Here is a 57,671-nt window from a genome sequence, read left to right as displayed (position 1 = left end):
GCCCTATTATGATCTGGAACACATTGATTTGGTCTCTCCTCTTAGTCAGAAATACCATACCGCAGTCTATATCGAAAATGAAGCAAATTTGACTGCATTAGGAGAGTATTGCTTTTCGTCTGATTCAACTAATCTGCTCAGTGTCAGTATTCATAGCGGCATCGGTGTCGGCATCATTGTAAATGGACGTTTACAGACAGGAACTCACGGAACAGCTGGAGAAGTGGGTCATTCTACATTGTTCCCTCATGGAAACCTTTGTCCTTGTGGAAATCGCGGGTGTTTAGAGCAATACGCTTCTAATAAAGTTTTATTCGATACCTACAGTCACTATACAAAAAAAGAGCTTGTCAATTCAGATATTTTTGCAAAGGCTATTCGTTCTGGCGAGAAATCAGCGCTTGAACTAGCACAACAAAATGTCGAATTTTTGAGTATCGGCTTAAATAATGTCATTACATTTTTCGATCCTGAAGAGGTTTATATCAACAGCTCTGTCTATCGCAAAATCCCTCAATTGACCAAAGACCTGCAACAAAAATTAACCAGTCAGTTCACTCAGAATACGAAAATCAAAAACAGTCGTTTGGGCGAACAGGCACCTCTGTTCGGTGGTAATGTTCTGATTGCCAAGAACTTCTTAAACATTGAAGATCTGCGCTTTCCAACGATTGATTTCCTTTAATCCATAAAAATTTTTTTCTGATACAGAAAATCCACTCAGTCATTTAGCCACCGTATAACTTCAATAAGTGGCAACACAACAAATGGACTGGGACATAAGTTTGGGTAGCTGACTGTCGCTGCGCTGCAGGAGTACTCTGTGCTCCTGCACAATTTCATACGTGTTCTCCTGTCAGATACTTTGGTTCTCATTCTTTATTTTTCCTTATATCATACAGTGCCAGCAAGACAATATTGAACCCCCCTCATCAATCCCTTCTCCCAGCGGCTTACTCTTTTATGTCTCCTGCAGTGATCCCGCCAACGATATATTTCGACTGCAATCATTTAATCCTATTCAAAATCAAAAGGTCTATTCCCCTTCTAAAAAAGGAATAGACCTACAAAGTCAGAATTGCTTGAATTTTCCCCATTGCTTTTGATCATTACTCATCTTGGTTCTTTAGTTTTGTCTTTTTTAGTCTTGCCCTTATTGGAAGGCTTGATTTTCCTTCTGATACAAAAAGACCGAATAGCGTTAACGTCACGCCTAGTAGTTTCACTAAACTGATCCCTTCTCCTAGGATAAGAAAAGAAGCAAATAATGTCGTCACAGGAACCAAATAAATATAGAGGCCAGCCATAACAGCACCTAGCTGTTCGACGGTGTAATTCCATAGAACGAAGCACAACGCGGAAGCCCCCAGTCCAAGAAACAGCAGATAAAGCAGATTGTCCGTTTGAAGCAATTTATCTAACGAAAGGGAACTTTTCGTCAAAAAGAACAGCGGCATAATAAATAGAATGCCATATAGGAAGATCATTTTCGTCGTGTCGATCACGGAATGTCCCCAACTAGCGATCTTTTTGACCAACAGTGAATAGACCATCCACATCAGGGCGGCTGCTATAGCTAAAAAGTCGCCAAAGGGATGAAACGAAAGATTTCCTGCAAAGCTGATCAGAAAAATACCACAAAAAGAAAGCAAAAAACCAATAAAGAATGTTCCCTTTAATTTCGTTCGATAAATGAGAGCAGAGGCTAAGCCAATGAAGAGTGGAGAAATGGAAACAATCACCGCAACATTCGATGTACTTGTATAACTTAAAGCTATGTTCTCTAAAAAGAAATAAAAACAAACGCCAGATATTCCTGCTGCCATCAAATAAAGATGTTGACGAAAGTGATAGTGTATCCTGCTAAATTTGGATAACACACTCAACGCCACTAGTCCGATGATAAATCGTAAAAATAATATCGCCGTGGGTGAAAAATCAATCAGCAGCAGTTTTGTGGCAATAAAAGTTGTTGACCAGAAGAAAACCGTGATCAAGGCAGTGACATGGGGATTCTTAAATAAATGATTCATTCTGTACTCCTTAAATACATTTTTTGATATTGTTTTGGTGTCAGCCCAATAAAGCTTTTGAATACATTGGAGAAATGACTTTGATCGGAGAAATTCGTCATCAACGCCACTTCTGATAAGGACTGCTGTTTTGCCAGTAATTTCTTTGCTTCATCGATTCGGATCGATAACAGATACCGATAAGGTGTCATGCCATAGTTTTTTGTAAATTGATGAATGAAAGAACTTTTTTTCAAATTCGTCAACGCAACGAGATTCTCTAAACGAATGTCTTCTGTATAATTTTTTTGTAAATGATGGCAAACATTTTCTAACAGGACATTTTCAACGGGTTCATTCTGATACCCTTCTGCTGTATAGGCAAGTAAGTTTTCAATAAGCAAATACATCAATTCCTCTCGATATAGAGGTGATTTCTTTGAAAGAATCGCTTGGTACAATTCTTCGACTAGTTCTCCTGTGCTATTGTTTCGCAGGATGACTTGACTAAAATAAGGCAGATCCTTTTTGCCGGTAATTTCTTTTACCACTTGTGTCATTGCTTGCTTGGAAATGTTGAGGGCGTGGTAGGTAATTTCTTGGTTCTCCAGACTTTGGCAGCTATGAGGCTGATAGGGATTGAATAAATTCAGATCGCCTTTTTCGAGGATTTGTGTCTCTCCGCAATACAGCTTTCTTCTTCCTGCTAACAAAATACCCACTACATAATAATCATGAAAATGGAGGGGAAAGCTCTTTTGATACTTTTCTAACGCATAGGCCTCAATGCCAACTATTTCATCATAGTGAACCTTTTTCATACTGTTCCTCCTTTTCTATCTATTTTAGCATTGAACCTTTCGATTTCTTGTAAAATATTCCATGCTTTTCTCGGAATCATCCTACATTTAACCTTTCCAGACCCTATTTATGAACCAACGAAAAAGCAGATAAAAGAAAGATCGCCTTTCCTCTATCTGCTTTAATTGTTTGATCCGCTCTTCTAGTTTGGATTTACCAGACATCTTATAGGCGCACGCTCACGGAAAAATCATCCCTCAAAGCCATTATTGTCAGAGACTTGCTTGAACCAATATCCTGATTTCTTGATACTCCGTTTGCGGTCATTTTCTAAATCAACAGAAATAAAGCCATATCGATTTTTGTAAGCATTGGTCCATGACCAGTTGTCCATGCAGGTCCACATGTGGTAGCCTAGGCAATTTGCCCCTTCTTGAATTGCTTGATGAACATATTTCAAATGCTCTGAGACAAATTCAATCCGATAGTCATCATGAATCATCCCATCTTCACCTAAGAAACGACGTTCATTTTCAACCCCCATGCCATTTTCGGAGATAAAGCACGGCAGGTTGCCATAGTTATCCCGCAGGTTGATCAGGATATCGTAAATGCCTTTTTCATAGATTTCCCAACCACGATAAGGATTCATTTTTTTGCCTGGCATATCATACACATCAAAATAATTTTCTGGCATTGGCTCTGCTGCAGGATCGACAGGCGTTTCTTTCGCTTTGATCCGCCGTGGCTGATAATAGTTGACCCCCAACAAATCGACAGTATTATTTTTGATGATGTCGAGATCGCTCGCTTGCATCTCAGGTACCATGTCTAATTCTTTCACGATTTTCACCAGTTCTTCTGGGAAAATTCCTTTGACCGCAGGATCAAGAAATGAACGATTGAAAAAAGCATCCGCGATTTCTGCTGCTCGAACATCTTCGGGATTATTACTGTCTCTTGGATAACTTGGAGTTAGATTCAGTATGATGCCGATTTGACCAGTTTGCCCACTTTCATGGTAAGCCTTGATCGCCAAAGCGGAAGCCAATGCTTCATTAAATCCGACTTGAATGGCATGTTTCATGTTACTTTCTTCTGGATAATGCAATTGATACAAATAGCCCGCCTCAACAGGAACGATCGGTTCATTATGAGTAAACCATTTTTTGACTTTATCCCCAAACAAGTCGAAACATGTCTTGGCATATCTGGCATATGACTCCACAGTCTCTCGCTGGAGCCAGCCGCCTTTTTCTTGTAATGCCATTGGCATATCAAAGTGATACAGATTGACAAATGGTTCGATCCCATTGTTGATCAATTCATCAAAATAATCATTATAAAAAGAAACAGCTTTAGGATTGACTGCCCCCGTTCCATCAGGAATCAAACGGCTCCATTGAATCGAAGTCCGAAAAGAGTTATGGCCGGTTTCAACCATCAATTGGACATCCTCTTTGTAGTTGAGATAGACTTCCGATGCTTTGTCTGGACCTACTTGATCAAAAAATTTTTCCGGTTCTTTGGCATACCAGTAATCAAAAATATTCTCGCCTTTACCGTCCCCGGCTACCCGACCTTCTGTCTGTGGGCCGCTTGCTGCGGAACCCCACCAAAAATTTTCTGGAAATTGAACCTTCATGTTTCTGCTCCCTTCGGTAATCCTAGTAATTGATTTTCCATTAAGACCACTTGTTTTTCAGTGGCCGCTTTTCCCATTTTGATTCGTTCTAAGACAAGTTCTGCGGCTTTCTCCCCCATTTTTTCTGCTGGCGGATTCACAGTTATTTGCGGCAACAAACTCTGTTCTGCTTCAGAAAGATAATCATAGTGACCAAAGGCGATATCTTTTCCAACGATCAGTCTCTTTTGATTGAAACATTCCAAAGCCCCCACTGACATGTTGTAGTTACTGACAAAAATTGCAGTCGCTCCCCATGCGACTAATTCTTCAGTTCCCCGATAACCGCTTTGTCTTGTGTAGTCCCCCACCACGATTTTCATTTCTGCTTCATTGTTTGCCATAGCAGCTTGCGCACCAAACAGTCGTTCTCTCGCAGTGTGATCCGACTGTGGAGCGGAAAGATAACCGATTTTTTTATGTCCAGCTGCTAAATAATGGTTGATGACGTCAAAAACACTTTGACGGTCGTTCAATAAGAGAACATCGGCGATTCCTTGTGTCTCAGGATGATTCAAAAAGACAATGGGTATCTGAATGTCCTGCCATTTCAACAAATCAAACTTTTTTTCATCAGAAAAGAAAACAATCAATCCGTCGACAGCATGCTGCAATAAATAATCGAGTTTGTCATGGTCCTCTTTGCTATTCGTAAAACCACTCAGCAAAATACTATAGCCATTTTCTTCCGCGACTTTCTCGATACCAGAAACAACTTCCGAGCCAAAACGACTGGAGATGCGATTCATCAATAAGCCAAATGAATAGCTACGATTGTTCTTTAAACCCTTCGCAATAATATTCTCTTTGTAGTCAAGCGACTCAATAGCAGCAGCAATCTTTTCTCTGTTCAATTGTTTCAGCTGATGTCCATTCAAATATCGGGAAACAGTCCCTACAGAAACACCTGCTAATTGCGCAACATCTCGAATCGAAGCCATGTTTCTCACCTTTCTCTGATGCCATTTTTCACGATCCATTTTCTAATGATTATGAATCGCTGGATTCATTGATTTGCTTTTGGTAACGAGTGTTGATCCCCTTCACGATCTAATAAAAATCATCAGCTTGTTAAAAAATTGAACCGGTTCAATTTTAAACTATAGCACGTTTCTGTAGAATTGCAATCTTTTTTTGGATGCGTATTCATTTTCTCTTTCCACTAAATTCCGAAAAAAAGAAAAAGATGAATGGTCTGCAAGATGTCTCAAGAGCTAGTCAGCACCATTCATCTAGATTAAACCAAACAATGTCCCGCTTATCCAAGTAATTGATTGGCTAGTAAAAAGTCTTTGACTTCGGTTAAATCAGTAAAACGCCGAACACCTTGAAAGAGCGCCTCTTTGTCGATGATTGGTTGTTTGCTCAATGGGTATCTTCCTTTTCTTGTCGGTAAGTCTGTCAAATCATCTTCGACCATAAACGCTGAGATGCCCGCTTTTTCAGCAGCAGCTATCCCGGCAAACGAGTCTTCTAAGACTAAGGCATCTTTTGGGAGAACCTTCGCCTGATGACAAGCCGTCAAAAAAATTTCCGGATCGGGCTTTCCTTGCTTGACTTGATCGCCAGCAACGATGATATCAAAGGTAGACGGCATCTTTTCTAGCTCAAAATAGGTGGCGATTTTTTCTCGGGAAGAAGAGGAGGCTAATGCGATTTGGCAGGTGTGCTGCTTCAGCTCCTTTAGTAAATCGAGCAAACCTGGCTTTTTGTAGACTCTTTTTTCTTCGGCTAAAATGGCTTCTTTGTATCGGTTCATCGAATCCCGCCATTGGTCGACAGGGACATCGCCGTACAACTCTTTCATTCCTTGACGAATCTCGGCTTCTCTTTTCCCGGTCAAATAATAATAGACATCGTGGATCAATTCAAAATCGTGTTCTTCAGCAGATTTTAGATAGGCACGGTAGGCAAGTCGTCCTGTTTCGAACATTAAGCCATCCATGTCAAAAATTACTAGTTGGATTGTGTTCATTCGCTTTCTCCTACTTTATTTTAAAAAAGAGCCATGCGTCTAGCATTAGATCGCACCGCTCTTCGTTTTGATACTCAGGTCGATTCAAGGATTGCTTTTAAGGATGCTAAATGTGCATCCCCTTGCTCATAATCTCTGACCAGCTCTTCTGAAAGGATGAAAGAACCCCCAACTGCGATTACTTGCGGATGAGCAAGGTAGTCTTGGCAATTGTCCTTAGAGATTCCGCCAGTTGGCAAAAATCGAACATCATAGAAGGGACCGCTTAACGCTTTGATTGCTTGTAACCCGCCATAAATATCTGCTGGAAAAAATTTCACAGTTTTGATCCCAAACGATACGGCTTTCTGAATATCATTTGGTGTCGCTGTTCCTGGAAAAATCGGGATCTGATTCTTTAGACAGTGATCGATAACTTCTGGAACAATAGCTGGAGAGACAATAAACTGGGCCCCCTTTGCTACCGCTTGTTGGGCTTCTTCAAGTGTTCTCACCGTACCGGCTCCCACGAGCAACTTCCCTGAGCGTGCTAAGTGTTCGATTGCTTTTAACGCCAGTTCGCTGCGGAAAGTCACTTCAATCAAACGAATATCATGTTTAATCAATAATTCTTCTAGTGGATCTAGCAACGACATGTCTATGGCGGTATAAAGCGGTAAAACTTTCGTAGCCGCTAAATGTTCGGTCAATGATTCGACGTTTGCCATTCTATTCCCCCGCTTTCTGATCAATTTCTGCAGACATTTGCGATTTGACAACCGCTTCATGCAGTCCTTGCAAGTAACTAATCCCCAAAGCTCGATCATACAGACCATATCCTGGCATTGCTACTTCCCCCCAGATCGTTCGCCCATGATCTGGACGAATCACTCCAGTAAATCCTACATCCACCAAGGCTTTCATAATGGCATACATATCTAGTGAACCTTCTGTAGACAAGTGTGCAGACTCTTTGAATTTGCGGTCTCCCATAAAGAGAACGTTTCGGAAATGTACAAAATTAATTCGGTCGCCAACCTCATGGATGATCGACACTAGTTCATTTTTCGGATCGGCGCCTAACGAACCAGTGCATAGCGTCAATCCATTATAAGGAGAGTCAACAATAGACAATATTTTTTTCAAGTCAGACAAGTTTTTGGTGATTCGCGGCAAGCCGAAGATCTCCCAAGGCGGGTCATCCGGATGGATGGCCATTTTAACATTCATTTCTTCGCAAACAGGAATAATTCGTTTCAGAAAATAAGCCAAGTTATCGAAAAGAACCTCTTCTGTCACTCCGTCATAAGTCTTCATCAGCTGATTGAATTTCTTTAACCGTTCTTCTTCCCAACCAGGCAGCTTGAATCCTTTTGATTGGCTGTGGATCAATGTGTACATTTCGCTAGGTTCCATCCCATCAACCACTGCTTGGTCATACAGCAATGAGAAACTGCCATCCTCATTTTCATAAAAAAGATTGGTTTTTGCCCAACCAAAAATCGGCTTAAAACTATAACAAATCAGATGTATGCCACAAGCAGAAAGATTTTTGATCGTCTGAATGTAATGATCGATGTAGTGATCCCGTTCTTCTGTTCCTGCCTTGATCGCGTCATGGATCGCCACACTTTCGATTCCTAGTAATGTCAGTTCTTCTTTTTCGATTGATTGTTTTAATTCCTCAATTTCGGCAATTTCCCAAATATCTCCTGGCAGTTTGTTTAACAAGGTGCCGATGACCCCATTGATGCCAGGTATTTGACGGACATTTTGCAAAGGAATCGAGTCTCCTTCGCCATACCATCTAAAGCCCCATTTCATAGTCAACATCCTTTCTTAAAAATCATCATCGTCATCCTCATCGCCAGCAGCTGGCGTCTCATTCGAGATATGCCAAAAAGCAACACTATCTTCTCCTTGATCGATCACTGCTTGTGCCGCTGATGCAATTGGTGTTTGCAGTAATTGATGATTGATTGCTTCTAACACCATCGGCAAGTTGGTACCGCCAATAACGTAAACTTCTTCTTGCAGCTCTTTTTCTAACTGATTGATCGTCAAAACTGACTGGTTGTAAGGGCTAGCGCTCAGTAAGTCTACTAAGATCAGCACCCCTTCTTGTTGATTGACTTGATGTACCGCGGTACTGATTTTTTCTCCCAGTGCTTGAACATCATCTCCTTGATACAAATTGACTGTCGCTATATTTTCGACTGCTCCCATGATGACTGTTGCCGCATCTTTCAGTCCATCGCTTAATGTGCCATGAGTAGCAAGTACGATTCCCAACATTGTCATTCCTCCTTTGTCTCCCTGCATGGATTTCCATGCAAAACGTTTACTGTAACAAGGCAATCGTCTTGTTTACATTTTCCATATTGATGTCTTTTTGCCTTAATAATTGTTTAGGCAGATAATATCCCTCTGTTGATTCCTTATTTCCGCTGATCACATAATTGATTGTTGCATGGATTCCTTCTTCTTGAAGGATTCCGAGTCGTGCTAATTGTTTGCGATCAAACTCTGTTCCTACTACATGTAGAGGTGCTTTGGCACCAACAGAATCCAGATAATAAATCGTAGCCTTGCGTTTGGCTGAGTCTCGCAAAACTTCTAATCCTCGTTCGCCATAGCTTCCTTCATCCAAGAACGCAAACGCAGTGTTTTGTCGTTCATTTTCACTGATTAAAGCCAATAATGCCAAAACCGAAGAAGTATTTCTCGTTAAGTTTTTCTGGAAGACCGCCCCTTTTACCACTTTTCCCAATAAAAGAAAGTACGAACCAAATGCCAGAACTAAGAAAAATGTTTGCCAAGAAAAAAGTACAAAACCGTCAGCAGCAAATTGACTATAGAACCATGTCGCTACTGCGCCGATCCCAATCGTTATGAATGAGCTGACAAGAATAAAATTCATTGTTTGACGACCTTGCGCCTTTCGATCAAAAAAATGATAAGCGCCAAAATGTTGCGGCGGTGTATCATAATACGTACAAATGATTCGATCTGCTTGAGCAATATCTCCGATGTAAACATTTCTCGAAGCTGCTTTATGTTTCAAATCATATTCGATTATGCGAATATCTTTTCTTATTTGTGAGATATCTGTCACTAAAGCATTTAGGAATCTTTTTTTGCTGCGGTCACTTAAGCGAGAACGATAAATATAGCGGTAACGAAACAGCCAATCATTGAAACGGTCTTTCTGCATCTTTTTCATCTCCCATTCTTCGAAGGATCCAGCACGTTTTCAACAGCCTTTGAGCTAGCAACCATCAAATGACCGTTGCTTTTTTGTTATTGATGGAACTAGCTCAGTTGCTGTATTTGGCAGTTATAATCCGAATTGTTTCAAGACCTCTTTTAAAGAGGATTTAGGAGCAGAAGGTGTTGCTTGGAAATAGATGTTTTCGACTCCATAGTGTTCATTCATTTCCTTTAATCTTGCGGCATCTGCTTTATTCAAGTAGACGGATTTTGTGACTAACAGATCTTTTTCTGGATCTTTCTGTGCGATCCCGCCAATGTTCAACTCTTTCATTGGCACACCATGGGTGACCAGATCATAAATCACACTGATGGTTTTTGCGATCAGGATGCAGTTGTACTCTTTAAACGCATATTCATCCCAATAAAATTTTGCTTTTTCTGGTGTCACGACAATCGTTTTTTGTCCTGTGCGACTGCCGGCATTTTTGTATAGATCTCGCATGAATTTATCCTTAGCAACCACTTCATCAACGACGAAGATAGAGTTGACCCCGCTTTTTTGAGACAACGTCATCATGACTTGCCCATGAATCAACCGTTCATCCACACGTGCTAAATTTACTACACCCATTGTTTTCCACTTCCTTTTCTATAAAATCCCTACGCCGGCTAGAATGATCAAGATCAAAGTCAGCCAGAGCAGTGCTTGCGTAACTTTTAAGCCTTTTTTCGTATAGAACCAATAAACACCCATTACAACAGCCAATGGCAAGATACCTGGAACAATCTGGTCAAGAATATCTTGAATGATAAATTCTCGTCCTGAAATATCAAATTTCAGAGAAGAAGAAACATTGACATAGTTTCCAGCTAAGACCCCCATCATAAACAACCCGAGAACAGACAACGTTTCGATTGCTGTCTGAACACCGGTGCTTTGCATCAATCCGGTCGCGTTTCGTCCCATTGCAAAAGCTTGTCGAGCAAAAAATACACCTAAAAATGCTTGGTATAAAGCGAAACAGACAAATGGGAACAATGCACCTAGCGGACTTCCCTGCTGGGCCCATGGGACAGCGATCGCAATAAAGATATACTGTACTGTTCCAGAATCGATCGCATCACCGATCCCTGCTAAAGCACCCATCAACCCTGCTTTTGTGTTGTACATCAAATCATCTTGCATCAGAACTTCTTTGTTTTCATGTTCTTCTTCTGCCCGCTGCTGTTCCATAGAAGACATCAGGCCTGTGATCACGCCGCCCCCCCAGCTCAATTGCGTGTTGAAAAAGAGCAGTTGCCGCTTATAGGCAGCCTTGAGGGCGTCTTCGTTCTTATATAATTTTCGTAAAATCGGCATCATTGCGTATAAAAGTGACGGTGCCAGATAGCGTTCAAATGAATGAGGGATCTCGTTGGCAAAGTGCCAGCGAAGATATGCTTTCGTGACATCTTTTTTTGTGATCTCCTCTGGAGCGATCTGTGTTGCTTTCACTGATTCTGTCATTTTTTCCTTCCTCCTTGTTTCTTAGAATCCATCATCGTAATCGTCCTCATCAAAGGATGCATTGGACGTATTCGTTTCAGCAGCTGGAGCTAATTTTCCTTTTTGTGATTGTACAAAGATCAATGCGATCAGAACACCAAAGATTGCGTAAGTAACCATAGTGATTTCCAATGATTTCAGTACGACACTCATAAAATAGGCAAGGAAAAAGAAAACCATGTAATCTTTCCGACCAATGACATAAACAGTCGTTGCAATCCCGATCGCTGCCAAGCCACCACCTACTACCTCCAGAATATGGATGACGACAGTCCCTTCAAGGGCATTGATGACATCAGCGATCAGTGGTGCACCCAGATAAAGTGCGATGAAAACAAGCGGTACAAATAAAATAAATGAGGCCAACGTTGGATACAAAATGATCGAACGAGTAATTGCTTTTGTATTCATGTCTTCCACTGCTTTATCCGTATATTTCCCTAAAAATGTATTGATAAAGAACCGGAACTGATACAAATAACTGCCTAAAAGTCCCACTGGGACAGCAACTGCGATCGCCGCTTCGGGCTTCAGATTACCTAATAATGCTACCGGTACAGCAATAGCCGCAGCAATCGATGGTTCAGCCGGCATTGAGCCGCCGGGAGAGAAGACCCCCATATAAATCATCTGTAGTGCAGCAGTAACGATCATCGCCTGCGCTACATCCCCCATCACGATCCCAACAACCAACCCAGTCATCAATGGCGAGAAACGAAGGGTTAGTGTTGCCCCACCACCAAGCCATCTAGACATGACTGCCGCAACCCATAAAGCAATCAGTAAACTCTGTGTAATGCTTAAAGTTTCCATTTTTCCTCCTCCTAAACCTGCTCGATATAGTTTTCTAAATCTAAAAGTGCTTTTTTCAGCCGTTCTTTCGTTATAGAAACCGGAATCAGATGAACTTTCTCTTTTGAATCAACAAATGCCACCAACTGATCGATCACTTGCGGGTCTTCTGGATAGATCCCCATTTGATGCAGGGACATTGGCAACTGCAATTCTCGATAAAACGGCAATAACTGATCAATGACCGTCCATCTTTCTTCAATCGCTAATTGATAAAAAATGCCGTAAGCAACTTTTTCACCATGCAAAAACTGATGACTTGCTGGTAGATATTTGCTGATTGCGTCATGCATCGCATGGGCTGCCGCATTGCGGGCGTATTTGTCACCCAATCCACCAACTAAACCGGCAACTGCAAACACAATCTCTGACAAGTGAATGAATTCTTCTGTTACCTTTTGCTCTTCCATATCTTGGATTGCTTGTTTTGACTGAGATACAATCGCTTTCTCGCATAGTTTGGCTGTGTAGCCAGCCAATTGTAGAAAAGGCTCATGTTGAAGCTGTGGTTGCGCCAAAATTGTTTCTGATTCATACCACTTTGCTATGGTATCTGCTAGTCCAGCAATAAAGTAGGAAACTGGCGCATCAATCACTAGTGTCGGATCTGTAATCAAAAAAGCTGCTTGCCGCAAGAAGTGCTCTGACATTCCTTCAGATTCGCCGTTTTCTTTATACATCACAGCTAACGGTGTCCATGGTGCACAATTACTTGCTAAGGTTGGCACGACACCAAATGGCGTATTGGTCAGATGGGCTGCGTACCCGACCAAATCGGTCAATTTTCCGCCGCCGACACCGATGATAAAGTCAATGTGATGTGCTTCTACTTGATCTTTGATCAAATTTGCACCGTAGTAACTGCATTCCCCAGTATACTGATGATAAAAAACATCCTGGGGCGCCTCGTTGATAAAAGTCAATTTGGGTTGCGCTTTTTGCCATGAAATCGAGCCATGAACGATTAATAATCGTTTGGCTTGATATTCTTGCAGCAGCTCTGGAATATGGGCTAATGCACCTTCATGGTAACGATAAAACTGAGGACCAACTTTTACTTTTAAATCAGTTAACATTTCCTTCCCTCCTTATGAGAAAATAAGAAAATCGCTTTGATCTTGAACAGCTCGTTCTGGTAATTGCCCTTGAATGATCTGTTCGATGTCCGTCACACATTTTTCTCCCATCTGTTCGAGACACTCCATTGTGTAAGCAGACGTATTAGGTGTCATGATTACGTTATCAAATGCCAGGTATGGGTGATCCTTGCGCCCCGGTTCTTCTTCTAAAACATCTGTCGCTAAGCCAGCGATCTTCCCGGATTTTAAACCGTTTACAATTGCTTGTTCATCTAAAAGTGCTCCGCGAGCACTATTTGACAAATATACTTGGTCTTTCATTTTTTCAATTTCTTTGGTTGAAATCATATGATAATTTTCATCTGTCAAATTGGCACACAGACAAATGATGTCTGAACGAGTCAGTAACTCATCTAACTCAACTTTCTTCCCGCCATAACTTTGTATGTGGAGTGCTGATTGATAGGGATCATAGGCTAATACCTCACAGCGAAACCCATTGCGCAAAATCTCCACGACACAACTTCCTGTGTTGCCTACACCTATGACACCTACTGTTTTATTGAACAATGCTCGCCCGACGAATTTGGCTCGTGACTCCCATTGATCTTGCCGAACTTTCACAGATGACTCTACGGTACACCGCAAAAGCGCCAACAGATTCGTCACATTATTTTCTGCCACCGCATCTCGTTCCACCAATGCTGGGATGATCGAAACGATCGTTTGATGGTTACGTGCAGCTTCTAGATCGATATTGTTGTAGCCAATACCATGACGAGTGATCAATAATAGCTCATCTTTGTGTTCAAAAAATTCCTCTGTAAAGTGAGGCGTCACACTGGCGATGATCAGATTATAACCTTGTAAACGTTGCGCCAATTCCTTCCCGGAAATGTCACTTTCCACATCAAAATGAGTCACTGTGCCGATTTTTTCGAGCCTCTGGATATGTTGAGGAAATATTTTGCCAAAACTACTAGAGTTGACTATCGCAATCTTATACTCAAGCATCCTAAGTCTCCTTCCTTTATTCCGTTTTTGTTACGATTTCGTGTCCGCCAAATCCATTTCTCAGCGCAGACACCACTTTTGCTGAGAAGCTGTCTTGTTCTTGTGATAAATTTCTCATGAAAAGACTTAATGCAATTGTTGGAACGGCAACGTCCATTTCCAGTGCTGTTTCCACCGTCCATTTGGCTTCTCCTGAAGCAGCAACGATACCCCGATATTCTTCTAAGTGGGGGCTGTTGGAAAATTGTGCTTCGGCAATCTCCATCAACCAGCTGCGGATTACCGATCCGTGGTTCCAGACATGGGCTACTGCTGCTAAATCAAAAGCATACTCACTCTGCTCAATCAGTTGGAACCCTTCACCGATTGCTTGCATCATGCCATATTCGATCCCGTTGTGGATCATCTTCAAGAAATGACCGCTTCCTGATACGCCTGCATAAAGATATCCGCCCTCAATAGCAACATTTTTGAATACTTGTTCGATCGAATGAAAGGCATTTAAGTCGCCGCCGACCATCAGACAAGCATTCTTGCGCGCACCGGAGATTCCTCCTGAAGTGCCGCAATCCAAATAGGCAACCTCTTTGTCTGAAAATTGTTTCCCTCGTCGAATCGAATCTTTATAATTTGAATTTCCACCTTCTATCACGATATCTTCTGGTAAAACAAGTGGCAGCAAGTCTTTTAGTACCGATTCTGTGATTTCCCCTGCTGGCAGCATCAGCCAGATGACTCGTTTGCCAGTAAATGAAGCGACCATTTGGCTGATAGTCTCATATGTTTCTATTCCCTCCCTTCGTGCAGTAAGTCGTGCTTGTTCTGAAAGATCCAGCCCTTTCGTTCGATAGCCATGATCTTTTAAATTGCTTGCTAAGTTCAAGCCCATTTTGCCAAGACCGATAATACCAATCTCCATGATAGCGCCTCCATTTCTATCTTCATTATACAAAAAAATATTTTTTGTAAATATAAATAATAAAAAATATTTTTTATTTGCATTTCTTTGGAAATCGTTGTACTTTAAAAATGAAGGCTTCGGAATGTATTGAAAAAGGAGAAAAACACTATGACTATATCGATTCGCTTAAAAATCAAGACCCTCTATAAAGACTTAAGCCCCAAAGAACAAGCAATCGCCGATTACATACTCGAAAACCCCAGTAAGGTTAGCCATAGTTCCATTAGTGATTTAGCAAATGAGCTAGGAATGGCGGATTCGACATTTTTTCAATTTACAAAAAAACTTGGTTACAACGGTTTTAAAGACTTTAAGATGGCCATGTTGATGCAAGAAAATGATTTATCCGCCATCTCTTTCCACGAAAATATTCAGCAATCAGATAACGAGCTGACCATGGCGCGCAAAGTCTTTGATTCCAACCTCACCACATTGACCGATACGCGAAAACTACTGCAAGAAGAAGATTTGAAACAAGCCGTCCAAATGATCGACAGTGCCAAGCGATTGTTCTTTTTTGGCGTAGGCGGTTCTGAAATCGTTGCAGCTGATGCATACCATAAATTCTTGCGCTCACCGATTTCTGTCGTTCACAGTGCGGATTATCACATTCAGTTGATGGAAGCAGCGTTACTGACCCCAGAAGATTGTGCCCTGTTGATTTCTCATACGGGTAAATCGAAAGAAACGATTGAACTTGCGCAAGTCGCCAAAGATTGCGGCGCCAAAGTTATCGTTATTACCAGTCACGCAGCATCTCCGCTAGCCAAATTAGGGGATGTCGTATTTATTTCTGTTTCCGAAGAGATCGAATTTCGTTCAGAAGCTCTTGCTTCCAGAATCTCTCAACTAAGTATCATCGATTCGCTCTATGTGATTTTGATGTTTATCAACCGCAACAAATCCCAAGACTCCATTGCGAAAGTTCGACGTACGATTTCTAAAATCAAAGAATAGCCTTCTTTAAATAGCGTAGCAGCCTAATCTTTAAAACCTTTCAATCATGTACTAATGGGTTATGAAAAAGTAATTTCCTCTGCTCTCCTTTCTTTGGACTTCAGAGGATTGATGGCTAGTCTAAATAAAAACCAAAGCTAACGATTAAAGTTCTGATACCGTCTAAGCACAAGCGTGTTCGATTTTTAGTCCATGATAATAGAAAAAAGCAGACTGTCTTTCCTCATAGAAAAACAGTCTGCTTTCTCTTGTTAAAAATCCTCACAAGTCGCGATGATCCCTTAAGCGATAACCGAGACCAATCTCAGTGATCAAGTATTCGGGACTGATGGTATTGGTCTCGATCTTTTTTCGTATATTTGACATATTGACCCGCAATACTTGCGGATCAGTGCCATAAGGTCCCCAAACTTCTGTCGCCAACGTTTGGTACGTTACGACTTTGCCTAGATGTTGGAACAAAACAGTTAAAATTCGGTACTCATTTTTGGTTAAATGGATCTCTGTTCCGGCCTTAGTCAAAAGCTGCCTTTCAGTATCAAGTGTTAATTCACCATTCTTGATGACTAGCGGCATTGGCTCTTGCTTCCGATGCCTGAATGCTGTGCGGATCCTTGCAAGCAATTCATTCATACCAAATGGCTTGGTCACATAATCATCCGCACCAAGATCCAACGCTTTGACTTTCTCGCTTTCATTGCTGCGAGCTGAAATCACGATCAATGGCACCGCCATCCGTTTGCGAATGATTTTCAATAACTCCATGCCGTCAATATCGGGTAGTCCTAGGTCAAGTAAAATCAAGTCAAAGGATTGTTCCTGAAAAATCGTCAGAGCAGCCATTCCAGTCTCTGCTACTCGAATATGATACCTTTCTTTTTCTAAAACGACTTCCATAAAATCGGCGATCGTCGGATCGTCTTCAATCAGCAAGACAGTTCTTCCCATGATGCCCACCTCCAGTTAATTCAAATAAATGCGTACGACCGTTTGACCATCTGCTACGGCCATCTCCAACTTGCCATGATGGGCATGAACAATGGTTTTGACGATACTCAAGCCGATGCCGAGACCATTTTTTGAGTCTACCGGCACTTCATTGTCTGAAGACAGATTTGATTGGATCCGTTCAAACTGCTTCATCGATATTTCTCCGGTATTTTTTATTTCAAATACCGTTTTCGCTCCTTCTTGAAAGACAGACAAGTAAACTTTTCCCGAATCTGAACCATGACGAAAGGCATTTTCTACCAAATTAAAAATTGCTTGTTCCATCAAAATCGGATCTACCTCCACGAACAGGACCGATTCCGGCAGCTGAACGATCAACTCTTTTTCCGGATAGACTTTTTTGGCATGTTCATAGACTGCGCCAATGATCTCTTCGATTGGTTCTGGGGTTTTCTTGACTTGCATCGTATCCATGTTGATACGAGTGATCGAAAGCAAATTCTCCACCATGCGGATCAGCCATTGGGACTCACTTTGGATGTCTCTCAATAACTTGCTGCGAGTCGCTTCCTTTAAAGAGTTATTAGTTTGTAAGAGCGTCTCCGCAATTCCTGAAATCGCCGTTAAAGGTGTCCGTAAATCATGAGAGATGGCCCGCAACAAATTGCTGCGAACTTTTTCTCGTTCATTTTCTAATTCAATTTTTTCTTTTTCATCCTTCAATTCTGTTTGTTCTAAAATCACAGCTAACTGGGTCAACACTAAGCGCAGATAATTTAGTTGGCTGTTCTCAAGTGGAAAATTACGGCTTCTGCGAATGCCTAAAACGGCCAATGTTTTGCTATTGGCAATAATCGGTAAATAAAATCCCTTTGCACCACTTAATGTATCGGTCCCATAGCCAGACTCTTTCTGATTTTTGGCAGACCAATAAGCAACAGCCGCTTCTTCCGGATGACTCAATGCGGATTGTTTTTTTGCACCATATTGGCTTTGTTTTTGCGCTTGTGCATCATACAAAATCACTTCGCGATCTAACAAGCGGGCCAGATAGGTGGCTGACAAATCAAAAATCTGCTGCCGGTCTTCTGCTAGAACAAATTGCTTGTTCAACTCATAAAGTATTTCCATCTGCTGTTCTTTTTCCATTGAATGAACAGCTTGTTTTTTTAAACGAACCATTAGATTACTGATCATTAGTGCGACAAGCAGCATGATGACTAACGTAATCGGATAACCTTGTTTATAGACGGTCAAGGAGTACAGTGGTTCAACGAAGAACCAGTTGAAGGCTAGGACGCTCAGGATCGAAGAAAGAGCGCTCCAGAAATAGCCTGAAGTTAGCCGCGCCACAAGTAGAATAAAAAAGATGTAGACGAGCATCAAATTCTGATCACCAAAATGCAAATACTGCATCACTTCAGTCGTCAGTGTCGCTAAGAAAACACTGATCAGGGCAATCGCTAGATCCTTTCCCCCTCCTTCAATGACTTTCTTGGAAAGAGAAAAAATAGAAGCACGCTCCTCTTTGTAAGGAATCAAATGAATCTCAGTGTCAGGCAACCGTTTCAGTAGCCGCACATCAAGTTCTTCCACAAACAGTTTCTCATACCATGGCTTGGCCAGGTTTTTACCCATGATGATGTCGGTGGCTCCCACCAGCTTGGCATATTCGATGATTGTTTCAAAATAATTGTCTTCTTCAATGACAACGACTTCCGCGCCTAACTTTTCGGCTAATGTCGTTGCTTCATTTTTTTCTTCCGAACGTATGTAAAGCACAGTCCATTCAGCACCTAGGCCTTGCGCTAATCGCGCTGTCCAACGAATACTTTTTTCTGCCATTTTAGGGAATGCATCCTGGACAATCGTGATCAGTTTGCTCTGGATTCCATTGGTTCGGCCACTGATTCGATTGATGTGGTCAGAAGCCCGCTGAATTGCCAATCCCCGCAGTTGTTCCAGTTTTTTGGGAATAAAAAAATTCTGCAACGCTCGCTTGGCATTTTCGTTGGCATAGATTTTTCCTTGTGCCAACCGATCGATCAGCTCATCTGGCTCGACATCGATCACTTTCAATGTTGCTTGTTGGAAGAATGTATCTGGGACCGTCTCTTTGACTTCGATCCCAGTGACTTCTTCTACAATATCATTCAAGCTTTCAATGTGTTGGACATTGACCGTCGTATGCACATCAATACCGGCATTTAAAAGTTCTTCAATGTCTTGATACCTCTTGCGATTTCTTGATCCTTCAGCGTTCGTATGGGCCAACTCATCGATTAAGACAATCGCAGGCTGCTGCTGAATGATCGCATCGATATCTGGTTCAGTCAACGTGATCCCTTTGTATTGGATTTCTTTCAACGGAATCTGCGGCAAACCAGCCAGCAGACTATTGGTATCTGGACGATCATGGGGTTCGATGTAACCTATCACCACATCTTTGCCGAGGGCTTTTAGTTCCTGTGCTTCTAAAAGCATGGCGTAAGTTTTTCCTACTCCTGCAGCAAAGCCAAAGTACACCCGCAGCCGGCCTTTTTTTCGATTTTCTGCTTTCAATGTATCTACTGATGTTGGTCTATCCATGTTTGCCTCTCCCATCAACAATCACTTACAGTTTATCTAATGCTAAATTCAGTTCAAGCACATTGACAAATGTTCGATCAGAAAACCAATCTTTTTGTGTCTTTTCTTTTATTATAGCACGAATGGCTGTTTCCTTCTGTTTACGTTCTTTGGCGATGCGAGGTACTTGTATCTCGGCTGCAGCGACACTAATATGCGGATCTAATCCGCTGGCTGATGCAGTCACCAGATCAACCGGTACCTCTGTGATTTGATTTTCTCTTTGAAGCGCCGTCTTTCTGTCGGATACCAGTCCCTCTTGTTCCGCAGAGACCGGAGACAATTGGGAGACCGCATTGCTTCTGCCAGCAAAGTAGCCTGGTTGCAGGAACTGCTGACCAATCAGTGTTGAACCAACTACTTCTCCCTCTACCATTCGTTGACTACCATTGGCTTGGTTGGAAAATAGCAATTGACCGACACCAGTGATCACAGCAGTATACACCCCGCCAAAAAACAAAATACTAAACACCAAGAAACGCAATTGAGTCCCTAGAATCTTTTTCATTTCTGCATCCTTCTTTCAATTTATTCATAGTAGGAAAAAGCTTAGCACGATATCGATCAATTTGATAAAAATGAAAGGTGCGATCAATCCGCCTAGTCCATATACCAGTAAATTGTGGCGCAAAATTTGGCTGGCTGGTTTTTCTTTGTATTTGACTCCTTTTAGAGCTAATGGAATCAAAGCAACGATAATGACCGCATTGTAAATCACGGCTGACAAGATCGCCGTCAGTGGACTACCTAACTGCATCACGTTCAATTGCGCCAGTTCAGGATAGATGCCATAAAAAAGAACAGGGATCACGGCGAAATATTTCGCCACATCATTGGCAATGCTGAATGTCGTCAATGCACCACGAGTCATCAACAGCTGTTTACCGATTCGTACGACCTGCAGCAATTTGGTTGGACTGGAATCCAGATCGATCATGTTGCCAGCCTCTTTGGCAGCCTGTGTTCCAGTATTCATAGCCATTGCCACATCTGCTTGAGCCAATGCTGGTGCATCGTTGGTTCCGTCGCCGGTCATGGCAACCAAGTGTCCTTTTTCTTGGTATTGCCGAATCAATTCCATTTTGTTTTCTGGCGTTGCTTCAGCGAGGAAATCATCGACTCCCGCTTCTGCTGCAATCGCTGCTGCGGTCAACGGGTTGTCTCCTGTGATCATGATAGTTTTGATACCCATTTTCCGCATATCGGCAAAATTTTCCTGTACACCGTTTTTGACGATGTCCTTCAAATAGATGACCCCCATGACTTGGTCATTTTTGACAACTACCAACGGGGTACCCCCAGAGTGCGCCACTTTGGCTACGATTTGGTCACACTGTGGTGGGTAGGTACCGCCACGAGCGAGCACATATTTCTTGATCGTATCCGCCGCACCTTTACGAATTTGATCGCCACGATAATCCATGCCGCTCATCCGTGTTTTGGCACTAAAATCGATAAATTTCACTTCGGATTGTTCAAAAGCGCGTTCTCGAATCCCAAATTTTTCTTTGGCTAGAATAACAATACTGCGGCCTTCTGCCGTTTCGTCAGCTAATGAGGAAAGCTGCGCGGCATCTGCTAATTGTTCTTCACCAATACCGTCTACAGGTAGAAAGGCACTTGCCCGACGATTTCCCAGTGTAATGGTTCCTGTTTTATCCAATAACAAAATATCGACATCACCAGCCGCTTCGATGGCACGACCGCTCATGGCAATAACATTTTCTTTCGTCAGACGGCTCATTCCAGCAATCCCGATCGAAGAGATCAGTGCACCGATGGTCGTTGGGGCTAGACAAACGAGCAATGCAATAATTACAATACTAGAAAGCGCGGTTCCTTTTTGCGAAAGAATACTGCTTAGTTCCGTAAATGGGACTAATGTTACTGCCACCGCTAAAAAGATGATCGTCAATGTGATCAGAAAAATCTGCAGTCCTATTTCATTAGGCGTTTTTTTGCGTTGTGTCCCTTCTACCATTGAAATCATTTTATCCAAAAACGAATGTCCATTTTCAGACGTCACTCGAATGACCAAGTAATCGGAAACCACCGTTGTCCCGCCAGTGACTGCACTGCGGTCTCCACCTGATTCTCGAATTACTGGCGCTGATTCACCCGTAATGGCACTTTCATCTACCGAGGCAGCACCTTCAATGACATCGCCGTCTGCCGGAATCTGTTGTCCAGAAACGACATAAACCAAGTCACCTTTTTTCAAATCTGATGACTTCATTTCGATGAACTGCTCTGATTGGATATCCTGTAAATCATTGATTTTGTAAGTCATGACGTCTTTTTTGGCTTGTTTTAAGCTATCTGCCTGAGCTTTCCCACGACCTTCCGCGACCGCTTCAGCAAAATTTGCGAACAGCAATGTGAGCCAAAGTAAGCTGGTGATCGTGATGGTAAACCACAATGGAATGTCAGATTGTTCAAAGCAGAGAACCGTCGCTGCGATGGCACCAATATAAACCACGAACATCACTGGATTTTTTATTTGTTGCCGCGGATCTAGTTTGAGAAATGCTTGCTTGATTGCCCAGCGATATATCTTTTTCATTTTATTCTTCTCCTTTTTATTTCAGTGTAAGAAAATCTGCGATCGGACCTAATGCCAATGCAGGTAGAAAACTTAATGCCCCGATCACTAAAATCACAATCATCAACATCGTGACGAATGTCGGATTGACGGTAGAAAGAGTACCGTCATTCACAGCTACTTTCTTCTTGCGTCCCATGTTTTCAGCCAAAAATAAAACGGCGATGATCGGAATATACCGAGAGAAAAGCATGAGTCCACTACCTAAGACATTCAAAAATGGGGTATCTGCTAACAACCCATTAAATGCACTTCCGTTGTTATTAGCCAATGATGTTGCTCCGTATAACAGCTCACTAAATCCGTGAGCCCCTTTGTTGGTCAACCATTCCAAAATATCCGGGTGCATCGCAAGCGCCATCGCCCCAAACAGCGTCAGCAGAAGCGGCGTCAAAATGACTAAACTTGCCATTTTGATATCAAAGGCTTCGATTTTCTTGCCTAAATATTCTGGTGTGCGTCCAACAAGCAGTCCGGCAATGAACACTGCTAAAAGCAGAAATGCTAACATCCCATAAAGCCCGCTACCGACACCACCAAAAATGATTTCCCCTAGTTGCATGAGAAACATCGGCACTGCACCGCCTAATGGAGTGAAGCTATCCAACATCGCGTTGACCGATCCATTGGAAGCTGCCGTGGTACTGACTGCCCACAAACTTGACCAGCCAATCCCAAAGCGAATTTCTTTGCCTTCCATATTGGCTGAACCAACGACATCGTTGAAAATCGGTCCATAGTTTTCACTGATCAATACACCTAAAAAAGCGGCAAATAGGAAGAACAGCGAAACAAATAAAATCGTTCGTCCTTGTTTCCAGTCTTTTACCCAAAAGCCAAAAGCAAAAATCAGCGCAGCTGGTAAAAGGAGAATGGCTAAATTCTCGATAAAGTTTGAAAAAATCGTCGGATTCTCAAATGGATAGGCCGAATTGGCCCCAAAAAAGCCGCCACCGTTCGTCCCTAACTGTTTGATAGCCACCTGACTAGCAACAGGGCCAAGATATAACCAAAGATTTTCTCCTTCCAAACTGTTGTAGGCCATTCCGCTACTGAAGGTTTGAACGACTCCTTGAGAGATCAATAAAATCGCAATGATCGTGGACAGTGGTAATAGGATATACAATAATCCGCGAACCATGTCTTGCCAAAAATTGCCTAAATAGGATTCTTTTTTCTGAACCAATCCACGAATGAATGCACAAAGAACAGCCAATCCAACTGCCGCCGACAAGAAATTTTGGACAGTCAAACCAAAGACTTGTGTACTATTGGATAGTGCCAACTCGCCAGAATATGCTTGCCAGTTCGTATTAGTGATAAAGCTGACAGCTGTATTAAGTGCTAAATCAAAAGACAGATTATCAACCTTTGCTCCACCCGGCAGCCAACCTTGAACCATTAAAAGTACCGTCAAAAACAGCAGCGAACTGATTCCTAGCCCTAATACACTGATCAAATAACGTTTTGCGGACATTTTTCGCTGACTTTCTGAACCGATCAACCGATAGAAACCCCGCTCGATCGGTTGGATAAAGCGGACGAAACGGGGCGTCTCCCCCGTCATGATCATCTTGATATAAAACCCTAAAGGGGCTGCTAAAATCAGTAATACAAAAAAGAAAAACAGCCCTTGAAAAACAAAGCTCATCATAACTCTTCCCCCTTGAACAGAAACCAAAATAGATAAAGCATCAATCCAAAACTCAAACATCCTAAAAGTAGTAACATCTTCTTCCTCTCCTTTGATCTTATCTTAAAAAAAATGTTGTAAAGATAGTATCAAGGTTCGCTGGATTTCTTTATATCTTCTTTATACGATGAGCTGTAACACAATCTGTCTGTTTACAGCGAATTAGCGGATTTATCTTCTTGCCCACCCTGTTATATTTGGTTATACTTGTCTCACTTAATCTAGAAAGGAGCAATCAATAATGCAGTTTACGATCTCGGGTCTGGTCTTAATCCCGTTATTTCTTGTTACTTGCTATTTGATTCTGCGTTACAATGCTGCTCAGCTTTCACTTTTTCAAAAAATAACGGTTGGAGCCTTTGTTTTCTATAGTTTCGCTGTCCTTTACTTGACTTTTTTCCCTTTTCAAATCCAAACAGGGGTCTATGCCAATCAATCCGATTGGCTTAGTCGCATCAACTTCTCCTTAGCAGCAGATCTTTCGATACTCCCTAATCTCATTATGTTGGCGCCATTAGCTGTTTTTTATTATTTGATGGCTAACAAAACTTCTATTTTTCGAGCTGTTCTGCTGGGATTTTCGGTCAGCTTTAGTATCGAAGTACTGCAGTTTTTAAGCAATTATTTCCTAGGCGGCTGGCGAGGGGCAGATGTCGTGGATTTGATTGCAAATACCGTTGGGGCATTACTTGGTTATTTACTCAGTCGCTTTCTTTTCACTGTGCTGCCTGAGCGATCCTTTCTTAGAAAATTTATGCTTCATTCCCCTAGTGAGTCGTAAATCAACTATCGGAGCAAGCAAAAAAGAGCCCGTCAAAAGGCTCTTTTTCGTATCTGTCTATTCGAAAAGAAAATCTTGCAGTTTTACTAGATGGGTATTGCTGTTGCCGGAAATCAAGCAGATCACTTTGTTTAGCGATTTGTTGAAACGATCGTGGCACCAAAAGGCATCAATGCTAGACCCGCTAGTTTCAGCGACTGTTTCGCAAAAGGAATCCCAATAATCGTAATCGTTAAGAGAATGGCACTCATCAGATGAGCGATTGCCAAAGGTATTCCTGAAAAAATCAGCCACAGGATATTCAATAGCAAAGAAACCCCTGAACCACTATAGACAACTTCTTTTCCAAAAGGAGCCAATGATAAAGAAGCGAATTTAAAACACTGCAAACCAATCGGGATACCGATGATCGTCACACACCACAGACAACCGGCCAAAAACCACGAAATTGCACCAAGCAATCCACCAAAAATCATCCAAATCAGGTTTCCTAAACAACTCATACTCATCACATTCCTTTCCTTTGAAAAAAGCGGCCATCATAGATGACGACCGCCTTGCATTATCCTTCGTTCGTTTTTGATTACATTCATTTAGCCAACTGCTTATTCGTTAGAATTTCCGCCAAATACACCCGTGATCGAAGACCAAAGTCCACTGAAGAAGTTTTTAACATTTTCCCATAGTCCTTTGGATTTTTCTTCAATTTGTTTGCGGGCTTCTGAAAGATCCAACTCTTTGACAAAATCTTCAAAAATATTTTTGTCTTTCATGTCGCTCATCAATGTTGTCAATTCAGTAACTTGATCCGAAGTCACGATTCCCTCTAAACCATTGTCTTTCAATGCTTTTTCAACAGTTGCTTGAATATCGGATTGGGTCAATTCTGAGCCATCAGCTGTTTGGGCAGCTAGCTCTGTTTTCGCTTGTTCTTGTGCAGCATTCAGAGCTTCATCAGAATAGCCTTCTTTGTCTTTGTTTTCTTCTGTAATGGTTGATAAGACATCCATTTCATCTTGCGCAACACTGACACGATCTTGATTGATGATGCCGCCGGATTCTTCAACGATTTTGTAGACTCCTGCCAATGCCCCAGAACCGTCAATCGGTACAGCAGAAGCTACTGTTAGCTTAGCATCTGTGATCCCAGCAGTCAGTGCGGCATTTTGGTATTGTGCGGCAGTGATGCGGGTGATATTTTTAGGTGTCGCAATATCCACCGTGATTCCTTCGCCACTATCAAGGGTCTGCATGCGGACAGAACTATACACCGCCCAATCTTTAGTAAAGCCACCATCAGGGATATATTTCATTAAATCGGAACCTGAAGTCGTATAGATCGGTGTTTCTCCTTTGATCCCCAGTTGATCCAGGGTATAGTTTTCTTGCTCTTTTGTTAATGCATTACCAATGGCTACCGCATTGATCTGCAATTTTTCTTTACTATCCGTCGTAGAAGTCGCAGTTTCTGAGCTTGCTGTCTCTGAAGCTGCCGAAGACGAGGTTTCGATCGTTTGTGAGATTGCTGAGCGCCCTTCACTTGAAGTTGATTCTTCAGCAAATGCTAATGGTGCGGCAACTAAAACTTGGCTAGAAACCAAGAGAGTGGCTAAAATCATTTGTTTTTTTCTGATATTTTTTTTCATAGTATCCTCCATCTAACTATTTTCCTGTTTCTATTATTGTACTATAAGAGATACGTTTCGACCTACGGCTAGGGTCGGATTTGAAGGAAAATTTATGATCTACTTGTTTAAAGAAAAAATTAAAATGTTTTTTTATCGCAATATTGAGGATACTGACTACAAACGTATTTATTATCTTTATTACATTTGTTATTGACTGTGTGGTTACCCGACACTATATACTGATTATTAGGAGGCGAACGATGAAATTACTGACAACAAGTGAACTAGCAACCTTATTTTCTATTTCAAAACACACAATCCGGCACTATATTGATATTGATTTGCTGACACCTAAGGAAAGGAGAGACAATGGTTATTTCTTTTTCGATGAAGAAAATGTTTATAGATTATATCAAATTATCGTTCTTAGGAACATTGGCTACTCTCTTAAAACAATTAAAACGGTTTTAACTGAAGAGGATGTAGCCCACTATTTTTTGGAAGCTGAACAAAATCTTCAAAAAAAAATCGACGAATTACTTGCTATAAAAAATACCGTGCAGAAGATCATCCAGGCTCAAGAACGCTACAAGCTAAATGAAATAACTTTCTTTGAAAGAGCGGATCGCTACTTCCATCCTTTTCCGGAAACGGTTATTGATAATTCCGAGATTGATTTGATCAAAGCAACAAAAATGAACTTCTCGTCCCTCGATCAACTATTCTATGTTCATAATGAAAATGAAGTGATTCCTTGCTTTCAAAGCAAAAATAAAGAGGATGATCTTTTCTTTGCTAAAGGGACTTATGCCAGTATGAGCTTTATCGTTAATACGGAAGACTGCATTAAAAAAAATATTGATCTTTTTTTAGCTGATAAATTACTAGCTATAAAGGATACTTCACCACATCATTTCTTAGTTTTTGAAAATATCTATTGTTCATTAGCCTATAATAATGCCACCATTTTTACTGTTGAGATTAAATTATAAGAAAAGAGGATTGGATATGTTTACAGTAACAACGGAAACAATTGCGGATAAAAGAATTCGTGAAGTAAAAGGAGCTATCTTTAATGAACAAGTCATTTCAATTAACATTGTGAAAGATACAATCAGTGGTATTAAAGGGATATTTGGCGGAAAATCTACTACTTATTCTAATGAATATTCAAGCGGAAGGAAATTGGCTCTTTTAGAATTAGAATCACAAGCCCGTAGTCTGTCTGCAAACGCGATAATCAATACCCGTGTTAGTTATAATCAATTTGTAAATTCTGATATCATGCTCATCGTTGTAACAGCTAGCGGAACAGCAGTTGTTGTTGAAGAATAGGTGCACTAGGCTCTCATCTATAAAAAATCAGCTTACTAAACAATGTAAGGCAGCATTATGCCGTGATAGCTCATTCTTTCCACATTAATTTTTCGCCTGAGAAAAAAGTATGTTTTTTTGAGAGTCTAGGTATAAGACCCTTTTAATAACTCACAACTCCAATCAAGCGGCACTATTTTTTCCCAGCAACAAATTTAGGAAGAAACGTCTATCATTTACACTATGCACAATTAAAAACAAAAATCACCTGTGACAAAGTGATTTAAATAGAAAATTTATTAGAAAAAAGAAAAAAGCCTTCGCTTCTATTTGTCTATTAATATATCTTCAATCGCTAAACACATAGACCTCTTAACAAGTCAAAAAAGTACGGCCTATCGATCAATCCTGAGTAGATTGACCAGTAGGCCGCTTGTTCATAATTGAATCTATTCCTGCTTCTTCATTATGAAGTAAGCGTTATATGCCTCGTTTCTTTGAAACTTATAAGAGTTATCTAAGGTCTGTATGCTATCAATACTCAAACTGGCGATAGTAGCGTCGTATCTCCATTGGGTGGCAATTCATTTGCTCGACATAGGCATCAATACGTTGTGTCACGCAATGCATCAATAAATGAGACAGTACACGGCCACGATATTTCTCACTGATTCCTGAAACAGGATAGTCTTTCGTGTCGATCAATGTATAGTCGCCACAAATTCTTGGCAATAATTTAGCTACTCTTTCTGATAATGGCCGCTGTTCATCTTCGCCTAAAAAGACGGTCACAGGGGTTGTTTCATCAACGATTTCCAACGTCCCGTGAAGAAATTCAGCGGCGTGGATTGATTTAGAACGCAACCAGCTTTGTTCTTCCCAGTAACACATAGCGTAAGAATAAACAGCACCCCATTGATTTCCCGCACCGATGAAATAGTGCATCGCATCATGACGATGTTTTTCCGCAAACGATCGGCCAAATTCATCCGCTTGTTTCTCTGCTTCTACTAATCCTTTTGCTAGATGCTGATCCAATTCTTGATAATACTCTTCGTAATCAGGAAAATCCCCATGATTTTTCATTAAACGATCCGCAACCATAAAGAATTTGATTTGTTCTGTTCCTGGTGCAGGATACGTGATGACATGGTCACACTGTTCTGCCAAGACACTGCCTTTTGTATCAATAAATCCTAGCAATGTCGCTCCTACTTTTTTGATTTCTGCGACAGCCTTTACCACTTCTTGTGTCGTACCAGTGACAGATGACAAGATAACTAATGAGTCTTTTGTCAAGCGACGGTTCCCTGTTGTATAGTATTCCGCCGCATGTTGGACATAAACAGGCAGATCACTTTTTCCATTGATATAAGTAACTGCTTGCATAGCAGAAGCATACGTGCCGCCAATTCCTAGATAATAGATCGCATCATAGCCTTTTTCGTCAAGGGTGTCGACCAACTTTTCAATTTCTGGGCGCAAGTCTAACATTCCTTGGATATCATCAATTTGTTGTTGTTCATTAAATTTAAGCATTTTTCCACCTCTAAATTTTACTTTTTAACACTTGATCAAAATCGTCAAAAATACGTTTACTTAAATCGATTCCTTTAGCAGCTGCCCCAAGATAGGAGAAAATTTGAAACGGAATAACTAAGAGCAACGGAGAAAAAAGTTCCTCACATGCAACATCCAGCCCAAGTGTATCGGAGTCAGCCGCTGCTGCTACAGTGATTGTATAAGCTTTCCCCACATGAGAAGTCATATAATCACACAATAACTGAGATCTTGTTTGATTCGAGCTTGGCGCTTCAATAAAGAAAAGCACATGTTCATGGTTTGCTTCAAGATAAGGACCGTGCATATACGCTTCTAATTCCACGCCTTGAGAAGGTACTCGAACAGTTTCGGTAAATTTCGTTTCAAATTCTTTTGCGGTTCCCCAGTTTGGACCGTAACCAATTGTCACAAACCGATTGGCTAGTTTAAAAGTACTGACGTTTTTCTCAAAAAAAGCTATCGTTTTATCAATGACTTGAGGAACGGCCTCAATCATCTTCTCTAACTGGCTTTTGATAATCGACACTTGGTCATCGGACAATAAGCCTTTGCTGTAGCCAATCGATACGCCTAACAGATAGAGTTGCAATACCGTTGCGACATATCCCTTCGTCACGAATCCAACGGTCTCGATCCCGGTTCCTAAATCAATTCTTTCGTTTACTTTTTGCACAAGGGGGCTTTCGAGATCACTGCTCAAACCGATGGTGTAAAGACCTTGCTCTGACAAATGCGCCACGGCATCTATTGTCGAGGCACTTTTTCCACTTTGAGAAACCGCCAGAACTGTCTCAATTTCTTTTGAAAGATGACCATAATGATTAAAGTGGTATGGTTCCTCGATCGTGACAGTGATCTGCGCCAACTTCTCCAGTGCGTACTTTGCTGCTAAACAGGCATTGGCAGAAGAGCCTGTTGCCAAAATCATTAAATGTTCAATCGCTAATCTTCTTTCTTCTTTTTTAGGAACAAATCCTTGCAATATCTCAACTAATGTTTCTTGCTCTTCCTGAATATAATCCATCATCGTTGCCACAACAATTCCTCCTTAAAAAAGTCCAATCAAGGATCCCAAAATACCAACTACTGCTAATCCAAGCAGAATAATCAACGGCTTGACTTCTTTTTTCAGCAGATAAAAGACAACCCCAAACGCACCTAATGATAAAATTTTCGGGACGATATCATCAAAGATACTTTGTACTGTAACAGCATTTTCACCCGAACCGATCTGTAACGGGATATTGATATCGATCATCGTAGCTGTCATTCCTCCCACGACCATCAATCCAATGATCGCGGCACCGTATGTTAAGCTTTCCATCATACCGTTTTCCTGGATTTTCTTTAAAAATCCTGTTCCAAGCTTATATCCCCAACCAGTAGCAAAATAACGAAACAGTAAATGAGGAATATTGAAAATCAGCAGAAAGAGAATCGGTCCCAATATGTTTCCTTGTAAAGCCAATGAAGTTCCTACTCCAGTGGCGATCAGCCGTAACGTTCCCCAAAAGAAGGAATCCCCAATCCCAGCTAAAGGTCCCATCAAGGATGTCTTGATGTTATCGATCGCTGAGGAATCAAAATTTGGATCATTCACATTTTCTTCTTCCATCGCTGCATTGATTCCTAAAATAAGTGTCACGATATGAGGGGTCGTGTTGAAAAATTCCAGATGACGTTTCAATGCATCGGCCATCGATTCTTTTGTTTTGTAAAGTTTCTTTAAAATCGGAATCATCGCATAGACATAAGCCAGGTTCATTTGCCGCTCATAGTTCCATGAGAACTCCATTTGAAACGAACGCCAGAAGACACGATTCAATTCTTTTTTGGTAATTTCGGTTTTCTCATTAGAAGTCTTCATCATCATCTAGTACCTCCCCTGAAGTCGTTTGAACAGATTGCCCTTGTCCGCGTATGTTTCTTAGATTCACAACTACAACGGCTGTTATCGCACCAAAGATTGCAATTCCTGTAACAGGCAGCTCTAAATAAGCTGCTAATGCAAACCCTAAAAAGAAATAAGGAGCAACTTGTTTATTGATCAGTAACCTAGCCAACATGGCAAATCCAAGGGCTGGGATCAAGCCAGTTGCTACTGATAAACCGTTCTGAACAAAGGCCGGAATCATATCCAACAATTTACTAATCGTATTACTGCCTACCATGAAGGAAATCGTAACTACAAGAGCCAACATCAGTGATAAGCCAAAACCTGCCAATAAGTGCATTCTTTCCACACCTTTGTAGTTACCATCTGCCGCATACAAATCGGCTTTTTGGTTCATCATAGGAATGAGCAGTCCCAAGTAAACATTTTTCAAGATAAGTGTCAATGTTGCGATCGGGAGTCCTAACAATAAAGCCGTCTCCGTTCCTGCTCCTGCTGTAATTGCAAAGGCTGTACCAAGAATCCCACCAGTTACGACATCGGGCGGAATAGACGCACCAACAGAAAAAGAGCCGATAAACGCTAGTTCCAGTGTTGCACCCATAATGATTCCGGTGCTGACATCCCCTAATACGATTCCTGTAAACAATCCAGTAACAATAGGACGCGACAGTAATGACGTTCCTAATGCATATTCAGATTGCGCGATAAATGCAACAATTCCAAGTAATATTGCTTGCAGCATCTCTGTTACTCCTTTCTTTATAAAACATCTTCGACAGCGACTTTTTTATCTGAAGGTACTTGCCGGATATCGACAGCGATTCCTTTAGCAACCATTTTTTTCAGAAGTTCTTCTTCAAACGGTAAAACATTGACTGCTTTGCCAATATTCTTGGTGCCTTCTTTGGCTTTGATCCCGCCCAAATTGATTTTAGTGATCTCTGGATAGTTTTCCGCTAACTTATAGGCATCTTCAATGGATTCCACCACGATGAACAACTTGTATTTATCGGTCACACCGCTTTTCAACGCATGAATAGAATCTTCGATTGTTTTGATTACTAGCTTAACGCCTTGTGGTTTAGCTAGTTTGATCGTTGTCTTACGAATGTCATTTGTCGGCACATCATCATTGGCGATCAAGATACAATCTGCCCCTAAGCTTTGCGTCCAAGAAAATGCAACTTGTCCATGTAAGAGTCGGTGATCGACTCGTGTCAAAATAATCATGTCGTTCCTCCTAAAATTCTTCTTCTTCGATTTCTTTTGCTACACTCTCATTGCAGAACTGGATCATATCTTTCGAATTAGCCAACGTTTGGTGGATCGTTTCTGAGATGGCACCTCCTCCTTGAAGTTGTGTTGTCAATTCAATCAACAATGGCAAATTCAATCCTGCGATCAAGTAGAAATTCGGTTGTTGGATATAACGTAAAAATTCATTGTTCACACTGCCACCGAAAATATCTGTGATAACGATCATTTCGTGCTGTTTATAGGTTTCCATCAGTGTATCTATAGTTGCTGTTAGATCGAATGCTTCTTGAACATAACAATCAATGGCAATGACTGATTGTTTTTTTCCACAAATAAGTTCTAAAGAATGCAAGATTCCTGATGCAAATTTACCGTGTGATGCTAAAATAATGATTTGCTCCACTGCTTTCACCTCTCTTTGCGCCAAGTTACACTTTATTAAACGCAAAAAGCGTGCCAAAAAAAGTGGCACGCTTTCCTTATCGATTAAAAATCCGCTTCAACCATTGAAGAATCAGTGTTTCCAAATAAAACATCATAGATATAGCAAACTTCAGATTCTGGTATCGCGACACTGTAAACCTTTTCAATGACACTAAACGCCTTTTTGATCTCTTTCAGCTGTTTTTCATGACACTGAAGCAGTGTGTCGCTGGCATGATAATTCTCAATGGCTTCATTTCGAATCAGTCGTTCGATCAAACAACTTGTATGGACAAACAACGCAAGCTTGCGGTCATTAGTGATTCTTTGCTGCCATATACGTTCCAGATTCCCCACAAAGAATTCCATTTGAGAAATCACTTTCTCTGTATCTAGAATCGTCACAGATTGAATCACTCGATCCAGCGAAAAGTTTCTTACTAATTGATTGTTCACATACGCAATCATCTCTTCATCCAATTCTTCTTTCAGCCAACTTAATAGCACTGCTGTACCTGCGCCAGAAATCAGTTCTTCTAAAGAAATAAAAGGAGCCAGCTCTTGACGAGGTTTGTTGGTTCCTACAACACCAACAATGTCATACGATGTCAAAGCCTGTTTGACATGTTCCCTATTTTCCAACTGATTGAACTCATAAGGGAGAATTCGAATCTGTAAATGATCTGGAATGCTCTTTTCTAATAAATTTGAGATTTGAACCGCAGTTCCAATCCCTGTTGAACACGTTGTGATGACAACTTTCTCTTTTTTCGTTTGCGGAAGAATAATCTCCCATTCATTTTGACTGTAGGCATTTACCCGTTCTGGAATTTCCCTCAGCGAAACATTTTGCTGGATACATTCCCCCACAGCGATGGCTACACTTGTCGTTACATTGTTCATCATGACGATTGGAACCGTCAATTCTGGAATATACTGATAGATTTCTTTCAACGAACCCATGTCGAACAAGACCACTAGTCCATTAGATACATCATTTTTTTGAATATATGCGGTGACCCTTTCTGCAATTTGCTTGGGCGTGACATCTAATGGCATATCGAAAGACTGAAAAACCGATTCATTCAACAAACGATTCGCTACATTCGCAATGCTGCTGGCAGTTGCGTAGCCATGAGCCACGATGATACTTCTCGGAAGCAATGAATCTTTGGTATACCCCATATCGTTGATATAGAGTGTAAAGATAATGCGATCCATACTGGTTAACTCGATATCCAATGCTTTTTGTACTAGCCCTAACAGATTTTCGGTGTAGCGATCACTTGTCGAATAATGCTTTTTAACGCTCTTCAGTAGGTTCTCTGTCAATAAAAGTTTGTCTTGATCATCCGGCAGCCACTCCACATTTCGCCGCAGCCATAAATAATAACTGATCGTATAAACCATGCTGCCGTTAAAGCTGATTTGGAAGGAATGTTCAATCTGTTCCATCATTCGCTGGACATGCTCGGTCACAAAAATCATCGTCCGCTGCTTTTGTTCTTGCTTATGATCAAACAATAAATTTTCGAATAGTCTTTCAATCACTTTAGAAATAGGATCAGCTGCAGCTGTAAAATCCTGTCCTGCCTGGACATAATTGAGCAGGATCTGTTCATATGTTTGAATGATCTTTTGTTGTTCTGGCTCACTTTCGGCAGTCAGCTGCTGGATTTGCGTTTGCCCATCGATAAGAATCGATTGCGTCGTCGCTGACTCATTGGGTTCATCTGTCAATTGCAGTAAATGTTCTGGTAAATGATAGACCGTGACTGCTATTTTTTTGGCTTTCCGCTTTAGACTAGCAGTATAGCTTTTGGCAGTAATAATCTTGATCGTACTTTTCAATTCACCGACATTCCCAGAAAAATGACTCGTCGTTAACATTTCGATCACTTGAGGTGAGAGTTCTAACGGCAAACCGATGCGCTTTTGCTCTTCAAAAAATGCTTGCAAGATCAGTTGCTTCCGTTCAGAAATCGTTCGTTCTTCCAAAGCAGGCAATGTCGCTTGGATCGGGATTCGCCGCAAAAAAGTTGTTAGAAAAGTTTGTTTCAAATCTTCTGTCGTTGCAAACACCAACCGACAATCCACCGTGACTGGTCGTCTTGTATCCCCCATTCGATAGATGACACCTTGATCCAGAAAAGTGAATAATTTTTCCTGTCCTTCAGCATTCAACCGATGAACTTCATCGAGAAACAAGACACCGCCATCTGCTGCTTCAAAAGCACCAGCACGATCTTCCTCTGCGCCGGTAAAAGCCCCTTTGACATGTCCAAATAAATTACTAGTCAATAGCTCTTGGTTGTTGGCGTACTGTGCGCAATTGATGGTGATCAAAGGCGCATCGACCTCCAATAATTCATTGGCCACACAATAGTGATGGAACATTTTTACCAGAAAACTCTTCCCCGTCCCACTTTCCCCCGTCAGTAAGAAGGGAAGCCCACCATTTGGATAGAAGGCGGCCATCTTGATCTGTTCAATGACTTCTGCCAGACTGCCTTTGCTGCCGATCACACTGGAAAAGAAATCTTCTTTTTGATCAAAAAAAGGTTTTTCCGCCGCAACAGCAGCCAGACTCTCGTATACGTTTTGTGTTAAGGGGTAGTTTTGGCTCTCAAATGCCTGCTTATGAAAAAAATAAACGGGTCGGGTCGCAATTTTCACTAAATGACCTTCTTCCGTTAGCTGATTCAAATAGTGACTGATCGTGTTTCTCTTGACTGAAAACTTCTCGGCAATATCTTTCGCTGTAAAGATATCGCTTACATTTTCTGCAGAGAAAAAAGCCGTCTGGTTTTGCAAGTAAGCAAGTAATTGTTCTTTCATCGCTGTTCTCCTTGTCCTCTTTCTCCGTTTATCATAGCTTACGATTCTTAAAAAGCCAAGAGGTGACAGAGGAAGTTGCTTGGAATGAATAATTTCGAGGATATTTCCCTCGACTATAGGTCATCTTGAAAAGAGTCCTTAGCATAAAATTTATGATCCAATAAAAATCACTCAAGGCAGTCACATTTTTTTTAGACCGTTCACAGATCTTGCCCTTCCGCTAGAGACTCTTTTCATTTTCATAGATACCTCTATTTCTTGCAATCTAAAGTAAATCATCAAAGCTGACGGTTCCGCAACAAGTCCTCCCTTTTTATTCCTTTACAATACTCTCTACTTATTGCATTCTATTCCTTTCTTAAATCGTTACTTCCGTATGATCCCGGCTCAAGGTATATAGGCTGGTTTCGACTTTGAAGTAGTCTTCGACTAATTTTTTCAACTCAGCCATTGCGGCATCAGCCCGTAAATGTTGTTCTTCATTGATTGATTCAATGAACAATACTGCGTTGACGGTCTCTTCTTTTAACATCGTGCGTTGCGCTTCTCGCCAATTTAAACAGCGGCAGATGGCTCCTTGCTCGTCATAGTAAATCAATTCTCCTGCTAGAGCTGGCGCATCCGCCTCGGCGCCTAATGGGAAAAATGACTCCCCACCCTTGGCTAGTCCAAGGTGTAAATCACCTGCGATTGCAGCCAAATCTTCTCCACCTAAAGGCATCCCATACTTCATAGAGACACTATTGTAGAGATCTACTAATGGATTGATTGGAAAAAAAGTTCGATCTTGATTGACACGCTTCAACAATGCTTCTATGGAAGAACGGGCACCTTTTTTTGTTTTAAATTTTTGGAAAGCTTCCCGCCATTCTTGGACAACTGGATTTTCACTGAAGGTTGCATTCGTTAAGAATCGCTTAGCTTCGCGCTTACCGTTTTCCAGCAATTCCGTAAAATAACTTTCTTTTGCAGGATCTATTGAATTGTCGATCCCTTTCACAACGAGACAACTAATTTGTGCTTGGGGAAAGATTTCCCAGAATGCTTGATCAATTACTATTTTCTTCATTACTTTCACACTCCAAATGTATTAATAAAAAGCGGCAAAACAATATTTGCTAGTTCCGCCAATTGATTCCAAAAGTTGATCATTATTTAAACCTGTCCTTTTAAACTAGGGAAGGTTGATCACATTTTTGAAAAAGAAAACGATTTTCTATCCTACAGTGCCGATTTCTCTTGCCCTATCTAATTAGTAGTCTCTTTTTCCACCATTCTTTACAATCGCCCAATCCGATTCAATAGATTCTCTGATCTTTGAAAGTAAATTTGACACCGTTTCTATTTCTGATGCGGATAGTTGAGTGGTAGCGATTTTGTTCGAGTATTCGTTTTCTCTTAAGATAAACTGCACAACATGCTTTCCTTTTTCAGTTGTGTATAAATGTTTGATTTTTTTATTGAACGGATCGGATTCTTTTAAAATGAATCCATTCTCTTCCAACTTTCGGACAGCTCTTGACAGCGTTGTCCGATCGACTTTAATCACCTCTGCTAATCGTTCAGGGATAATCCCCTCATTCTCAAAAATACGAACCAAATAAATATACTGCCCTTTGTTCAGCTTTAACTCTTTAAATTCAATATTGGCAATGGCATCAAGCATTCGGCTAATCGAGCCAATTTCTCGTAAAATGTCATTCATTCTTCTTTCTCCTCTTCTATCATTATCCTACCTTTTTATTGTTGCAAATGCAATATTTTTTCGGAATAGAAAAGAGCGAAACCAATGTTTCACTCTTTTAAAAAATATTTTTATCACTTATACATTCTGTTGCTAGTTGATCATATTTCGCCAACCACATGACTAACAACAAAGATTGTTTCATTTGCTCATTGCTTGGAGGAATAGAGCTAAACCATTGATCATTCACTAGAACCCGTCAGAGGTATCTTCTATCTAAAGACTAGCTGATTTTTTCCCTCAGTTCGTTTTGTCTGTTTTTCTGACACGTATTCTCTTTTATTCAAAAAAGAACTCTTTAGAATTGTTTCTTTTTCATAATCGAAATACTGATCCTCACAGAGAGTGCCAAAAGTAGCATAGCAATTACTAATGCAATAAGAAAGAGCATTCCCATGCTGACAATGGGCAATGTGTTCAATTGAGCAATCAGATCAACATTAAAGAAGAGCTTTGCCCCTTTTACAATTACAACACCAGCGACTACCAGAAGTCCAACAGCACCAATAATGGCAATTCTGCCCTTTTCGCCGCCAAACCTTAGTTGGAAGGGAATCATAATAGATTGGATGATGATCATAACAGGCAGAATCATTGCTGCAATCTGCCAGATCTCAGTGAGAGAAGTAGTATCTCTAACAACTGTTGCAATCAATCCTAAGAAAGTTGCCAAAAGCCATGAACTAAATCCCAGTAGGAATCCTAGACAATATTTTTCCAGCACATAGCCCACTCGAGTAATAGGTAAAGTGAATAAAAACGCATACCCATTGTCAAATTCATCATAGCTGATAGTGCTTAATGTGAATAAAGAAAGCGCAAAGGTTAAGAAACCTAGTGGGAATGATACATCCTCTGTAAACGAGATCATTCCTATTACAATCAAAAGAATAACCAAAAAGAAATTTTTTTGTGTGGCCATCAATTTAAAATCTTTTACCAACAAACCTGTCATTATTCACGCCCCCTTACCATCATCATAATCACTTCATCAATTGATCCTTTTTCAATGACTATTTTAGGAAAATTCTCCATATAAAATTGTTTTTGATTCGTTAAACAACTATACCCATAGCTTTCTTCTTTGTATCGGAGAATAAATTGTTTATCCAGTTCTTTGTATTGCTCCGGATCAACTTTCAATAGTGCATAATCACTTAACAAGACATCGGTCTCTTCGTGTAAGATCATTCGTCCATCATGGATCATATAAAGATCATCACAAAGTGTTTCTAAATCACTAGAGATATGGGAACTGATCAAAATCGCACACTCTTCATCTTTTTCCATGAACTCTCTCAACATCAAAAGTAATTCATCTCTGGCAATCACATCCAAGCCAGCTGTCGGCTCATCTAAAAGCAACAATTTAGCGTGATGCGATATAGCTACTAATACTTTTAGTTTTGCTTTCATCCCTGTTGAAAAATCGTTGAGTCTTTTATCCACTGGTAGTTGGAATCGCTGAATTTGTTCGGTAAAAAAGTCTTCGTCAAATTCGCTATACATTGTCCGTAAAATCGGAACAATATCTTTAATCCTTAAATAGCCGCTGAAGCCAGAATCGGATAAAACAACACCTAACTTTTCCTTCTCTTTTGGGGTGAGTTCTTTACTATCCTTGCCTAAAAGTGTGATCTTCCCACTGTCAAAAGGAATTAAACCAAGAGCTGCTTTAAACGTAGTACTTTTACCTGCTCCATTTTGACCAATCAACCCTGTGATAGTACCTTTTTGAACTTCTAATGAACAATCAAGAGAAAAATTATCATACTGCTTTTTTAGATGCTCAATTTTCAACATGTTTCAACCCTCCAATATCAATTCAAACAAACTTTTTATCTCTTCATCACTAATCCCGCAACGTCGCCCTTTTAGAATTGCTTGTTCCAAGTCTTGTTCCAGCTCCTTTTTTTGCTCTTCCAATAAAAGCTCTGTATTGGTAGCAGCTACATAAGTTCCTTTCCCGTGAACCGTTACTGTAAAACCTTCAGATTCTAACGTATCATAGGCTTTTTTGACCGTTAAAGCACTGATCTTTAATTCTTTTGACAGTGTGCGGACAGATGGCAACGGATCATTCTCATTCAGCTCCCCATATCGAATATGCCCTTTGATTTGATCGACAATCTGCTCATAAATCGGCACCATTAAGGAAGTATTAATAATCAATCTCACATTTTCTTCCCCCTTCTCGTTGCAAACAGTATATAACAGTACACAACTGTTATCAAGTGTTATATACTGTTTATTAAAAAATTTTTGAGTTTTTACTGAACATAAACAAAAAAAGCTAGGCAAAAGCCTAGCTGAGAACACGATTTAATCGTGAAAGATAGATAGTTATTTCATGCGTATGATAATTGTCCCACCTATAACACTCACAATCATTATGCCGAGGACAAGCATCCAACTCGCCTTCTCATCATTTGTCTGTGGAAGTTTTTTATCATTCGTTTTATTTGAAGCGTTTAAGTCAGCAGAGTGACTTGATTCTGATTGATTGTTCTGAGTCCCTAATATGGACGAATCAGTTGTGTTTGGTTCTGTCGTACTTGGTTCTGTCGTACTTGGCTCCGTTACGCTTGGCTCTGTGACACTTGGCTCTGTCGTACTTGGCTCCGTTACGCTTGCTCTGTGACACTTGGCTCTGTCGTACTTGATGTTTCTTTTTTAGTATTGGTAATAATGATGGTACCATCCTCATTGGTTACCGCACTTTCAAAGTCATCTGGAACATTGACTTCTTCGACAGTGTAAAAGAAATCTTCCCCTTGGTTATTGTACTTTGGTAATACTACATTTTGGCCTTCAACTGGGACTTTTGTGCGTGTTCCTTGATAGCCCTCGCCTTTATTCGAGGTTAAACTATCTGACATTTGCCAACTTTCAGCACTAACGGTGGTTGTTCTTTTGACTTGGTATTCGATCTGATCAGGAATCTCAGCATCTGGAACATTGACCCACTTCTTCATAATTTTCAATTCTACGACAGGTGCCTTGATGGATGGAATAGGAAAATCTAAATATTCACCATCACTTCCTGTTGTTAATGTCGTACGTCCATTACACAAGACCCATGTTTCTCCTTGAAACTCAGCGGATTCTGTATTTATTCGAACCTGATAAGTTAGGGTAAGTTTTTCATTTTCACCTAACGCGATGTTGCTGATAGAGATGGTTTGATTAGCTTCAGTTACTTGAACTGCTGCAACAATTTCAGGAGCTTGGATCCATGCTCCTTGATCATTTTTGCGCCACCCGACCAATTGATAATGGCTATTATCAAACGTACCGGCTCCTTGTAAAAGGATTCCTTCCCCCATAGGGTCTGTGATCGTTCCATTGGGAATCGTTTTATCAATGTGGTTCGCAATTTCTTTCAATGCTGAACCAAGACCGCTAAGGTTTTCGTCCGTCGTCAAATAATTAGCCGGTGCAGTAGCAAGATTACGGGCAATGTATTCACCCCTTGCCGAAGGTGCCGTTGCCACTGAATAAACCGTAAAGTTCGATTCCTTGATGTCAACGATCGTTCCTAATGTTTCATCAGTCACCACTTGACTGCTGACTGGAACTGCTAAACTATCTGTTGAAGTCTTACTTGTTGTATGGTATTGAGGATTAGCTGTTTGGAAAGCTTTGGTATAGCTGCTAGTATGATAACCATTATAATCATTGATCTTTCCTGTATTGGGATACACAGTTGCATTTTCAGCAGGTAAATAGCTGCGATTGGCACTATCATCGCCAATATGGATAAACATCTTTTCAGCTTCAGGTCGACTTTGTTCAAGAAGCAGACGTTGTCCCTCCATCAAGCCTTTTTGCATAAATGTTCCTGAGTGTGATTCCGCCGTATGCTGTAAAAAATTTTGCAGATAATCGATATTGGTTACCTTGGACGTATCAAAATTTTCTATGGCCAATTCTTTAAGTGAACTCGTGCCATTAAACATGGCTGTCATTTCAATTACCGAGGATGTATCCCATTGATTCAAGTCAAGACTTTCCAAGGAGCTTGCATTCCCAAACATCCAGTTCATATGAGTAACTGAAGACGTATCAAATTTATTCGCACCTTCGATTGCCCTTAAATTTGATGCCCCCATAAATAATTGTCCTGAATTTGCTGGTAGGACAACCGTTTCTTTAACAACAATAAATTCAGTAGCCATTGATGGAAGTTTCCAAGATGCTGCATCCACAAGCCCAGCAACCCCTCCATAAAGCGTAATTGTTTTTGAAACTTCATCATAGTCCCATGGAACAGTTCCCCAGAGAGAAAGCTGACGCTGATAAACGAACACAACTGTCTGTCCCGTATCCGAGAACGTTCCTGATACATTATCGGGTACCGTAATTAATTCCCAGCCTTCGATTGTTTTAGCTTCTGCGGTATAAGTGTCTCCGTAATAACCAGTCAATGTCGCACTCTCCGCAACGTCATTTCCAGATTCATCAACATATTTCACAAGAACTTCTCCGGCTGGAATTCGCTTATAAGTAAAAACGACGGTCTGGTCAACTCCAGTAAACGTACCAGCCGCATTTTGAGGAGTTGTCATTAGTTCCCAGCCCGATATATTCTTGGCTTCTGCGGTATAAGATTCTCCTTGATAGCCATTCAGAAGCACGGTATTCGCAATCTCATTTCCAGATTCATCGACATGCCTAACTGTCACTATTCCTCCAGGAATCCGTTCATATATTGCTTGAATGACTGCTTCACCAGCTCCTTGTACCGTGATCAAGGAAGATTCTGCATAAACATCATTGACAGAAACCCCAATGCTGCTACTAATCTTCCACTTGACAAACCGCCAATTAACATTGGGTCTTGCCATTATACCTGGGATCGATCCCGTAGGTGTTGGACTCACAAATTGTTGAGGATTTCCTCCTTCTGGCGGATTAGCAATTAACTGGACTAAGGGATTATTTCGCTCTAGAGGATGATTCATTACTTGTTCTGATTCTTGCCTATTTGATTCGACGGTATTATTGGATTGAGAGATCTCATCTGCATAAACCATACCTACGGGAATATGCGATAAAAGAATGGAGAAGACAACTAGAAATTTAATCAGTTGATCCATTTTTTTTACTTTTTCCATCATTTCCTCCTTTTGTATAAACTAGCGAATTTAACCATGCGTTTCCTACTCTACATAAGCAATAACTGCGTTTTTAAACTCGTTTAACATTCGACCGTTTGTTATTGTCTATTTTTTAGACACATTCCTCCTTCCACCTTTTAAAATCAAAAATCTTCGTTTTTAATAAGCAAATAAAAAAACGGACAAATGACTTTGTATAAAGACAAAAATCCTTTGTCTCTAGACAGCGCAGATGAAGTGTGTCCCCCATAAGTAAGCGTCTCAAAAACGAAGGCTTTTGAGACAAAAGATTGAGAAATTTAAATTTCTCGAGATTAATCATAACAACTCAAAAAAAATAAAACCCACCAATATTTTCTTTACCTAGTGAAAAAATTGACGTGATGTTCCCCTTCTTCAGCAGAAAACATTTTCTTCCTCAGGGGATTACATAACAAACGAACCGATATATTTAAAAACAGCAATGTGACAAGGATTGTTTTTTTAGAATGTTTTATTTCCGTAAATAGCAAAAAAAACTTAACGACCGCCATTTTTTCTTGTCCTTACTCAACGCCCTGCTCTCTTCTAGACAAACAAATTCAGCAATTATTGTTTTGGTTTATCTGCTATCTTCAAAGAAAAAAACTGAGTGGGGAAAAATAGGATGTTTGAAAACGAATTTTCATTTAGTCAGACAAAATAATTCGTTATTTTACGTTATATACTTCATGTACAAAAAAAGGTATTCTTTCACTAAGAAAAATTTTCAACTGGAGGAATATAGATGTCAGGAATGGTTTATGGTTATGCGCGAGTCTCTACAAGACAGCAAGATCTTTCACGTCAATTGGATTTACTTGAGAAATATAACTGCCATAATATTTATACAGAAAAGATTAGTGGTACGCAGGCCAATCGGCCAGAGTTGATCAAATTAAAAAAGCGCGTGAAGCAACAGGATCAAATCATCATCGAAAGCTTTTCCCGTCTTGGCCGCAGTACCAAAGACTTAATTGATTTGGTATATTTTTTTGAACAAAAAGGTGTGAAAGTAATCAGTGTCAAAGAAAATTTTGATACTCAGACACCGCAGGGGAAATTGATGATGACCGTTTTCCAAGCATTTAGTCAGTTTGAACGTGATATTATTGTCGAACGTACCAAAGAAGGGCTGATTTCTGCACGGGCAAGAGGAAACATTGGTGGTAGACCCAAGGTAGATCCTCAGTTAATCCAAAAAGCTCTCCTTTTGTATCAAGAGTAGGGCTATTCAGTAGCAGAAGTTTGTCAAAAGACCGGTGTCAAGAAAGCAACGTTTTATCGTTATTTAAAACAATCAGCATTGCAAGGCTGATCACTTGGCTTTCCTTCGCTAACCCAGCAAACCACATCAAAAAACGACCATTGTTTTACGATGAAAGCAAGCTCATCACGAGTAATCCAATGGTCTTTTTTCTAATTTTAACACAGCAAATTTTCTAGTGTTTAATCAAATATTCTCTGGTTCTTCTTGTTTCTGATAATATTTTTTTTCGAAATCAGTCCATGATCGGCTAAATTGATGATTCGAAAAGGCACTCTTTAAGCCGGAGCTTTGTTTGAAACGAAAGACTTCTTCTGCCTCCATTCCCAATTCTTTGGCAATCCGATCATCTGTCCATCCGCTTGCTACTAATTGTTGAACGATTTTGCTCATCTTCTCGATACCATGAGTGCCTCGAGCTCGATTATGTCTAACAGTGGAAGCCATACGGTGTTCCAATGGCTTATCGATAACAGTCACTGGCACTTCTTTTAGGTTCAACCGTTCTTTGGCCACTTGATAGCGGTGAAAGCCGTCAATCAGTAAGTACCCTTCTTTTTCGTTGTCAAAATAACAGACTAATGGTTGTGTGAATCCGTCTTCCCGAATCGACAACTCCAAAAGTTCCAACTCGGGTTCCGCTACTTTATTGGGATTGTAGTGATTGGCGTGAATTTGAATCAATGGAACCATTTTTACAGCTAGCACAGGAAAAGCAATTTTTTCCATTAAACAGAACACTCCCTTTTGAGAAAATAATAGTTCTTCGTTTGGCGAAAAACGGTGAACCCTTTTGTCTGGAACAACGCCACTTCGTTAGGGTGACTCGTTGTGACTGTGATTTCTTGATCCGGATGTTTTTTTCGGATGTCATGCAGCATTTTTCTTAACAAAAGAGTTTTTCTGCCTGAAGCAGGCTCTTTTTCATAGAATTCGCCAATCTCGATGCGAGCTGTTTTTTTTTCATAGTAAGAGAAGCCCATCACCTGATTCAGCGAATCCACGATCACATACCAATGGCAATCCCCAGAATTAACGAGATAGGGAAATTGCTTTTGGTAGATTCGCTCAGCAAAGAAAGGCCCCATCAATTGATAGAAATGTCCTTTCTTATATGGTGGAAAAAAGACGATCAGTTGTTCTTTCAACTACTCCACATCCTTTCAGCAAATAACTGATTACGGCTGATTCTTGGTCAATTGTTCATAGGTCTTTCCTAACTTCTTCAATTGGTATTTTGGCAGGTGTTCGATGCCTAATGCCGCACCAAATTCCACGGCTAACGCATAGAGTTCAGACTCGTCTTTCTTGGTCAATGCGTATTGTCTGGTACTCAAAGAAAAATCATTTTTTTCCAATGCTTTCGCGATCCCCTTCCAGTCATGCCAAAGTACTTCATTCTTCAGCCATTCTTTGCGTTTGGTTTCATCGGGGATCGCCTCTACATGAACACCGTACTTGTCCCGATAGTGAGCGATCAGAATCGATATTTTACGGTAGTAATGGTCTTGCAGATTTTTGGAATATAACCCAATCGATTCCAGCAAAAAGACAGCGTACTCCTGCCAAGTCATGTGGGCAGGTTTTTGAGTATTGTAATGGGCCAACAAGGAAGTCCGTGCATACAAGCGGCCAAAATTCGCGCCCGAGACGCGGTTGACGACTTTCTCCCAAGTATCCGGTTCGACTAACGCATATTGAGAAAGTCCTTTTCGTTGCTGCAGGCCATATGGCTGACAAATCCGCATTTGGGAGAGGGACACTCCATAAGTGTAAAGCTTGTCATAAAAACCATTCATTTCCCAATCAAAGTGCGCATACGCCCCCCAGACGTCCTCTGTCTTCCAGTCATAAAGCGGATAAAAGTTGAGAATCTCCCCTTGATTGGTTTGATGCTTGATCCAGCAATGTCCTTGATAATTGAAATTCCGATTTAAAATAGCCCGGTAGCGATGCAAGCTTTCTTGGGTACGAATGCCGATGCCGCAGGCAACCGGCTCGCCTTTATGATGATTCGCATACCAAAAGGCAAAATTTTTCAGAAATTTATCTGGGTTTAAATTCGCACTTTGGTACAGTTCCATCATTGATTCATCGAGATCTGACAGCGAAATCGCATCCCTGGGCATTTCTTGGACCCACTTATCCCGTTCGGCTTCATCCCACATTTTCCACTGAGGTTGAAAAATACTAGTCGTGTTATCTTCATAAAATGGCAAGCAGAAATGATAGACCTGTTGAACGCTTTTCAGCCGTTTGATCGATTCCATAAAGTTCCGAGTTGAGCGATAATTGGCTTCGATGTCTAAAATCAACAAGTCAAATTTTTTTCCACTTTTTTGGGCAATTTGGTCAGCTAATTGGACCATTGCTCCGCTGTCTTTCCCACCGCTAAAAGAGAAATAAACATGAGAAAAGGTATTGAATATATACGTCAGACGTTCCTCAGCAGCTGCCAACACATTGATATCGTAATATTTCTTCATAAACCCCGCTTCTTTTACTTATTTTTGATTGAATTTGTGCATGTATTCACTTTCATTATAAAGTGAATTGGGGTTGCTTACAAGCCTACCTCTTAATTGCAGAATCCTTCTTAACGAAATAAACATCCAAATATTTCCACTCTTTCTTTCGATTAGGAAAAAAAATTTGTCTGTCTAACCCTGACATTGCTTGAGCTGGATCATCAATTAAGCGGATTGGGAAAATCCAATGGTTATCAAAACGTAAAAATCCCACTGGACTAGTTGCTAGTCTAGTGGGATTTTCCTTACTCCAATGGAAAATCATCGTTCGTTTTTATTGTTTCGTCACTTTCTCCAGTTGAGTGGTTTTTTTTCCACAAGATGTACACAACGATGACAGCAACCATTAAGATACCGCAATTCAACCATTTGGCATCATTTAATACGTGTAAATCTGGAGATGACAATGGATCGTTTCCCGATAGCTGTAACAAGATATTCATCGGGCGATCAAAGAGAGTTGTCATAATCAGTAGAAAAGCCATCATGACGAATTGATGCGTGACACTCCCCTTATTTTGAGTGGTAAATTTGGCGATCATTCGCTGATCAACAGGCAAAGAAGGTTCCTGCGCATACCGTTGATTCAACCAGCTGCTGGTCAAAGATTGCCAAAAGCTTAATAAAAACAAACCAAGAACAAAACTTTGTGGAAAAAGAAGCACAAACAATGAAAGAGCCAAACCACCAAGCAGAACTGGAACTGTATTTGGAGAATTACCTTGCAGAATACGTTTGCCTAAGATCATGGACAAAATCATTCCTCCAAGATAAGGCAAATACAAATAGCGAGTCAACGCCTCTGTCCCATGTAGACTTCCTAGATAAAGCGCTCCAAATAAGAAAACAAAATTCCCTAACATGCCATTTAAAAAAGTTAGCACGTTGAGCCATGAGGGCAGCTTCCAATGCTTCTTCGCTCGTCCCAGATAAAATACGGCACCTAAGAAGAGGAAAAAGAAACCATAAATCGCCCAATCAAGCAATTGGATATTTGCCAATAAACGTGCATTCCGCAGCAAAAAGAGTAACAAGAAAAAGATTAGAAAAAGAAGTAATTCTTTAAAGGCGATCACTTTTGAATTCATTTGCTTAAAGTCGATGCTATATCTAGGATAGTGGGTAACTGTATGGTAAGCCATGACGTAAAACATCGTATACAAGCCAAATGCGGCTATCAGCTTCGTTGTGCCTGACCATTCCATCACCACTAACAACAAAATCAGTAAGAACAATGCAAAAGGCACTTTTTTACGAGTCATATTGATAAATCCCAAGTTCTTTTCATGAAGATTGACCGTGCGATTCGTTGGAACTAGCCAAGAGGCACTCAGCCCTAGCAGACTACCGGATAAATAGAAAAATGGAAAATAATAAACACCTAGAACTCCAGCAAAGGCTCCAACACCACCCATCAGCAAAGCACCAATCAGCAGTGTATAACTGTCTAATCCCAAACGTATACTGCGGATGAGAAAAATTCCTGTCATCCGTAATGTATAAAATAAAGTAAACGGCAAAATCGTTAACCAACTCTTGCCATCATTCAATCCTAGGAATAACAAATACGGAATCACGATTACCGTATTACTTAAAAGAAATGGGGTCGTTTGTGCAAACGTCACGAGCCATTTCTTGATTCGTTGAACCATCAGGAACCTCCTTATTTCTCTCTACCAATCACTCATCTGTGGTACGATCTATTGACATGTACAAGTGATCGTTTCTCATTTATTATACCTTTTCTATATAAAGACCGCACGGCTTTCCATAAAAAAAGAAGCTAAGAGTCGAAGGCGTTATTCCTTTATCGCTCGTTTAGAATGTCGTTTTTATCACTTATATCTTTTCTTCCATTGAATTCAATCATTCGCTATGCTACACTAGCGTTACTTTTGTTTGGCTGACGAACCGCTGCCCCAACCATGTTCGTTTGGACCAACTCGTTGCGAGTATTCGTGTTTTCGGATGCTCTTTTTGTCGCGTTTTTTGCCAAAAAAGAAAGTGAGTGAATCCAAATGATCCAAGTGCAACACCTCAACAAAAGCTTCAAAGTCGCGAAACGCCAAAGTGGTTTTCGTAATGCTACCAAAGCGCTCTTTCATCGAGAGGTTTCAACGATCCCCGCTTTACAAGATATCAGCTTTACGATTCAAGAAGGAGAAATGGTCGGATACATCGGTCCGAACGGTGCCGGGAAAAGTACCACCATCAAAATCATGTGCGGCGTTTTGACACCTGATGACGGAACGTGCTTGATCAACGGGCGCGTTCCATGGAAAGAACGGATCGATCATGTCCGAGACATTGGCGTTGTCTTTGGTCAACGCAGTCAGCTCTGGTGGGATGTCCCAGTCATCGACAGTTTCGAGCTGATTCGTGATATTTATCGGGTCGATCCGCAAGTCTATCGGCAAAATCTGGAAGAGCTAGTCACTTTGCTCGATCTAAGCGAAACGTTGAAAACCCCCGCCCGTTCCTTGAGTCTAGGGCAACGTATGCGCTGCGAGATTGCCGCTTCGTTGCTCCATGATCCCAAGATTTTGTTTCTAGATGAACCGACGATTGGCCTTGATGCGGTGTCTAAGATCGCAGTGCGCCAATTCATCAAAAAGCGTAATCAGGAAAAGGGAACGACTGTCATCCTAACGACCCATGACATGCAGGACATTGAAGCATTGACAGAACGCATTTTACTGATTGGTAAAGGGCAAATTTTATTAGATGGTCAATTGCCAGAGTTGAAGCAACGCTTCTCTGACGCCAAAACATTGCAGATCGATTATCTAGGAATCGCACCGACACTTCCAGCAGGCGTCACTGTAACCCAAGCAGAAATCGGGCGATTGGAACTAACGATTGATCCAAATCAGCTGACCGTTCCGCAAGCTATCACACAGCTTAGCCAGCAAGTGGAGATCACTGATCTGTCTGTTTCCAGTATCACAGCAGAAGAAATGGTTGCTAAGTTGTATAAGGAGTACCATATATGAACAAGTATCAGGCACTTTTTCGCATCCGTTTTACAAATAGTCTGCAATATCGATCGGCAGCATTCGCTGGAATGGTGACACAATTCGTTTGGGGCATGTTGGAGATTTTCGCTTTCCGCGCCTTTTATCAGACCGATCCAGCTGCTTTTCCAATGACCTTTCAGCAAACCGTCTCTTATGTCTGGATGCAGCAAGCTTTCTTAGCATTGTTCATGTTATGGTTTTTTGAAAATGAGATTTTTGATGCCATAACATCAGGAACGATCGCTTACGAGTTGGCTCGTCCAATGGATCTCTATGACCGCTGGTTTTGCCAATCAGCAGCGAACCGCTGTGCAAAAGCTTTGCTGCGCTGCCTGCCGATTTTTGCTATCGTCTTTTTGTTGCCAGTGCCCTATCGTTTGGTCTTACCAGAAAATCTGATGAGCATACTGCTGTTTATGCTGTCGCTGGTTTTAAGTCTAGGCGTCGTAGTGGCTGTGTCCATGTTGATTTATATTTCGACATTCTATACCCTTTCTTCTCTCGGGGTGCGAGTTGTGATGGGGGCAATCGGTGAATTTCTCGCTGGCGCCATTATTCCGTTGCCATTTTTCCCACAGCCTTTTCGACAAATCGCTGAATTGCTGCCTTTTGCCGCGATGCAAAATGTCCCGTTACGGATTTATAGCGGGGATTTGGTTGGACATGCGTTGTGGCAGATGCTGGGAATGCAGCTCTTTTGGTTGGTGGTATTGGTAGCTGGTGGCAAGTTTTGGATGGCTCGTGCGTTAAAACGAGTGATTGTACAGGGGGGTTGAAGATGTCTCTTTACTGGAAATATTTTAGTATCCATTTGAAAAGTCAAATGCAATATAAGGTTTCGTTCTTCTTGACGGCGTTAGGCCAATTCCTTGGTTCCTTTACCGCTTTTCTGGGAATTTTGTTTATGTTTTCCCAGTTCCATCAAGTGGATGGCTTCTCATTTGAGGAAGTGCTGCTGTGCTTTGCGACAGTCCTTTTTTCTTTTTCATTAGCGGAATGTTTTGCCCGCGGTTTCGACCTATTCCCGCAAATGATCGCCAATGGCGAATTTGATCGAGCATTAGTCCGGCCTCGTCCGCTAGTCTTTCAAGTGCTGGCTGCTAAAATGGAATTCACTCGCATTGGTCGGCTCCTGCAAGCATTGCTCTTGTTTTGCTATGTACTGCCAACAAGCGGCATTGATTGGCAGCCAATCAAAGTGCTGACTCTGACTTTGATGATTCTCTGTGGTGCCGTCTTGTTCTTTTTTCTCTTTTTGATTTATGCCGCCATTTCTTTTTTCACCCTTCAGGGATTGGAATTCATGAACATTTTCACGGACGGCGCCCGCGAATTTGGCCGTTATCCATTTAGCATCTACGGCAAACAAGTCTTGCGGATCTTGACCTATGTCATTCCAATGGCTTGGTTTCAATACTATCCCTTTTTATTTATCATTGGTTGGCTGGAGCAGCCACTGTGGGCGTTCGCTCCATTACTATGCTTGCCATTTGGTATTCCCGCCCTCTTGTTTTGGCGCTTTGGTCTGAGCAAGTATGTTTCTACCGGTTCGTAATGAAAAAGGAAGTCCTCAGTCGGGGCTTCCTTTTTTCGTAAGTCTGCGGATATTTCTTTTAAAACGATAGGACAAAAAAGCCGAGCGAGTGTACAAGTCGATCCCAATTGCCAGCCAAACACCAGCGATCCCTAAATTCAAGCTATTGCCTAACACTATCACACCTACTATTCGTATCACCCACATCCCAAACGCTGTACTATACAATGGTGTCTTGGTGTCTCCCATTCCTTGCAGCACGCCAGCTAGAATGAGACTGATCGCTAATCCTGGTTGATTGAACGCATCGATCCTCAAAGCCACCACGATTTGACGAAGTGCTTCGGGATCTTTCGTGAACAAAGTAGCAACAATCGGAGACCCAATAAATAGTCCAATCCCTAAGAGACTAAGAATAATCACACCATATTTTACAGATAAAAAAGCAATTCGTTTTGTCTCATCATAATCTTTCTTTCCTATACTCATTCCCGTCAGTGTAGCAGCAGCCGTCGCCAACCCATAGGCAGGCATATACACAAAGCTTTCAATACTGCCAGCAATGGTGTGTGCTGAATAGGTTTTGGCACCAATCGCCACGATCAGACCAAAGTACAATACCTGTCCCAAACGCATCACTAACCGCTCCAACGCTGCTGGAAAAGAAATTCGCAACAGTTCATTGAAACTACTTTTATTCAATCGAGTAAACAATGGAAAAGCAATAACAGAATGCTGTACTTTTCGATAAAGTAATATCGTACCTAACGACCTGGCAATTAATGTTCCTAACGCTGTTCCCATCACACCTAAAGCTGGAATTGGCCCTACACCAAAAATCAAGACATAATCCACTACGACATTCAATACGTTCGTAATAATACCGATTTTCATTGGTGTTTTGGTATCTCCGATTGCTCGTAGCATACTTCCTAAAGTAGACATCGTTGCAATAACAATAGCTCCGCCCCCTACAATACTAAAAAATTGCAGGGAAGAATCAAGGGTTTCTTTTGTCGCTCCCATGATCGTTAAAAGCTGAGATCCAGCTACTAAACTTACAATTCCAAGAAAAAGACCAGAGATGATTGCCAACAACAACGATTGCTTAGCGATCTGCTTTGCTTTTTCTAGGTTATTTGCGCCGATACTTCGTGAAATCAATGAAGATGTCCCAATTCCTAAAGCAATGAAAATAGCTATATATACATTCAATATTGCATTAGCCAAACCAACACCTGCAACAGCAAATAATCCGATTTTAGAAACCATCAATGAGTCAATAAAGCCCACTGTCGTTTCCAAGACATTCTCCACAGTTGCTGGCAATGCCAAATGAATGATTCGTTTCTGGATTTGCATGTCTTTTGGCAAATCTGCATTTAATTTAGTCATATTCTGTCACTCAATTCAACTTGTTGTATTGGGTGATCACCCGTTTCAAGGCCTTCATTTCTTCCTCCAAATCCGATCCTTCACTAACATGCATCAATGCATGATCCGCTTGGGCCTCCAAGAGGATTTGGCTGATTTTTTGAATGGCCGAACGAGCTGAGTTCAACTGGATCATGATATCCCCATAATCTTTATTAGCGACGACCATCTTTTTAATCCCAGAGACTTGCCCTTCAATTTTATTCAGGCGTTTAAGTAATTCATCTGTTTGATGTTCTTTGGCATGTGACATGTCGACTCCTCCTTTAATATAGGGGGTACCCCCCACCCCTATATTAATCAAAAATTATTTCCAAGTCAAAAAGTTTTGTTTAAATCCTTCTATTGCTAAAGTCATTTCAATTATCTTTCCTCGGAGGTGCTACAAATCCGCTCATGAATGAGAGAAACAGACAGCAACAAACTCACTTAGTGCAACTTTTACAAGTACTGTCGTTCTATATAGTAATTTTACACTTTGAATATTGTTTTAAACACTATACTGTGAGAAAATCAAAGAAGAAAGATCAACTTAAAAGGAGCGAATCAACATGCAGCCATCTGAAAAGCCAACAACCCATAAAACGCGCAAGCCAAAACGTCTTGTTCTCATCCTCCTCCCTACCCTGGTTGTTGTAGTGTTGGGTCTGTTCTTGAATCACTTCAATTACTGGCCTTTTCAGGGTAGCAAAATAGCCGGTGTCCCTGATGGTCAGCTTGTTCAACTAGAAAATAAACCAGATTTAACGGGTTTGCTACTGGCATATGGTTCGCAACTAAAATTCAACACCACGGCAACCTCATTAACAGTCTATTTTGATCACTATCGCAAAGGTGAATTAAATACTCATGACTCAGTTGCTTCTTTGACTTATGAACAAGATGTTTCCATCAGTGGCTATCTAAACTTTGGTATTGCGGAAGGACAGAATCATTTATTGGTGAAGCTATTCTCCAATGGCGCCATGTCACAAACAGTCACCGATCTTTCCGACTATGACTTTCCCCTTACACAGGAAGACAGACAATTTGGTGCTGTGACTACTATCAAAAACGGCAAAGTGAAACTTGAGAAAAACAAAAAAATCCCGCTGCTTTATTTAGCAGAAGGAAATGATGGACTAAAGATCTATGATGATATGGCGAATAATCTAGCACCAGATAACTTGAAAACCTTGCTAAATGCCTATTTGATTTACCTGGAAATTAAATAACATAAGTCCTTATAATTATCTAAATTGAAGCAGCTTTCTCTTTTCTATGAGGAGATATTTTTTTGCACCAACAAATTGTGAATAAAAAGAGTGCTATTTCTTAATTCGTTTTCCTTTACTTTTTTATGCTTTTTACTTATTATTCTTTTGAAATAAGAATAAATTAAAATAAAAAAGGAGAGCAAACATGGAAAAATATCAAGTGTTTCCTGGTCAAGACTATCAGGCAAAGGTTATTGGCTTTAGTGGTTTACAAGATGTTAGCGTTATTCATGTTTACGAAAATACAGCTACAGTGTTGATTCAAGGTACTTCTGAAACAGGAGTTGCGAAACTTTGCAACTTTTCAATCAAAACTGCATCATTGGTGGGATAAAACTTTCAGAGACTGAGGAAACTGATTTTAGGTACAGGATCCCCAAGACAGAAAAAAGGCAGCCCAATTAGTGTTGCTTCGTTGAAACACCAAAATGTATAAAGTATTTTTATTTTATTTATTCAATATCTCTCTACATTATTTGCAAATAATGTTAAAATAAAAAAACAGGAGATGTATCAGGCTTCCCCCAAGAGAATCTTCCCCAAGTGCTCTTGCCTGGTACCTCTTCCTTGTTTGTTTTTCGGAACTACAGAACAATGGTAAGCCATTCTTCTACGAATTTCAAGTGGTCTTATTGCTGAGCAAAACAAAGATTTACTATTCTATTCCCCTCAAATCTCCCAATAAAAAAACATTTCTTCTACTTTTGTTGATAAATTTCCAGCTACGGAGATCTGCTGATAATCCTATCCTCGAATAAAAAAACTGCGAAGGCACTTCTTGTTGAAGCGTCCCCCACAGTCGTTATCTATGACACATTTCTCATTTTGATTTGAATCCTTCTAGTTTGGAATAGTCTCTGTATATACAGTCTTCTTTCCATACAATTCCTGTGTGATTCCTGAAAGATAATCGGCAGAGTTGGTGCTGCGAAGATTATACATTAGGAAAATCCCGTAATTTTCAGCTTTCGTCCGTTTAGCATATTGAATGCTCTGCGCTTGGTTTCTTCCTACTTCTACAGCCGCTGGTCCTAAACGGTCGGCCCCCATTCCAACAAAGTAAGGAACCTGCCAAGAGCCATAATATGGATTCCAGCTATAATCGATCGTCTTTGAAACATTTTCATTATACATTGAATTCTCGGCAGCAGGACCAATATTATATAGTGTGATCAGCTTATCTGTCCCAAGACGATTTCTCAATGCTTGAATAAGCCAAATGAATGACTGATCATTTGGTTGAGGTGTCCCATTCTTCCCGTATTCTGCATACTCATCATCAAAATCGATTCCGTCTAAACCATACGTTTTCACCACTTGTTCTAGCTCCGCAGCAAACGCATCAGCACTGGCATAATCTGTGAAATTTGCAAAACCAGCTCCTTGGTGATTTCCTAATATCGATAAGAGAACTTTTGTGCCTCGTGCTTGTAACGGTTTAATCTGGGTTTCCTTTTCGGCTAGTGTTTTTTGTACTTGCTCATTTAAATGAAGATAGGCTTGCTTTGTCGCTGGATCATAATTGATATTCGCAGCAAAAATGATCCCGATGTCGATTGCAGGTTTGTCCGTTCCGGCTAGCGTATATTTCCCAATGTTTCTAAATTCGTTGTCATTGACTTCAACATACATCACTGTTTTCGGTGTGACTTGATCGGCAGCCTGAGCTTCTAAAACCGGTGCGGCCAAAGAAAAGAGACTTAAAAGAACCATCACCACAAAAGCAACTGTGAATCTTCGAGATGGTTTCACTGCTAGTTGATTCTTATTGTTCACTGTCAACGCCTCCTATAATAATCAGATATTTACACATCATTTATGAAGAGTTTTTTTGCATAGAGTCTATTGTTCTGCTGCCATAAGCGCAGCTTCTTTCAATGGGTCATATTCAGGGCTGACCGCTTCTTCATACTTAGCAGCCAAAAACACTCGATTCACTTCATAATGAGAAGTGGCACGTTCGATTTGTTGACTTAATTCTTGAACTTGGCGATCGGAAAACTGGTCGTTCTTTCTAGCAAGATAATGTTTAGCAAAAGCTTGCGACTCCGCCAAAGAGCAGCCTTTTGATTCCAAAATCGCCGTTTTTGTCCAGAGAAAGTCCGTCTTCAACAACTGATCGTTTCTTCCTTGGATACCATCGCGGCCAATCGCATAAAGAAACATGCCTCCAGTTTCAGTTGTACGGACATAATTTGCGACACTATAGAGATTGCTGGACTCATAAGGTTCACGGGTATCTCCCCATGTTTGATTGGTACGTTCTTCAGGAAACGAGAGACCGACTAAATACTGAGACCGTTCGATACCTGTCTTTGAGAACGTGTTGTTCCAAGAAGACTCCGCCCGCGTGGCATTCGATCCATATTGCTGCGCACCCAAAATACTGAACGCTGATGAAACAGGAGTAAATGGCTCTAGGGAAAAGATATCTACAGTATCATAAATCAGCAGTGTATCTGTGTCTGACTTCGGTCCGATATAGTGTGAGAGGGCCTCGATCACCCCATGGGCGATTTTCAGTTGACTGGTAGTATAAGTACTTTCCATATCAAAATCAAGGCCATCGATTCCTGGTGTCATATATTTATCTAAAAGCTGCTTTGCATAATCGTCAAATTCTTTTGCTGTTGGTTGGCTCTGCGTTGTAGGAACTTTCAATAGTTCGCGATAATCTAATCCTCGTACAAGCTTTGTTCCTCGCTTGTGTAATTCTGGTCCATAAACATTGGCGACTTCATCAAAAAAGACTTTACTATCTGCATCACTCACATTTGCGTGGAACACATTGACCACATCAATACCATAAGGAATATCTGTCATTCGGATCTGATTATTTTGTTCAGATGGAATACTTTGATCTCTCCATGTGCGGTAATAGACCATAAATGTTTTTTCCGATTTATCAACAGTCGTGGCAGATCCCTCAACCCCAAACAAAAACCCACAAAGCAACAACGAACTAGCGGCAAACAATCCCAAAACGACTTTTTTCATCAACATCCATCCTTTCAGAATAAAATTTGATACACTTTATGTTAGCGCTTACTTAATGAAATATCTAAGAACAAATTATAGGTATTTCATAACAAATTAAAGATTTTTCTTTAAAGTAAAAAAAGAATGCACTAAAAAATAGCAACAAAAGAAGCCCTCTATTCTCATGAGGGCTTTCTTATCCTTTTCTTGCGAAACGGCAGTCTCCTAAAAAAGAATGGTGATTTTGATAACACATTTTTAGAGCATTGCTTAACTGCGAACAAGCAATTCAAACGGTAAAACGATTTGTTCCCTACTCCGTTCCTGGAATAGACGGAACGCTTCTCGTCCACAGAGGTGCAAATGGAATTCAACGGTTGAAAAGTTCAGTAATCGACTGATCAGTAAGTTTTCTTGACCGATAATCAGAGGTGCTTTTCTTTCCCCATATTGAGATAATATTGTCGCTGCGATTTCATCTCCATTGGTAATGATCCCGTCAACGCCCCGGTCTTTGAAAAAAACAGCCGCAGCCTCGCCATCTTCTGCTTTGATACAATCCCAAAAAATGTCCTCTTCTGAAAACCCGGGAAAGAGCTCCTTTGCTTTAGCGATCGTATTGATCGAATTACAGCTGAGTCGTTTGCTGCGGCCAAGAGTCAAGCCTAACCGTTTAACGCCTTGTTCTTTAAGATAAAGGATGCTGGCTGTCACTGAGCCAACTTGATCGATCGTTACAAATGGGACATCCGTTCCGCTGGCATCTTCACAAAAAACGATAGGACCATTTTCAAGATAGGGGCGAAATGTCTCAATATGGTTGGCACGAGTGATGACAATCAATCCATCGAACCCTTTGGCAGCGAACTCTTCTAAATAGTCCTTCTCCAAGGCTTTATCGAAATTAGTTGGTAAAAGCGTCACCTTATATTGTTGCGCAAATGCTTCTTCCATAATGCCATTTAGTATTCTATCGAAGAAGGGATGGTTGACAAATGGTACGATGACTCCCACATTGAATGTTTTTCCTGAGCTTAGTTTCTGAGCGATCTTATTCGGCTTATAGTTCAGTTCTTTCATCATGGCTAAAATGGTTTGACGCTTTTGTTCTTCCACATACGGATGG

General features: G+C 40.8%; 54 protein-coding genes and 2 pseudogenes (2 of these 56 cut by a window edge). 11 read left to right on the top strand and 45 right to left on the bottom strand.

Annotated elements, in window-relative coordinates; translation table 11 throughout:
- Positions 1-685, top strand: partial view of an ROK family transcriptional regulator gene (locus DVW06_RS00555; RefSeq protein ID WP_003125592.1) — the 3' portion only. 482 nt of this gene lie to the left of the window's left edge; only the last 685 of its 1,167 coding nucleotides appear in the window; the start codon falls outside the window, past its left edge; it ends in the stop codon at positions 683-685.
- Between the two features lie 424 nt (positions 686-1,109).
- Here DVW06_RS00555 and DVW06_RS00550 read toward each other — a convergent pair whose 3' ends face one another.
- The 15 genes from DVW06_RS00550 to gnd all read right to left on the bottom strand — a co-directional run bounded on the left by DVW06_RS00550 (position 1,110) and on the right by gnd (position 15,074).
- A complete protein-coding gene (locus DVW06_RS00550) occupies positions 1,110-2,033 on the bottom strand; it encodes a DMT family transporter (RefSeq protein WP_003125591.1) in 924 nt (307 codons plus the stop codon).
- The gene (locus DVW06_RS00545; RefSeq protein ID WP_003125590.1) at positions 2,030-2,833 is read right to left on the bottom strand and encodes an AraC family transcriptional regulator; all 804 of its coding nucleotides are present in this window, start codon (positions 2,831-2,833) and stop codon (positions 2,030-2,032) included. The genes DVW06_RS00550 and DVW06_RS00545 overlap by 4 nt, the downstream gene beginning before the upstream one ends.
- A 230-nt stretch (positions 2,834-3,063) precedes the next feature.
- A complete protein-coding gene (locus DVW06_RS00540) occupies positions 3,064-4,458 on the bottom strand; it encodes a glycoside hydrolase family 1 protein (protein ID WP_003125588.1) in 1,395 nt (464 codons plus the stop codon).
- Positions 4,455-5,438 (bottom strand): LacI family DNA-binding transcriptional regulator, encoded by a 984-nt coding sequence (locus tag DVW06_RS00535; protein ID WP_003125587.1) that lies wholly within the window; start codon positions 5,436-5,438, stop codon positions 4,455-4,457. The genes DVW06_RS00540 and DVW06_RS00535 overlap by 4 nt, the downstream gene beginning before the upstream one ends.
- 317 nt (positions 5,439-5,755) lie before the next feature.
- Positions 5,756-6,472, bottom strand: coding sequence for an HAD family hydrolase (locus tag DVW06_RS00530; protein WP_003125586.1), 717 nt, complete (start codon positions 6,470-6,472; stop codon positions 5,756-5,758).
- Positions 6,473-6,546: 74 nt separating this feature from the next.
- On the bottom strand, positions 6,547-7,179 hold the full coding sequence (locus tag DVW06_RS00525; protein ID WP_003125585.1) for a bifunctional 4-hydroxy-2-oxoglutarate aldolase/2-dehydro-3-deoxy-phosphogluconate aldolase: 633 nt from the start codon (positions 7,177-7,179) through the stop codon (positions 6,547-6,549).
- Between the two features lies 1 nt (position 7,180).
- Positions 7,181-8,275, bottom strand: coding sequence for a mannonate dehydratase (uxuA, locus tag DVW06_RS00520; RefSeq protein ID WP_003125584.1), 1,095 nt, complete (start codon positions 8,273-8,275; stop codon positions 7,181-7,183).
- A gap of 15 nt (positions 8,276-8,290) precedes the next feature.
- Positions 8,291-8,746: a PTS sugar transporter subunit IIA gene (locus DVW06_RS00515; RefSeq protein WP_003125583.1), complete on the bottom strand. Its 456-nt coding sequence runs from the start codon at positions 8,744-8,746 to the stop codon at positions 8,291-8,293.
- 46 nt (positions 8,747-8,792) lie between these two features.
- Positions 8,793-9,665 (bottom strand): hypothetical protein, encoded by an 873-nt coding sequence (locus tag DVW06_RS00510; protein ID WP_050762644.1) that lies wholly within the window; start codon positions 9,663-9,665, stop codon positions 8,793-8,795.
- Positions 9,666-9,788: 123 nt separating this feature from the next.
- On the bottom strand, positions 9,789-10,295 hold the full coding sequence (locus DVW06_RS00505; protein WP_003125581.1) for a PTS system mannose/fructose/N-acetylgalactosamine-transporter subunit IIB: 507 nt from the start codon (positions 10,293-10,295) through the stop codon (positions 9,789-9,791).
- 18 nt (positions 10,296-10,313) lie between these two features.
- Positions 10,314-11,171 (bottom strand): PTS system mannose/fructose/sorbose family transporter subunit IID, encoded by an 858-nt coding sequence (locus DVW06_RS00500; protein ID WP_003125580.1) that lies wholly within the window; start codon positions 11,169-11,171, stop codon positions 10,314-10,316.
- Positions 11,172-11,192: 21 nt separating this feature from the next.
- Positions 11,193-12,023, bottom strand: a complete 831-nt coding sequence (locus tag DVW06_RS00495) for a PTS mannose/fructose/sorbose/N-acetylgalactosamine transporter subunit IIC (protein WP_003125578.1) — start codon at positions 12,021-12,023, stop codon at positions 11,193-11,195.
- 11 nt (positions 12,024-12,034) lie between these two features.
- Positions 12,035-13,138, bottom strand: coding sequence for an iron-containing alcohol dehydrogenase family protein (locus tag DVW06_RS00490; protein WP_003125575.1), 1,104 nt, complete (start codon positions 13,136-13,138; stop codon positions 12,035-12,037).
- Between the two features lie 12 nt (positions 13,139-13,150).
- On the bottom strand, positions 13,151-14,155 hold the full coding sequence (locus DVW06_RS00485; protein ID WP_137264299.1) for a D-isomer specific 2-hydroxyacid dehydrogenase family protein: 1,005 nt from the start codon (positions 14,153-14,155) through the stop codon (positions 13,151-13,153).
- 16 nt (positions 14,156-14,171) lie between these two features.
- On the bottom strand, positions 14,172-15,074 hold the full coding sequence (gene gnd / locus DVW06_RS00480) for a phosphogluconate dehydrogenase (NAD(+)-dependent, decarboxylating) (RefSeq protein WP_137264298.1): 903 nt from the start codon (positions 15,072-15,074) through the stop codon (positions 14,172-14,174).
- Between the two features lie 150 nt (positions 15,075-15,224).
- On the opposite strand from gnd, the gene DVW06_RS00475 reads away from it, so the two are divergent.
- Complete coding sequence (locus DVW06_RS00475) at positions 15,225-16,073, top strand: MurR/RpiR family transcriptional regulator (protein ID WP_003125570.1); 849 nt, start codon at positions 15,225-15,227, stop codon at positions 16,071-16,073.
- A gap of 261 nt (positions 16,074-16,334) precedes the next feature.
- On the opposite strand, the gene DVW06_RS00470 is transcribed toward DVW06_RS00475, so the two are convergent.
- The 5 genes and pseudogenes from DVW06_RS00470 to kdpA all read right to left on the bottom strand — a co-directional run bounded on the left by DVW06_RS00470 (position 16,335) and on the right by kdpA (position 23,908).
- On the bottom strand, positions 16,335-17,021 hold the full coding sequence (locus DVW06_RS00470; RefSeq protein WP_021150372.1) for a response regulator transcription factor: 687 nt from the start codon (positions 17,019-17,021) through the stop codon (positions 16,335-16,337).
- A gap of 15 nt (positions 17,022-17,036) precedes the next feature.
- Positions 17,037-19,613: a sensor histidine kinase gene (locus DVW06_RS00465; protein WP_034704019.1), complete on the bottom strand. Its 2,577-nt coding sequence runs from the start codon at positions 19,611-19,613 to the stop codon at positions 17,037-17,039.
- Between the two features lie 25 nt (positions 19,614-19,638).
- On the bottom strand, positions 19,639-20,160 hold the full coding sequence (locus tag DVW06_RS00460; protein ID WP_003125567.1) for a potassium-transporting ATPase subunit C: 522 nt from the start codon (positions 20,158-20,160) through the stop codon (positions 19,639-19,641).
- Positions 20,161-20,184: 24 nt separating this feature from the next.
- Positions 20,185-22,221, bottom strand: a pseudogene (gene kdpB / locus DVW06_RS00455) (potassium-transporting ATPase subunit KdpB); the annotation flags it as partial.
- A gap of 10 nt (positions 22,222-22,231) precedes the next feature.
- Positions 22,232-23,908 carry a potassium-transporting ATPase subunit KdpA gene (gene kdpA, locus DVW06_RS00450; RefSeq protein ID WP_003125565.1) on the bottom strand — a complete coding sequence of 559 codons (1,677 nt, stop codon included), beginning with the start codon at positions 23,906-23,908 and terminating at the stop codon, positions 22,232-22,234.
- 280 nt (positions 23,909-24,188) lie between these two features.
- Between kdpA and DVW06_RS00445 the strand changes: the two genes are divergently transcribed.
- Complete coding sequence (locus tag DVW06_RS00445; protein WP_137264297.1) at positions 24,189-24,728, top strand: VanZ family protein; 540 nt, start codon at positions 24,189-24,191, stop codon at positions 24,726-24,728.
- A gap of 131 nt (positions 24,729-24,859) precedes the next feature.
- Here the strand turns inward: DVW06_RS00445 and DVW06_RS00440 are convergent, their stop codons facing one another.
- Positions 24,860-25,231: a YccF domain-containing protein gene (locus DVW06_RS00440; RefSeq protein WP_003125563.1), complete on the bottom strand. Its 372-nt coding sequence runs from the start codon at positions 25,229-25,231 to the stop codon at positions 24,860-24,862.
- Positions 25,232-25,333: 102 nt separating this feature from the next.
- Entirely contained in the window at positions 25,334-26,374 is a 1,041-nt protein-coding gene (locus DVW06_RS00435; RefSeq protein WP_005470496.1) for a DUF1002 domain-containing protein, read from the bottom strand.
- A 242-nt stretch (positions 26,375-26,616) separates the two neighbouring features.
- Here DVW06_RS00435 and DVW06_RS00430 point away from each other — a divergent pair, with 242 nt between their 5' ends.
- Both DVW06_RS00430 and DVW06_RS00425 read left to right on the top strand, forming a co-directional pair.
- Positions 26,617-27,348, top strand: coding sequence for a MerR family transcriptional regulator (locus tag DVW06_RS00430; protein ID WP_137264296.1), 732 nt, complete (start codon positions 26,617-26,619; stop codon positions 27,346-27,348).
- 16 nt (positions 27,349-27,364) lie between these two features.
- The gene (locus DVW06_RS00425) at positions 27,365-27,691 is read left to right on the top strand and encodes a YbjQ family protein (RefSeq protein ID WP_029486440.1); all 327 of its coding nucleotides are present in this window, start codon (positions 27,365-27,367) and stop codon (positions 27,689-27,691) included.
- Positions 27,692-28,204: 513 nt separating this feature from the next.
- Here DVW06_RS00425 and DVW06_RS00420 read toward each other — a convergent pair.
- The 14 genes from DVW06_RS00420 to DVW06_RS00355 all read right to left on the bottom strand — a co-directional run bounded on the left by DVW06_RS00420 (position 28,205) and on the right by DVW06_RS00355 (position 42,509).
- Entirely contained in the window at positions 28,205-29,209 is a 1,005-nt protein-coding gene (locus DVW06_RS00420; protein WP_029486439.1) for an SIS domain-containing protein, read from the bottom strand.
- A 10-nt stretch (positions 29,210-29,219) separates the two neighbouring features.
- Complete coding sequence (locus tag DVW06_RS00415) at positions 29,220-30,269, bottom strand: SIS domain-containing protein (RefSeq protein WP_029486438.1); 1,050 nt, start codon at positions 30,267-30,269, stop codon at positions 29,220-29,222.
- A gap of 12 nt (positions 30,270-30,281) precedes the next feature.
- Positions 30,282-31,103, bottom strand: a complete 822-nt coding sequence (locus DVW06_RS00410) for a PTS system mannose/fructose/sorbose family transporter subunit IID (protein WP_137264377.1) — start codon at positions 31,101-31,103, stop codon at positions 30,282-30,284.
- Positions 31,087-31,872 (bottom strand): PTS mannose/fructose/sorbose/N-acetylgalactosamine transporter subunit IIC, encoded by a 786-nt coding sequence (locus DVW06_RS00405; protein ID WP_029486435.1) that lies wholly within the window; start codon positions 31,870-31,872, stop codon positions 31,087-31,089. The genes DVW06_RS00410 and DVW06_RS00405 overlap by 17 nt, the downstream gene beginning before the upstream one ends.
- Before the next feature lie 17 nt (positions 31,873-31,889).
- Complete coding sequence (locus DVW06_RS00400) at positions 31,890-32,360, bottom strand: PTS sugar transporter subunit IIB (RefSeq protein WP_029486434.1); 471 nt, start codon at positions 32,358-32,360, stop codon at positions 31,890-31,892.
- 10 nt (positions 32,361-32,370) lie between these two features.
- Complete coding sequence (locus DVW06_RS00395; RefSeq protein ID WP_005470492.1) at positions 32,371-32,790, bottom strand: PTS sugar transporter subunit IIA; 420 nt, start codon at positions 32,788-32,790, stop codon at positions 32,371-32,373.
- Positions 32,791-32,873: 83 nt separating this feature from the next.
- Positions 32,874-35,648, bottom strand: a complete 2,775-nt coding sequence (locus DVW06_RS00390; RefSeq protein ID WP_003125553.1) for a sigma 54-interacting transcriptional regulator — start codon at positions 35,646-35,648, stop codon at positions 32,874-32,876.
- 358 nt (positions 35,649-36,006) lie between these two features.
- Positions 36,007-36,717 carry a B3/B4 domain-containing protein gene (locus tag DVW06_RS00385; RefSeq protein ID WP_029486432.1) on the bottom strand — a complete coding sequence of 237 codons (711 nt, stop codon included), beginning with the start codon at positions 36,715-36,717 and terminating at the stop codon, positions 36,007-36,009.
- Positions 36,718-36,900: 183 nt separating this feature from the next.
- The gene (locus DVW06_RS00380) at positions 36,901-37,353 is read right to left on the bottom strand and encodes a MarR family winged helix-turn-helix transcriptional regulator (RefSeq protein WP_003125551.1); all 453 of its coding nucleotides are present in this window, start codon (positions 37,351-37,353) and stop codon (positions 36,901-36,903) included.
- Positions 37,354-37,690: 337 nt separating this feature from the next.
- Positions 37,691-38,347 (bottom strand): ABC-2 transporter permease, encoded by a 657-nt coding sequence (locus tag DVW06_RS00375; protein ID WP_081131961.1) that lies wholly within the window; start codon positions 38,345-38,347, stop codon positions 37,691-37,693.
- Positions 38,347-39,195 carry an ABC transporter ATP-binding protein gene (locus tag DVW06_RS00370; RefSeq protein WP_003125549.1) on the bottom strand — a complete coding sequence of 283 codons (849 nt, stop codon included), beginning with the start codon at positions 39,193-39,195 and terminating at the stop codon, positions 38,347-38,349. Before DVW06_RS00370 ends, DVW06_RS00375 begins: the two co-directional genes overlap by 1 nt.
- Before the next feature lie 3 nt (positions 39,196-39,198).
- A complete protein-coding gene (locus tag DVW06_RS00365; protein WP_137264295.1) occupies positions 39,199-39,570 on the bottom strand; it encodes a GntR family transcriptional regulator in 372 nt (123 codons plus the stop codon).
- Positions 39,571-39,735: 165 nt separating this feature from the next.
- The gene (locus DVW06_RS17320) at positions 39,736-39,801 is read right to left on the bottom strand and encodes a hypothetical protein (RefSeq protein ID WP_229073491.1); all 66 of its coding nucleotides are present in this window, start codon (positions 39,799-39,801) and stop codon (positions 39,736-39,738) included.
- Positions 39,802-40,016: 215 nt separating this feature from the next.
- Positions 40,017-42,509: a MucBP domain-containing protein gene (locus DVW06_RS00355; protein WP_237558995.1), complete on the bottom strand. Its 2,493-nt coding sequence runs from the start codon at positions 42,507-42,509 to the stop codon at positions 40,017-40,019.
- Positions 42,510-43,278: 769 nt separating this feature from the next.
- On the opposite strand from DVW06_RS00355, the pseudogene DVW06_RS00350 reads away from it, so the two are divergent.
- A pseudogene (locus DVW06_RS00350) lies at positions 43,279-43,848 on the top strand (recombinase family protein).
- Positions 43,849-43,983: 135 nt separating this feature from the next.
- Here DVW06_RS00350 and DVW06_RS00345 read toward each other — a convergent pair.
- The 4 genes from DVW06_RS00345 to DVW06_RS00330 all read right to left on the bottom strand — a co-directional run bounded on the left by DVW06_RS00345 (position 43,984) and on the right by DVW06_RS00330 (position 47,977).
- The gene (locus DVW06_RS00345; protein WP_005470480.1) at positions 43,984-44,526 is read right to left on the bottom strand and encodes an IbrB-like domain-containing protein; all 543 of its coding nucleotides are present in this window, start codon (positions 44,524-44,526) and stop codon (positions 43,984-43,986) included.
- The gene (locus DVW06_RS00340) at positions 44,526-44,945 is read right to left on the bottom strand and encodes a hypothetical protein (protein WP_003125541.1); all 420 of its coding nucleotides are present in this window, start codon (positions 44,943-44,945) and stop codon (positions 44,526-44,528) included. Before DVW06_RS00340 ends, DVW06_RS00345 begins: the two co-directional genes overlap by 1 nt.
- Before the next feature lie 30 nt (positions 44,946-44,975).
- Positions 44,976-46,283, bottom strand: coding sequence for a DUF3440 domain-containing protein (locus DVW06_RS00335; protein ID WP_081131987.1), 1,308 nt, complete (start codon positions 46,281-46,283; stop codon positions 44,976-44,978).
- Between the two features lie 287 nt (positions 46,284-46,570).
- Positions 46,571-47,977, bottom strand: a complete 1,407-nt coding sequence (locus DVW06_RS00330; RefSeq protein ID WP_003125538.1) for a hypothetical protein — start codon at positions 47,975-47,977, stop codon at positions 46,571-46,573.
- Positions 47,978-48,343: 366 nt separating this feature from the next.
- Between DVW06_RS00330 and DVW06_RS00325 the strand changes: the two genes are divergently transcribed.
- Genes DVW06_RS00325 through DVW06_RS00315 form a run of 3 tightly spaced genes read left to right on the top strand, consistent with a single transcriptional unit; the run spans position 48,344 to position 50,897 of the window.
- Positions 48,344-49,318 carry an ABC transporter ATP-binding protein gene (locus DVW06_RS00325; RefSeq protein WP_005470473.1) on the top strand — a complete coding sequence of 325 codons (975 nt, stop codon included), beginning with the start codon at positions 48,344-48,346 and terminating at the stop codon, positions 49,316-49,318.
- Positions 49,315-50,118 (top strand): ABC transporter permease, encoded by an 804-nt coding sequence (locus tag DVW06_RS00320; RefSeq protein ID WP_005470472.1) that lies wholly within the window; start codon positions 49,315-49,317, stop codon positions 50,116-50,118. The genes DVW06_RS00325 and DVW06_RS00320 overlap by 4 nt, the downstream gene beginning before the upstream one ends.
- A gap of 2 nt (positions 50,119-50,120) precedes the next feature.
- Positions 50,121-50,897, top strand: a complete 777-nt coding sequence (locus DVW06_RS00315) for an ABC transporter permease (protein ID WP_029486423.1) — start codon at positions 50,121-50,123, stop codon at positions 50,895-50,897.
- Positions 50,898-50,912: 15 nt separating this feature from the next.
- Here DVW06_RS00315 and DVW06_RS00310 read toward each other — a convergent pair whose 3' ends face one another.
- Positions 50,913-52,271 carry an MATE family efflux transporter gene (locus DVW06_RS00310; RefSeq protein WP_005470468.1) on the bottom strand — a complete coding sequence of 453 codons (1,359 nt, stop codon included), beginning with the start codon at positions 52,269-52,271 and terminating at the stop codon, positions 50,913-50,915.
- Between the two features lie 10 nt (positions 52,272-52,281).
- Entirely contained in the window at positions 52,282-52,563 is a 282-nt protein-coding gene (locus tag DVW06_RS00305) for a metal-sensitive transcriptional regulator (protein WP_005470466.1), read from the bottom strand.
- A gap of 298 nt (positions 52,564-52,861) precedes the next feature.
- On the opposite strand from DVW06_RS00305, the gene DVW06_RS00300 reads away from it, so the two are divergent.
- Both DVW06_RS00300 and DVW06_RS00295 read left to right on the top strand, forming a co-directional pair.
- On the top strand, positions 52,862-53,524 hold the full coding sequence (locus tag DVW06_RS00300; RefSeq protein WP_003125528.1) for a hypothetical protein: 663 nt from the start codon (positions 52,862-52,864) through the stop codon (positions 53,522-53,524).
- Between the two features lie 187 nt (positions 53,525-53,711).
- Positions 53,712-53,900, top strand: coding sequence for a hypothetical protein (locus DVW06_RS00295; protein ID WP_003125527.1), 189 nt, complete (start codon positions 53,712-53,714; stop codon positions 53,898-53,900).
- A 506-nt stretch (positions 53,901-54,406) separates the two neighbouring features.
- On the opposite strand, the gene DVW06_RS00290 is transcribed toward DVW06_RS00295, so the two are convergent.
- The 3 genes from DVW06_RS00290 to DVW06_RS00280 all read right to left on the bottom strand — a co-directional run.
- On the bottom strand, positions 54,407-55,279 hold the full coding sequence (locus tag DVW06_RS00290) for an endo-beta-N-acetylglucosaminidase H (protein WP_050762652.1): 873 nt from the start codon (positions 55,277-55,279) through the stop codon (positions 54,407-54,409).
- A gap of 129 nt (positions 55,280-55,408) precedes the next feature.
- Entirely contained in the window at positions 55,409-56,563 is a 1,155-nt protein-coding gene (locus DVW06_RS00285) for an EndoS/ChiA family endoglycosidase (RefSeq protein WP_005470460.1), read from the bottom strand.
- 252 nt (positions 56,564-56,815) lie between these two features.
- On the bottom strand, positions 56,816-57,671 hold the 3' portion of the coding sequence (locus DVW06_RS00280; protein WP_005470459.1) for a LacI family DNA-binding transcriptional regulator. Its footprint extends 71 nt past the window's final position; only the last 856 of its 927 coding nucleotides appear in the window; the start codon falls outside the window, past its right edge; its stop codon occupies positions 56,816-56,818.

Origin of the sequence: Enterococcus sp. ARL09-542, from assembly GCF_005234805.1 — a bacterium.
GTDB lineage: Bacteria > Bacillota > Bacilli > Lactobacillales > Enterococcaceae > Enterococcus_D > Enterococcus_D gallinarum.
This window is presented reverse-complemented; position numbering and strand designations above follow the sequence as displayed.

What these genes read in the sequence shown, in the direction of transcription:
- DVW06_RS00330 (WP_003125538.1), bottom strand. Translation starts at nt 47,977, where the DNA reads ATGGTTCAACGAATCAAGAAATGGCTCGTGACGTTTGCACAAACGACC.
- uxuA (WP_003125584.1), bottom strand. Translation starts at nt 8,275, where the DNA reads ATGAAATGGGGCTTTAGATGGTATGGCGAAGGAGACTCGATTCCTTTG.
- DVW06_RS00420 (WP_029486439.1), bottom strand. Translation starts at nt 29,209, where the DNA reads ATGCTTAAATTTAATGAACAACAACAAATTGATGATATCCAAGGAATG.
- DVW06_RS00430 (WP_137264296.1), top strand. Translation starts at nt 26,617, where the DNA reads ATGAAATTACTGACAACAAGTGAACTAGCAACCTTATTTTCTATTTCA.
- DVW06_RS00435 (WP_005470496.1), bottom strand. Translation starts at nt 26,374, where the DNA reads ATGAAAAAAAATATCAGAAAAAAACAAATGATTTTAGCCACTCTCTTG.
- DVW06_RS00440 (WP_003125563.1), bottom strand. Translation starts at nt 25,231, where the DNA reads ATGAGTTGTTTAGGAAACCTGATTTGGATGATTTTTGGTGGATTGCTT.
- DVW06_RS00345 (WP_005470480.1), bottom strand. Translation starts at nt 44,526, where the DNA reads ATGGAAAAAATTGCTTTTCCTGTGCTAGCTGTAAAAATGGTTCCATTG.
- DVW06_RS00295 (WP_003125527.1), top strand. Translation starts at nt 53,712, where the DNA reads ATGGAAAAATATCAAGTGTTTCCTGGTCAAGACTATCAGGCAAAGGTT.
- DVW06_RS00510 (WP_050762644.1), bottom strand. Translation starts at nt 9,665, where the DNA reads ATGCAGAAAGACCGTTTCAATGATTGGCTGTTTCGTTACCGCTATATT.
- DVW06_RS00375 (WP_081131961.1), bottom strand. Translation starts at nt 38,347, where the DNA reads ATGACAGGTTTGTTGGTAAAAGATTTTAAATTGATGGCCACACAAAAA.
- DVW06_RS00540 (WP_003125588.1), bottom strand. Translation starts at nt 4,458, where the DNA reads ATGAAGGTTCAATTTCCAGAAAATTTTTGGTGGGGTTCCGCAGCAAGC.
- DVW06_RS00410 (WP_137264377.1), bottom strand. Translation starts at nt 31,103, where the DNA reads ATGATGAAGACTTCTAATGAGAAAACCGAAATTACCAAAAAAGAATTG.
- gnd (WP_137264298.1), bottom strand. Translation starts at nt 15,074, where the DNA reads ATGGAGATTGGTATTATCGGTCTTGGCAAAATGGGCTTGAACTTAGCA.
- DVW06_RS00460 (WP_003125567.1), bottom strand. Translation starts at nt 20,160, where the DNA reads ATGAAAAAGATTCTAGGGACTCAATTGCGTTTCTTGGTGTTTAGTATT.
- DVW06_RS00490 (WP_003125575.1), bottom strand. Translation starts at nt 13,138, where the DNA reads ATGTTAACTGATTTAAAAGTAAAAGTTGGTCCTCAGTTTTATCGTTAC.
- DVW06_RS00545 (WP_003125590.1), bottom strand. Translation starts at nt 2,833, where the DNA reads ATGAAAAAGGTTCACTATGATGAAATAGTTGGCATTGAGGCCTATGCG.
- DVW06_RS00495 (WP_003125578.1), bottom strand. Translation starts at nt 12,023, where the DNA reads ATGGAAACTTTAAGCATTACACAGAGTTTACTGATTGCTTTATGGGTT.
- DVW06_RS00505 (WP_003125581.1), bottom strand. Translation starts at nt 10,295, where the DNA reads ATGGGTGTAGTAAATTTAGCACGTGTGGATGAACGGTTGATTCATGGG.
- DVW06_RS00530 (WP_003125586.1), bottom strand. Translation starts at nt 6,472, where the DNA reads ATGAACACAATCCAACTAGTAATTTTTGACATGGATGGCTTAATGTTC.
- DVW06_RS00500 (WP_003125580.1), bottom strand. Translation starts at nt 11,171, where the DNA reads ATGACAGAATCAGTGAAAGCAACACAGATCGCTCCAGAGGAGATCACA.
- DVW06_RS00380 (WP_003125551.1), bottom strand. Translation starts at nt 37,353, where the DNA reads ATGAATGACATTTTACGAGAAATTGGCTCGATTAGCCGAATGCTTGAT.
- DVW06_RS00290 (WP_050762652.1), bottom strand. Translation starts at nt 55,279, where the DNA reads ATGGTTCTTTTAAGTCTCTTTTCTTTGGCCGCACCGGTTTTAGAAGCT.
- DVW06_RS00400 (WP_029486434.1), bottom strand. Translation starts at nt 32,360, where the DNA reads ATGATTATTTTGACACGAGTCGATCACCGACTCTTACATGGACAAGTT.
- DVW06_RS00470 (WP_021150372.1), bottom strand. Translation starts at nt 17,021, where the DNA reads ATGGGAAGAACTGTCTTGCTGATTGAAGACGATCCGACGATCGCCGAT.
- DVW06_RS00485 (WP_137264299.1), bottom strand. Translation starts at nt 14,155, where the DNA reads ATGCTTGAGTATAAGATTGCGATAGTCAACTCTAGTAGTTTTGGCAAA.
- DVW06_RS00335 (WP_081131987.1), bottom strand. Translation starts at nt 46,283, where the DNA reads ATGAAGAAATATTACGATATCAATGTGTTGGCAGCTGCTGAGGAACGT.
- DVW06_RS00355 (WP_237558995.1), bottom strand. Translation starts at nt 42,509, where the DNA reads ATGGAAAAAGTAAAAAAAATGGATCAACTGATTAAATTTCTAGTTGTC.
- DVW06_RS00310 (WP_005470468.1), bottom strand. Translation starts at nt 52,271, where the DNA reads ATGACTAAATTAAATGCAGATTTGCCAAAAGACATGCAAATCCAGAAA.
- DVW06_RS00550 (WP_003125591.1), bottom strand. Translation starts at nt 2,033, where the DNA reads ATGAATCATTTATTTAAGAATCCCCATGTCACTGCCTTGATCACGGTT.
- DVW06_RS00370 (WP_003125549.1), bottom strand. Translation starts at nt 39,195, where the DNA reads ATGTTGAAAATTGAGCATCTAAAAAAGCAGTATGATAATTTTTCTCTT.
- DVW06_RS00305 (WP_005470466.1), bottom strand. Translation starts at nt 52,563, where the DNA reads ATGTCACATGCCAAAGAACATCAAACAGATGAATTACTTAAACGCCTG.
- DVW06_RS00525 (WP_003125585.1), bottom strand. Translation starts at nt 7,179, where the DNA reads ATGGCAAACGTCGAATCATTGACCGAACATTTAGCGGCTACGAAAGTT.
- DVW06_RS00405 (WP_029486435.1), bottom strand. Translation starts at nt 31,872, where the DNA reads ATGCTGCAAGCAATATTACTTGGAATTGTTGCATTTATCGCGCAATCT.
- DVW06_RS00385 (WP_029486432.1), bottom strand. Translation starts at nt 36,717, where the DNA reads ATGAAGAAAATAGTAATTGATCAAGCATTCTGGGAAATCTTTCCCCAA.
- DVW06_RS00300 (WP_003125528.1), top strand. Translation starts at nt 52,862, where the DNA reads ATGCAGCCATCTGAAAAGCCAACAACCCATAAAACGCGCAAGCCAAAA.
- DVW06_RS00445 (WP_137264297.1), top strand. Translation starts at nt 24,189, where the DNA reads ATGCAGTTTACGATCTCGGGTCTGGTCTTAATCCCGTTATTTCTTGTT.
- DVW06_RS00465 (WP_034704019.1), bottom strand. Translation starts at nt 19,613, where the DNA reads ATGGATAGACCAACATCAGTAGATACATTGAAAGCAGAAAATCGAAAA.
- DVW06_RS00515 (WP_003125583.1), bottom strand. Translation starts at nt 8,746, where the DNA reads ATGTTGGGAATCGTACTTGCTACTCATGGCACATTAAGCGATGGACTG.
- DVW06_RS00325 (WP_005470473.1), top strand. Translation starts at nt 48,344, where the DNA reads ATGATCCAAGTGCAACACCTCAACAAAAGCTTCAAAGTCGCGAAACGC.
- DVW06_RS00535 (WP_003125587.1), bottom strand. Translation starts at nt 5,438, where the DNA reads ATGGCTTCGATTCGAGATGTTGCGCAATTAGCAGGTGTTTCTGTAGGG.
- DVW06_RS00425 (WP_029486440.1), top strand. Translation starts at nt 27,365, where the DNA reads ATGTTTACAGTAACAACGGAAACAATTGCGGATAAAAGAATTCGTGAA.
- DVW06_RS00285 (WP_005470460.1), bottom strand. Translation starts at nt 56,563, where the DNA reads ATGAAAAAAGTCGTTTTGGGATTGTTTGCCGCTAGTTCGTTGTTGCTT.
- DVW06_RS00475 (WP_003125570.1), top strand. Translation starts at nt 15,225, where the DNA reads ATGACTATATCGATTCGCTTAAAAATCAAGACCCTCTATAAAGACTTA.
- kdpA (WP_003125565.1), bottom strand. Translation starts at nt 23,908, where the DNA reads ATGATGAGCTTTGTTTTTCAAGGGCTGTTTTTCTTTTTTGTATTACTG.
- DVW06_RS00390 (WP_003125553.1), bottom strand. Translation starts at nt 35,648, where the DNA reads ATGAAAGAACAATTACTTGCTTACTTGCAAAACCAGACGGCTTTTTTC.
- DVW06_RS00320 (WP_005470472.1), top strand. Translation starts at nt 49,315, where the DNA reads ATGAACAAGTATCAGGCACTTTTTCGCATCCGTTTTACAAATAGTCTG.
- DVW06_RS00315 (WP_029486423.1), top strand. Translation starts at nt 50,121, where the DNA reads ATGTCTCTTTACTGGAAATATTTTAGTATCCATTTGAAAAGTCAAATG.